60 protein-coding genes (1 of these 60 cut by a window edge) are annotated in these 56,659 nt (G+C 65.3%); 44 read left to right on the top strand and 16 right to left on the bottom strand.

Features of this window, described 5'->3' with window-relative positions:
• The 3 genes from B1790_RS04125 to B1790_RS04120 form a co-directional block, all read left to right on the top strand.
• Positions 1–771 carry the 3' portion of an NAD(P)/FAD-dependent oxidoreductase gene (locus tag B1790_RS04125; protein WP_079921935.1) on the top strand. The gene continues 480 nt to the left of window position 1, outside the view, so only the last 771 of its 1,251 coding nucleotides appear in the window; its start codon lies beyond the left edge, outside the window; its stop codon occupies positions 769–771.
• Positions 768–893, top strand: coding sequence for a hypothetical protein (locus B1790_RS35605; RefSeq protein ID WP_255407242.1), 126 nt, complete (start codon positions 768–770; stop codon positions 891–893). The genes B1790_RS04125 and B1790_RS35605 overlap by 4 nt, the downstream gene beginning before the upstream one ends.
• Positions 894–1,061: 168 nt before the next feature.
• The gene (locus tag B1790_RS04120; protein ID WP_142271021.1) at positions 1,062–1,370 is read left to right on the top strand and encodes an alpha/beta fold hydrolase; all 309 of its coding nucleotides are present in this window, start codon (positions 1,062–1,064) and stop codon (positions 1,368–1,370) included.
• 41 nt (positions 1,371–1,411) lie between these two features.
• Here B1790_RS04120 and B1790_RS04115 read toward each other — a convergent pair whose 3' ends face one another.
• On the bottom strand, positions 1,412–2,569 hold the full coding sequence (locus tag B1790_RS04115) for an acyl-CoA dehydrogenase family protein (protein WP_079921933.1): 1,158 nt from the start codon (positions 2,567–2,569) through the stop codon (positions 1,412–1,414).
• A gap of 85 nt (positions 2,570–2,654) precedes the next feature.
• Positions 2,655–3,140, bottom strand: a complete 486-nt coding sequence (locus B1790_RS04110; protein ID WP_158083749.1) for a MarR family winged helix-turn-helix transcriptional regulator — start codon at positions 3,138–3,140, stop codon at positions 2,655–2,657.
• A gap of 96 nt (positions 3,141–3,236) precedes the next feature.
• On the opposite strand from B1790_RS04110, the gene B1790_RS04105 reads away from it, so the two are divergent.
• Together B1790_RS04105 and B1790_RS04100 are read left to right on the top strand one after the other, a co-directional pair.
• Positions 3,237–4,265, top strand: coding sequence for a quinone oxidoreductase (locus tag B1790_RS04105; RefSeq protein ID WP_079921931.1), 1,029 nt, complete (start codon positions 3,237–3,239; stop codon positions 4,263–4,265).
• 2 nt (positions 4,266–4,267) lie between these two features.
• The gene (locus tag B1790_RS04100) at positions 4,268–4,591 is read left to right on the top strand and encodes an NIPSNAP family protein (protein ID WP_079921930.1); all 324 of its coding nucleotides are present in this window, start codon (positions 4,268–4,270) and stop codon (positions 4,589–4,591) included.
• A gap of 20 nt (positions 4,592–4,611) precedes the next feature.
• On the opposite strand, the gene B1790_RS04095 is transcribed toward B1790_RS04100, so the two are convergent.
• Both B1790_RS04095 and B1790_RS04090 read right to left on the bottom strand, forming a co-directional pair.
• Positions 4,612–5,283: a TetR/AcrR family transcriptional regulator gene (locus B1790_RS04095; RefSeq protein ID WP_079921929.1), complete on the bottom strand. Its 672-nt coding sequence runs from the start codon at positions 5,281–5,283 to the stop codon at positions 4,612–4,614.
• 67 nt (positions 5,284–5,350) lie between these two features.
• A complete protein-coding gene (locus B1790_RS04090) occupies positions 5,351–6,565 on the bottom strand; it encodes a CoA transferase (RefSeq protein WP_079922005.1) in 1,215 nt (404 codons plus the stop codon).
• Positions 6,566–6,816: 251 nt separating this feature from the next.
• On the opposite strand from B1790_RS04090, the gene B1790_RS04085 reads away from it, so the two are divergent.
• From B1790_RS04085 to B1790_RS04005, 17 genes are all read left to right on the top strand, one after another.
• Positions 6,817–6,999 (top strand): type II toxin-antitoxin system Phd/YefM family antitoxin, encoded by a 183-nt coding sequence (locus B1790_RS04085; RefSeq protein ID WP_079921928.1) that lies wholly within the window; start codon positions 6,817–6,819, stop codon positions 6,997–6,999.
• Positions 7,000–7,445: 446 nt separating this feature from the next.
• On the top strand, positions 7,446–8,156 hold the full coding sequence (locus B1790_RS04080; RefSeq protein WP_369832281.1) for an MlaE family ABC transporter permease: 711 nt from the start codon (positions 7,446–7,448) through the stop codon (positions 8,154–8,156).
• Positions 8,153–9,010, top strand: a complete 858-nt coding sequence (locus B1790_RS04075; RefSeq protein ID WP_079921926.1) for an ABC transporter permease — start codon at positions 8,153–8,155, stop codon at positions 9,008–9,010. The genes B1790_RS04080 and B1790_RS04075 overlap by 4 nt, the downstream gene beginning before the upstream one ends.
• Before the next feature lie 2 nt (positions 9,011–9,012).
• Positions 9,013–10,476: an MCE family protein gene (locus B1790_RS04070; RefSeq protein ID WP_079921925.1), complete on the top strand. Its 1,464-nt coding sequence runs from the start codon at positions 9,013–9,015 to the stop codon at positions 10,474–10,476.
• Between the two features lie 55 nt (positions 10,477–10,531).
• A complete protein-coding gene (locus tag B1790_RS04065; protein WP_079921924.1) occupies positions 10,532–11,560 on the top strand; it encodes an MCE family protein in 1,029 nt (342 codons plus the stop codon).
• 26 nt (positions 11,561–11,586) lie between these two features.
• Positions 11,587–12,945 (top strand): virulence factor Mce family protein, encoded by a 1,359-nt coding sequence (locus B1790_RS04060; RefSeq protein WP_079922004.1) that lies wholly within the window; start codon positions 11,587–11,589, stop codon positions 12,943–12,945.
• The gene (locus B1790_RS04055) at positions 12,942–14,279 is read left to right on the top strand and encodes an MCE family protein (RefSeq protein WP_079921923.1); all 1,338 of its coding nucleotides are present in this window, start codon (positions 12,942–12,944) and stop codon (positions 14,277–14,279) included. The genes B1790_RS04060 and B1790_RS04055 overlap by 4 nt, the downstream gene beginning before the upstream one ends.
• Before the next feature lie 23 nt (positions 14,280–14,302).
• Positions 14,303–15,415 (top strand): virulence factor Mce family protein, encoded by a 1,113-nt coding sequence (locus B1790_RS04050; protein ID WP_198951910.1) that lies wholly within the window; start codon positions 14,303–14,305, stop codon positions 15,413–15,415.
• Between the two features lie 2 nt (positions 15,416–15,417).
• A complete protein-coding gene (locus B1790_RS04045; protein ID WP_079921921.1) occupies positions 15,418–16,893 on the top strand; it encodes an MCE family protein in 1,476 nt (491 codons plus the stop codon).
• 4 nt (positions 16,894–16,897) lie between these two features.
• Positions 16,898–17,527 (top strand): Mce protein, encoded by a 630-nt coding sequence (locus tag B1790_RS04040; RefSeq protein ID WP_142271020.1) that lies wholly within the window; start codon positions 16,898–16,900, stop codon positions 17,525–17,527.
• A complete protein-coding gene (locus B1790_RS04035; RefSeq protein WP_079921919.1) occupies positions 17,524–18,132 on the top strand; it encodes a hypothetical protein in 609 nt (202 codons plus the stop codon). Before B1790_RS04040 ends, B1790_RS04035 begins: the two co-directional genes overlap by 4 nt.
• The gene (locus B1790_RS04030; protein WP_079921918.1) at positions 18,129–19,013 is read left to right on the top strand and encodes an alpha/beta hydrolase-fold protein; all 885 of its coding nucleotides are present in this window, start codon (positions 18,129–18,131) and stop codon (positions 19,011–19,013) included. Before B1790_RS04035 ends, B1790_RS04030 begins: the two co-directional genes overlap by 4 nt.
• Positions 19,010–19,264 carry a hypothetical protein gene (locus tag B1790_RS04025; RefSeq protein ID WP_079921917.1) on the top strand — a complete coding sequence of 85 codons (255 nt, stop codon included), beginning with the start codon at positions 19,010–19,012 and terminating at the stop codon, positions 19,262–19,264. Before B1790_RS04030 ends, B1790_RS04025 begins: the two co-directional genes overlap by 4 nt.
• A gap of 60 nt (positions 19,265–19,324) precedes the next feature.
• Positions 19,325–20,356: an ABC transporter ATP-binding protein gene (locus tag B1790_RS04020; protein ID WP_079921916.1), complete on the top strand. Its 1,032-nt coding sequence runs from the start codon at positions 19,325–19,327 to the stop codon at positions 20,354–20,356.
• Positions 20,353–20,826 carry a hypothetical protein gene (locus B1790_RS04015; protein ID WP_079921915.1) on the top strand — a complete coding sequence of 158 codons (474 nt, stop codon included), beginning with the start codon at positions 20,353–20,355 and terminating at the stop codon, positions 20,824–20,826. Before B1790_RS04020 ends, B1790_RS04015 begins: the two co-directional genes overlap by 4 nt.
• The gene (locus B1790_RS04010; RefSeq protein ID WP_079921914.1) at positions 20,823–21,692 is read left to right on the top strand and encodes a MaoC/PaaZ C-terminal domain-containing protein; all 870 of its coding nucleotides are present in this window, start codon (positions 20,823–20,825) and stop codon (positions 21,690–21,692) included. The genes B1790_RS04015 and B1790_RS04010 overlap by 4 nt, the downstream gene beginning before the upstream one ends.
• Before the next feature lie 42 nt (positions 21,693–21,734).
• Complete coding sequence (locus B1790_RS04005; RefSeq protein ID WP_079921913.1) at positions 21,735–22,166, top strand: DUF732 domain-containing protein; 432 nt, start codon at positions 21,735–21,737, stop codon at positions 22,164–22,166.
• A 44-nt stretch (positions 22,167–22,210) separates the two neighbouring features.
• On the opposite strand, the gene B1790_RS04000 is transcribed toward B1790_RS04005, so the two are convergent.
• The 3 genes from B1790_RS04000 to B1790_RS03990 form a co-directional block, all read right to left on the bottom strand.
• The gene (locus B1790_RS04000) at positions 22,211–24,109 is read right to left on the bottom strand and encodes a cellulase family glycosylhydrolase (RefSeq protein WP_158083748.1); all 1,899 of its coding nucleotides are present in this window, start codon (positions 24,107–24,109) and stop codon (positions 22,211–22,213) included.
• Positions 24,110–24,486: 377 nt separating this feature from the next.
• A complete protein-coding gene (locus tag B1790_RS03995) occupies positions 24,487–26,454 on the bottom strand; it encodes a glycosyltransferase family 39 protein (protein ID WP_079921911.1) in 1,968 nt (655 codons plus the stop codon).
• Positions 26,455–26,515: 61 nt separating this feature from the next.
• On the bottom strand, positions 26,516–27,763 hold the full coding sequence (locus B1790_RS03990) for a bifunctional glycosyltransferase family 2/GtrA family protein (RefSeq protein ID WP_079922003.1): 1,248 nt from the start codon (positions 27,761–27,763) through the stop codon (positions 26,516–26,518).
• A 278-nt stretch (positions 27,764–28,041) separates the two neighbouring features.
• Between B1790_RS03990 and B1790_RS03985 the strand changes: the two genes are divergently transcribed.
• Positions 28,042–28,293, top strand: a complete 252-nt coding sequence (locus B1790_RS03985; RefSeq protein WP_198951907.1) for a hypothetical protein — start codon at positions 28,042–28,044, stop codon at positions 28,291–28,293.
• Positions 28,294–28,347: 54 nt separating this feature from the next.
• Here the strand turns inward: B1790_RS03985 and B1790_RS03980 are convergent, their stop codons facing one another.
• Positions 28,348–28,926 (bottom strand): TetR/AcrR family transcriptional regulator, encoded by a 579-nt coding sequence (locus B1790_RS03980; RefSeq protein WP_079921910.1) that lies wholly within the window; start codon positions 28,924–28,926, stop codon positions 28,348–28,350.
• Positions 28,927–29,056: 130 nt separating this feature from the next.
• Between B1790_RS03980 and B1790_RS03975 the strand changes: the two genes are divergently transcribed.
• The 10 genes from B1790_RS03975 to B1790_RS03920 all read left to right on the top strand — a co-directional run bounded on the left by B1790_RS03975 (position 29,057) and on the right by B1790_RS03920 (position 39,468).
• Complete coding sequence (locus B1790_RS03975; protein WP_079921909.1) at positions 29,057–29,932, top strand: lysophospholipid acyltransferase family protein; 876 nt, start codon at positions 29,057–29,059, stop codon at positions 29,930–29,932.
• Positions 29,933–29,976: 44 nt separating this feature from the next.
• Entirely contained in the window at positions 29,977–31,338 is a 1,362-nt protein-coding gene (locus B1790_RS03970; protein WP_233164925.1) for a glycoside hydrolase family 27 protein, read from the top strand.
• Between the two features lie 942 nt (positions 31,339–32,280).
• A complete protein-coding gene (locus B1790_RS03955; protein WP_142271026.1) occupies positions 32,281–32,982 on the top strand; it encodes a response regulator transcription factor in 702 nt (233 codons plus the stop codon).
• Positions 32,983–33,115: 133 nt separating this feature from the next.
• Positions 33,116–34,561 (top strand): cell wall metabolism sensor histidine kinase WalK, encoded by a 1,446-nt coding sequence (locus B1790_RS03950; protein WP_233164924.1) that lies wholly within the window; start codon positions 33,116–33,118, stop codon positions 34,559–34,561.
• Positions 34,562–34,669: 108 nt separating this feature from the next.
• Complete coding sequence (locus B1790_RS03945) at positions 34,670–35,290, top strand: MspA family porin (protein WP_233164923.1); 621 nt, start codon at positions 34,670–34,672, stop codon at positions 35,288–35,290.
• On the top strand, positions 35,287–35,514 hold the full coding sequence (locus tag B1790_RS03940; RefSeq protein WP_079921906.1) for a hypothetical protein: 228 nt from the start codon (positions 35,287–35,289) through the stop codon (positions 35,512–35,514). Before B1790_RS03945 ends, B1790_RS03940 begins: the two co-directional genes overlap by 4 nt.
• Before the next feature lie 156 nt (positions 35,515–35,670).
• A complete protein-coding gene (locus B1790_RS03935; protein ID WP_233164922.1) occupies positions 35,671–36,489 on the top strand; it encodes a polyphosphate polymerase domain-containing protein in 819 nt (272 codons plus the stop codon).
• Between the two features lie 47 nt (positions 36,490–36,536).
• Positions 36,537–37,214: a DUF4956 domain-containing protein gene (locus B1790_RS03930; protein WP_079921905.1), complete on the top strand. Its 678-nt coding sequence runs from the start codon at positions 36,537–36,539 to the stop codon at positions 37,212–37,214.
• Positions 37,214–38,659, top strand: a complete 1,446-nt coding sequence (locus B1790_RS03925) for a CotH kinase family protein (protein ID WP_079921904.1) — start codon at positions 37,214–37,216, stop codon at positions 38,657–38,659. The genes B1790_RS03930 and B1790_RS03925 overlap by 1 nt, the downstream gene beginning before the upstream one ends.
• Before the next feature lie 53 nt (positions 38,660–38,712).
• Positions 38,713–39,468 (top strand): response regulator transcription factor, encoded by a 756-nt coding sequence (locus B1790_RS03920; RefSeq protein ID WP_079921997.1) that lies wholly within the window; start codon positions 38,713–38,715, stop codon positions 39,466–39,468.
• Positions 39,469–39,520: 52 nt separating this feature from the next.
• Here B1790_RS03920 and B1790_RS03915 read toward each other — a convergent pair whose 3' ends face one another.
• Positions 39,521–41,458: a glycosyltransferase family 39 protein gene (locus B1790_RS03915; protein WP_079921903.1), complete on the bottom strand. Its 1,938-nt coding sequence runs from the start codon at positions 41,456–41,458 to the stop codon at positions 39,521–39,523.
• 297 nt (positions 41,459–41,755) lie between these two features.
• On the opposite strand from B1790_RS03915, the gene B1790_RS03910 reads away from it, so the two are divergent.
• Both B1790_RS03910 and B1790_RS03905 read left to right on the top strand, forming a co-directional pair.
• Positions 41,756–42,244 (top strand): DUF732 domain-containing protein, encoded by a 489-nt coding sequence (locus B1790_RS03910; protein ID WP_142271019.1) that lies wholly within the window; start codon positions 41,756–41,758, stop codon positions 42,242–42,244.
• Positions 42,245–42,264: 20 nt separating this feature from the next.
• Complete coding sequence (locus B1790_RS03905) at positions 42,265–42,639, top strand: DUF732 domain-containing protein (RefSeq protein ID WP_079921901.1); 375 nt, start codon at positions 42,265–42,267, stop codon at positions 42,637–42,639.
• 86 nt (positions 42,640–42,725) lie between these two features.
• Here the strand turns inward: B1790_RS03905 and rpsR are convergent, their stop codons facing one another.
• The 3 genes from rpsR to rpmG are packed head-to-tail and all read right to left on the bottom strand — an operon-like array spanning position 42,726 to position 43,462.
• Entirely contained in the window at positions 42,726–42,992 is a 267-nt protein-coding gene (gene rpsR, locus B1790_RS03900) for a 30S ribosomal protein S18 (RefSeq protein WP_079921900.1), read from the bottom strand.
• Positions 42,993–43,298: a 30S ribosomal protein S14 gene (rpsN, locus tag B1790_RS03895; protein ID WP_079921899.1), complete on the bottom strand. Its 306-nt coding sequence runs from the start codon at positions 43,296–43,298 to the stop codon at positions 42,993–42,995.
• Positions 43,298–43,462, bottom strand: coding sequence for a 50S ribosomal protein L33 (rpmG, locus tag B1790_RS03890; protein ID WP_079921898.1), 165 nt, complete (start codon positions 43,460–43,462; stop codon positions 43,298–43,300). The genes rpsN and rpmG overlap by 1 nt, the downstream gene beginning before the upstream one ends.
• A gap of 365 nt (positions 43,463–43,827) precedes the next feature.
• Here rpmG and B1790_RS03885 point away from each other — a divergent pair, with 365 nt between their 5' ends.
• From B1790_RS03885 to B1790_RS03870, 4 genes are read left to right on the top strand one after another with little or no spacing between them, the layout of a single operon-like run.
• Positions 43,828–44,619, top strand: a complete 792-nt coding sequence (locus B1790_RS03885) for a metal ABC transporter solute-binding protein, Zn/Mn family (protein WP_198951909.1) — start codon at positions 43,828–43,830, stop codon at positions 44,617–44,619.
• A complete protein-coding gene (locus B1790_RS03880) occupies positions 44,606–45,394 on the top strand; it encodes a metal ABC transporter ATP-binding protein (RefSeq protein ID WP_079921896.1) in 789 nt (262 codons plus the stop codon). Before B1790_RS03885 ends, B1790_RS03880 begins: the two co-directional genes overlap by 14 nt.
• Positions 45,391–46,347, top strand: a complete 957-nt coding sequence (locus B1790_RS03875) for a metal ABC transporter permease (protein WP_079921895.1) — start codon at positions 45,391–45,393, stop codon at positions 46,345–46,347. The genes B1790_RS03880 and B1790_RS03875 overlap by 4 nt, the downstream gene beginning before the upstream one ends.
• 31 nt (positions 46,348–46,378) lie before the next feature.
• A complete protein-coding gene (locus tag B1790_RS03870) occupies positions 46,379–47,521 on the top strand; it encodes a GTP-binding protein (RefSeq protein ID WP_079921894.1) in 1,143 nt (380 codons plus the stop codon).
• A gap of 28 nt (positions 47,522–47,549) precedes the next feature.
• On the opposite strand, the gene B1790_RS03865 is transcribed toward B1790_RS03870, so the two are convergent.
• Both B1790_RS03865 and mrf read right to left on the bottom strand, forming a co-directional pair.
• Positions 47,550–47,810: a type B 50S ribosomal protein L31 gene (locus tag B1790_RS03865; protein WP_079921893.1), complete on the bottom strand. Its 261-nt coding sequence runs from the start codon at positions 47,808–47,810 to the stop codon at positions 47,550–47,552.
• Positions 47,807–49,006 (bottom strand): ribosome hibernation factor-recruiting GTPase MRF, encoded by a 1,200-nt coding sequence (mrf, locus tag B1790_RS03860; protein ID WP_079921996.1) that lies wholly within the window; start codon positions 49,004–49,006, stop codon positions 47,807–47,809. The genes B1790_RS03865 and mrf overlap by 4 nt, the downstream gene beginning before the upstream one ends.
• A 175-nt stretch (positions 49,007–49,181) precedes the next feature.
• Between mrf and B1790_RS03855 the strand changes: the two genes are divergently transcribed.
• The 4 genes from B1790_RS03855 to B1790_RS03840 are packed head-to-tail and all read left to right on the top strand — an operon-like array spanning position 49,182 to position 53,122.
• Positions 49,182–49,397: a ferredoxin gene (locus tag B1790_RS03855; RefSeq protein WP_079921995.1), complete on the top strand. Its 216-nt coding sequence runs from the start codon at positions 49,182–49,184 to the stop codon at positions 49,395–49,397.
• Entirely contained in the window at positions 49,394–50,794 is a 1,401-nt protein-coding gene (locus B1790_RS03850; protein ID WP_079921892.1) for an NAD(P)/FAD-dependent oxidoreductase, read from the top strand. Before B1790_RS03855 ends, B1790_RS03850 begins: the two co-directional genes overlap by 4 nt.
• A gap of 20 nt (positions 50,795–50,814) precedes the next feature.
• Entirely contained in the window at positions 50,815–52,080 is a 1,266-nt protein-coding gene (locus B1790_RS03845; RefSeq protein WP_079921891.1) for a cytochrome P450, read from the top strand.
• A gap of 1 nt (position 52,081) precedes the next feature.
• A complete protein-coding gene (locus tag B1790_RS03840) occupies positions 52,082–53,122 on the top strand; it encodes an NAD(P)-dependent alcohol dehydrogenase (RefSeq protein ID WP_079921890.1) in 1,041 nt (346 codons plus the stop codon).
• Here B1790_RS03840 and B1790_RS03835 read toward each other — a convergent pair whose 3' ends face one another.
• Positions 53,123–54,124, bottom strand: a complete 1,002-nt coding sequence (locus tag B1790_RS03835) for an NAD(P)H nitroreductase (protein WP_369832279.1) — start codon at positions 54,122–54,124, stop codon at positions 53,123–53,125.
• Positions 54,125–54,273: 149 nt separating this feature from the next.
• Between B1790_RS03835 and B1790_RS03830 the strand changes: the two genes are divergently transcribed.
• Complete coding sequence (locus B1790_RS03830) at positions 54,274–55,758, top strand: AAA family ATPase (RefSeq protein WP_233164921.1); 1,485 nt, start codon at positions 54,274–54,276, stop codon at positions 55,756–55,758.
• A gap of 13 nt (positions 55,759–55,771) precedes the next feature.
• Here the strand turns inward: B1790_RS03830 and B1790_RS03825 are convergent.
• The coding region (locus B1790_RS03825) for a WS/DGAT domain-containing protein (protein ID WP_142271018.1) at positions 55,772–56,659 on the bottom strand (888 nt) is incomplete at its 5' end.

The following is a 56,659-nucleotide window of genomic DNA, read 5'->3' as shown; positions in this document are numbered from 1 at the left end:
GCCAGCGCCCAGAAGCGCGGCCTCTCGGTGACCGTGGTCGAGGCGCTTCCGACACCTCTGGTGCGGGCTACCGGTACCGAGATGGGCGCAGCCATCGCCTCCTTGCACGAGCGCAACGGCACCACGTTGCTCTGTGGAACGGGAGTCAAGGGAATCGAAGGCGATGACGGTCGCGTCCAGCGCGTCGTCCTGTACGACGGCACCCACCTCGACGCCGACCTCGTGGTGGTGGGCATTGGCGTATCGCCTTGTACGGACTGGCTCGAGGGTTCCGGTCTCGAGCTGGACAACGGGGTGGTGTGCGACGAGACCCTCTGGACGGGCGTCCCCGGCGTCTATGCGGCTGGCGACGTCGCCAACTGGATGAACCCCATGTTCGGGGTTCGGCAGCGTATGGAGAACTGGACCGCCGCAGCCGAACAGGGCGCTGCGGCGGCGCGCAACGCGCTCGATCCCGACAATGCCAAACCGTATGGGACGGTGCCGTACTTCTGGTCGGATTGGTACGGCTCCAGAATCCAGTTCGTGGGCGTTCCCGACTGCGACGAAGTGCAACTGGTCGACGGTGACCTCGACTCCGACCTCGACACTCGGTGGACCGCGCTCTACCGGCGAGGGGACCGTCTGGTCGGTGCGCTCACGGTCAACGGTCAAACGGTGATCATGAAGTACCGCAGATTGATTTCGCAGGGGGCCTCCTGGGCCGAGGCGTTGGATTTTGCAGAGAAACGCAAGGCGGCCGCGGAGGCCAAAGCCGCTGCGGTGCAATGACGGACGCCCACCGCGACACCCCGTTGCGGTGGGGTGGATCCCGTGAGCTGACCCCCTTTGAGTTGGGATTTGCCGAGGTGATGCGCGACGGTGTCCGCTCGGCACCCTCGGTCCGCGTGTGACGGAGGTCGGCGGCGCCAAGCCGGTGATCGTGCTGCTGCGCGGCGCGACGTCATCGGCGCGAATCTCGAAGCCTGTGCTTCCCGGGTTGACGTCGCGCTACCGAGTGCTGGTGCCGACCCTTGCCGGTCATCTGGCGCGCGATGGCAGAGCACGCCGATCGATTGAGCATGACGCAGACGGCAGAGGTGTTCGAGGACATGGCCGGGTGCGACGTGTTGTCCTCACTGCTCGACGGCGCCCGCGCCATCGGCCGCATTCAACCACTTTCGGCTCGATGCCCCATCCGCATCGTGTGGGGAGCGTCGGATCGGACGCTGCCGTTCACCCGTTACGGGCGTCCGTTGCTCGCGGTACTGGATGGTGCCGAGCTGGAGTTCCTTGCCGGGGTGGGACACGTGCCCATGATCGACGATCCTGCAGCCGTCGCTGGCGCGATCGTACGGTTCGTCGATCAGATCGAACCGCGCACGTCGTAATCATCTCGCACCCTTCACTATTCGGGCCGCGGAGTGGTTGGTCAGATACCGCCGCGCGCGACGAGCTGGGCGGCGATCACGTTGCGCTGAATCTCATTCGTACCCTCGCCGACGATCATCAGCGGTGCGTCGCGGAAGTATCGCTCGACGTCGTATTCGGTGGAGTAGCCATAGCCGCCGTGGATGCGGACGGCGTTCAGGGCGATCTCCATGGCCGCCTCGGAAGCGAACAGCTTCGCCATCCCGGCCTCCATGTCGCAGCGCTCCCCGCTGTCATAGCGGTCTGCGGCGTGATAGGTCAGCTGACGTGCGGCCGTGAGCTTGGTGGCCATGTCGGCCAGGTAGTGCCCGATGGCCTGATGCTTCCAGATGGGCTGGCCAAAGCTCTCGCGGTCCTGGGCGTAGGCCAGGGCGTCCTCCAAGGCGGCCGTGGCGACGCCAAGTGCTCTCGCGGCTACCTGGATGCGGCCGGTCTCAAGGCCCTTCATCATCTGAGCGAAGCCTCGGCCGGGTTCCCCGCCGAGGATCGAGGATGCAGGCACGCGGCAGTCGTCGAAGGCCAGTTCGCAGCTCTCGACGCCCTTGTAGCCGAGCTTGGGCAGATCCCGCGAGATGAGCACGCCGGCAGTGTCCCGCTCGACCAGCAGCACCGAGATGCCCTTGTGCTTGGGGGTCGCGTTCGGATCGGTCTTGCACAGCAAGGCGATGAGGCCCGAGCGGCGCGCGTTGCTGATCCATGTCTTCGCGCCGTTGATCACCAGGTCGTCGCCGTCTGCTCGCGCGACCGTGGTCATGGCCTGCAGGTCCGAACCGCCACCGGGCTCGGTCAGGGCCATGGTGGCCCGGAGTTCTCCGGTGGCCATGGCAGGCAGGTACGCCTGCTTCTGTTCCTCGGTGCCGAACAGGCCAATGAGCTTGGCCACCACGGTATGTCCGCCCATGGCGCCGGCCAGGCTCATCCAACCACGGGCCAGTTCCTGGGTTACGTCGACGTAGCACGGCATCGATACCGGCGTGCCCCCGTACTCCTCGGGAACGGCCAGCCCGTATATCCCGATGCGCTTCATCTGCTCGATCCACGCCTCTGGATATTCGTTGGCGTGCTCGACCTCGCGGACTGACGGCTTGACGTCTCGGTTGACGAACTCGCGGACGGTATCCACCAGCATGGATTCTTCGACGCCCAATGCTGTTGTCATGTCGCCCTTCCTGGCGTTGCGTCAGCACGACGTGCTCGACGGCGGTGGTGCGGAATGCTCAACCTAGTTTTTAACACAGATTAAACTAGGGATCAATGTGCGGTCGAACCCTCTCCTTGGCTGGCTGATCGTCGAGGTCGTCGACGAAACGGCAAAACAGTGTGGCGAACAAGGCTTGCTCCTGCTTGGGCCACTGACTTAGTGCGGTTTCGATGACTTCGGTGCCAGCGGAGTCCATCCGCTGACAGGTCTGGAGACCCAAATCGGTTGCAGTCAGCAGGACGGCCCGGCGATCGGTGGGATCCGTTTGCCGCGTGACCAACTCGCGACGCTCGAGTCGACGAATCTGTGGGGTGATGGTCGACTTGTCGACGGCCTGCGAGTCGGACAGGTCGGTCGCCCGCACCGGCCCCCTTGCGATGATGGCCCGCAGCAGGTCGACGTCGATGGGTGTCAGGTCGCGCCCGGCCTCGCCGAGCAGCTTGGTACGTGTTTCGGGGCGGCTCATCTCGTGGATCAGCTTCACCATCGCTGGATGGATGCGTTGAGCGGGCGGTTCCTGCTTCGGCATGTCGACTGTGCTTCCAGGATTAGTAGTTGGCATAACCAAACTAATGTGTCTATAGTTTGGTCACACCCACTAATTTAGATTACGGCGGAGGCGACGATGAGCAGCGACACCATGAAGGCGATCCGGATCCATCGGTACGGTCCGCCGGAGTGCCTCGTCTACGAGGACGTTCCCATCCCAAGGGCGGGTCCCGGGCAGGTGCTCATCCGCAACGAGGCTGCGGGAATCAACTTCGCCGACATCGATCAACGACGAAACAACTATCCATTTCAGCCTCCGCTGCCTCACCTGTTGGGGGCTGAGTTCGCCGGCAGTGTGGAGGCGGTCGGCGAGGGTGTCTCCAGCGTGGCGGTCGGAGATCGCGTGTTCGGATTCCTCTCGGGAGCCGAACCCGCCGCCTACGCGCAATACGTGGTCGCGACAGCAGACGCGGTGTATCCGTTACCGCCCGAGTTGGGGTACGCCGAGAGCACTGCGTTGTTGGTCCAAGGCGTGACTGCCCACTTCCTGCTTCGCGATGGTGTCCGCCTCGCAGCCGGCGAATCCGTGCTAATTCTTGCTGCCGCAGGAGGTTTGGGCTCGATGGCGGTACAGCTTGCCAAGCTCCGTGGCGCACGAAATGTTATCGGTGCGGCAAGCACGGCGGCGAAGCGGCGATGGGTCTCGGAACTAGGTGCTGATGCGTGCATCGACTACACCCGACCCCATTGGGGTGCTGAGGTGTTGGCGGCGACCGACGGCCGCGGCGTGGATGCTGCGTTGGTCAACGTTGGCGGAGACTCGTTCACCCAATCGATTGCGTCACTGGCGCCGTTCGGTCGACTGAGCGCGTACGGCGGGGCCGACAAGACGACTCCCGTCATCGACTTCGATGCGGAGTTTGCGGCCGGACGGTTGTTCGGCAATCAGACACTGGGATTCTTCAGTCTTTACCCCTATCTCAGCGGTGACAGACGTGAAATAGCTGCTGCAGTAGCCGAACTCGCAGAACATGTGGCGAAGAAGCGACTCCGCATCGAACTCGGGGCACAGCTGCCGTTGTCGCAAGCGGCTGCGGCGCACCGGCTCATCGAAGATCGGCAGTCGACGGGCAAGTGCGTGCTGCTGCCGTGGGAAGAACAATAGCCATGAGCGTCTATCAGTGGCGCACATACACGTTGAGGGACGCGCAAGCGCTACGGACCTACAAGGACGAGATCTATCCTCGACATCTCAGCACCGCGGGGGAGTTCGGCATCACCCTGCACGGCATATGGACCAGCCCAGACGAAACCGACCACCGGCTATACGTACTCGCGTCCTATCCCGACGGTGCCGATCTCGAGTCACTCGAGAAGGCGTACATGCAGAGTCCCGGCTTCCATCGGGACATGGAGGGGATGGATCCGACGTGCATCATGGGCGTGACGGCGACCCGACTCGATCCCAGCACAGGCTCGCCATTGACCTGACCAGCCGCGGTGGTGAGCAGCTACTTCTTGCGGCGGCCGGCAGTCGCGGGGGACAGCCCGTGGCGTACCAGGGATTGGGCGTTGGCAACCACGGCGTCGACCGAACCGCGGCGGGGATCCCACCATTCGACGGTCCAGTTCAAGGCGCCGAGGACGAGCATCTGAGCGATGTAGAGGTCGAGGTCATCGCGTAGGCCGCCAGCCCTGGCGAGGTCGTTGACCAACCCCCGCCAGATCTCGCCGTAGCGTTCCTCTTCACGAATCTGACGCTTGCGGATGGTGTCCGGCACCTGGCCCGCGTTGCGGATGGACGCCGTCGTGTAGTCCGAGATCTCGAGCGCATGCCGCAGATGGGCTTCGACCGCGGCCAACAGCCGGTCGAGGGCAGGCGTGCCGACCGGCAGCGAGTCCAGAATCAGCGCAAGATGCTCGCGCATGTCGGCGATGCCCGCCCACATCACCTCTTCGATGAGGTCGTCACGGGACGGGAAGTAGTAGTAGATGGCAGGGGCCTGGATCTCGGCCTGGGCGGCGACCTCCGTCAGCCTCAATCCGCCGTAGCCCTTGATGCTGAGAACGTATGCGGCGGCATCGAGTATTCGACGTCGGGTCAGGGCCGACTTCGAATCTGATTCACCGTCGCCCTCGGACGATGCGGCAGCAGCAGTGCCCTTGTCCTTCGCCCGTGCCATGGGGTGATGTTACCCAGCGTCGGCGCAGGAGTGGTGCAAGAGTGGACGGCAGCGACGACGCGTCCGTCTAAGAGCTTGCCACGATGCCAGATTGGTGGAGTCGCCTGACGTGTTCCGGCGACATGGTCAGTCGCTCCGCGAGTACGTCGGCGGTGTCGTCGCCGAGTGTGGGAGCGGGTGCCGCGGGAACGTGCGTACCGTCGACGGACATCGGCAGGCCGGCGGCGAGGTACTCCCCGACGTGTGGTTGATTTACCTTGGCGAACAACGGACTCTCGGTCACTCGGGGGTCGACGGCTGTCTCCTCGAAGGTGCGATAGCGCTCCCAGAGCACCGACGTCGACGACAAGCCGGCGGCGATCTGTTCGGCCGAGTGATCGTGGAACCACGGGCCGAACAGTCCGGTCAGCGCGTCCCGGTGTCGGTAGCGATCGCCCTCGTCGGTGAAGTCTGCCCCCAGCGTGTCGGCGAGTTCGGCCAGGGCGGTGGTTGTCCCGGTGACATCTGCGAGGTCGCGGAGGTGGCGGCCGGTGAGGGCGACGATCATGAAGGACGCCCCGTCGCGGCTGACGAAGTCTTGGCCGTACTGGCCGTAGATCGCGTTGCCGAGCCGTTGCCGCTGCGTGCCGTTGACCATCGGCTCGGTGAGGAAGCCCAGATTGCTCGCCGTGGCGAGCGCGACGTCCTCCAGCGGCAGCCGAATCCTGCTGCCCTGGCCTGTCGCATCCCGATGACGCACCGCCGCCGTGATTGCCAGCGCAGCGTAGAGACCGCATGTGACGTCCCACGCCGGCAGCACGTGGTTGACCGGCCCGGGTTGCGATGGGTGTCCGGTGATGAGGGGAAAGCCCACCCCGGCGTTCACGGTGTAGTCGACGCCGGTACCGCCGTCTGCGCGTCCCGATACCTCCAGGTGGATCAGGTCGGGGCGCACGGCGTGCAGCGCGTCGTAGGAGAGCCAGTCCCGGCCCACCACGTTGGTGATCAAGATGCCGCCGTGCGGCCCGCTCTCTGCGACCAGTCGCCGTACGAGTTCCTGACCGTCGGGCGCCCGCAGATCGACCGCGACCGACCGCTTGCCCTTGTTGAGCCCGGCCCAATAGATGCTGGTCCCGCCGGGGGTCAAGGGCCAACGCCGGTAGTCGGCGGCTCCGCCGACCGGGTCGACGCGGACGACCTCACACCCGAGTTGGGCGAGGGTCATGCCGGCCAAGGGAACGGCTACGAAGCTCGAGACTTCCACGACCCGTACCCCGTCGAGGGGTCGGGTCGAGGTGGGCACGGTGGGAACGGTAGGCACGGTCCAACTCCTGAAGTACGGGGATATTCATAATCTAACGTAGAAAATTCGCGCGGCGGGTGCGCGGCTGGGCCGGGTAGGACGGCCCGATCGACCCTTGACGCCTGACAGGCGTGCCGCTAACCTGAGCAGGTTTCTATTCCTCGTTAAATCGCTGGCAGTGCGGGCGATCGCTTTCGAAACATGCTGGGCTGGAGCGTAACTCAGACGACCTCGGGCAGGTGGGTGGCGGGATGAGGCAGGCGATCGGTCTCGGTCAGCTTCGCAACAGCGCTTCCTACTACTTCGACCGCGTAGCCGCCGGCGAGTCATTCGACGTGGTTCGGCGCGGTCGACTCGTCGCGCGGATCACCCCCCTGGCCGACGATGAAGTCGAGGGTGTCGACGCAGCCGGCGAGGATCGTTCGCTGCACTAATCATCCAGGTTCGCGGAGTTCGGCCAACTTTGGTGGCCGTTCGGGGATTCCGCATTGGCGCCACCACTGTGCAAGAAGCGTTCTAAGGCAACGTATTTCGATACGGTTCGGATTATCACCCGCGTGGGACCCGGCTGACGGGATCGTCAGATTCGGCTTCAAATACGGACTTCGGGTACGGATTTGCCCGTACTTGCCTTCTGCGCTGTTTTTTAGTTTACTTTCGAATCGGTGAGTGAGCCGGATCACTAGATCCGAGGCCACCCGCCTACGTAACCGGAGAGGGACATGGTCGGTTGATGCCATTGACAGTGAGTTCGAGGCGGGCAGTCGGGGTCGTCGAGGGCCGCGAGACCCGGTCCGTACCGACGCGTCGGACGGTGCGTTAAGTGGTGTCGACCGGGATCCTTGCCAAGCCCTTCAAGGGGCTCGGTGGCTTCTTTGCAATGGCGCTGGACACGTTCGTGTGCATGTTCCGACGCCCATTCGCCTGGCGGGAGTACCTGCTGCAGACATGGTTCGTCGCGCGGGTCTCCCTGGTGCCAACGTTGATGTTGTCCATTCCCTTCACCGTCTTGACCGTGTTCACGTTCAACGTGCTGCTGGTGGAGTTCGGGGCCGCTGACTTCTCGGGGACGGGCGCGTCGCTGGGGACTGTGAACCAAACGGGGCCGATCGTGACCGTGTTGGTGGTGGCCGGTGCCGGGGCGACGTCGATGTGCGCCGACCTGGGCGCCCGCACGATTCGTGAGGAGCTCGACGCACTACGCGTGATGGGCATCAACCCGATTCAGACGCTGGTGGTGCCGCGAGTGCTCGCGGCGACCACCGTTGCGTTGCTTCTCTCCTCGCTGGTGATCCTCGTCGGGCTAGCTGGTGGATTCTTCTTCTCGGTGTACTTCCAGCACGTCACGCCCGGCGCGTTCGTCGCCGGGATGACACTGATCACGGGAGTGACCGACGTCCTGGTCGCACTGGTCAAGGCGACGCTGTTCGGCCTGACCGCCGGCCTGATCGCCTGCTACATGGGTACGTCGGTGGGTGGCGGTCCGGCGGGTGTGGGCAACGCGGTCAACGAGACAGTGGTGTTCTCCTTCGTCGCCTTGTTCGTGATAAACGTGATCGTCACCGCCGTGGGCTTCCAGGTGACGCCATGAGTTCCAAATCGCTTGTGGCGCAGAGGCGTCCACGCATCTTCAGGTTTGGCCGGGGAATCGTCGGCAGCCTCGAACGGCTGGGCGGCCAAGCGCAGTTCTACGCCAAGACGGTCATCTCCATCGGTGAGGCGGTCACCCGATACGCCGGCGAACTGATCCGGTTGATCGCCCAGATGAGCCTCGGTACGGGTGCCCTGGTGATGATCGGTGGCACTACCGCGATCGTGGGGTTCCTGACGCTGTCGACCGGTGCACTGGTCGCGGTGCAGGGCTACAACCAGTTCTCCCAAGTGGGCGTCGAGGCATTGATCGGCTTCGCCTCGGCATTCTTCAACGTTCGCCTCATCGCGCCTCTGACGGCTGGCATTGCCATGGCAGCCACCATCGGTGCCGGCGCGACCGCGCAGATCGGTGCGATGAGGATCAGCGAGGAGATCGACGCGCTGGAGGTGATGGGCATCCGTTCGGTGGCGTACCTGGCGTCGACGCGGGTGGCAGCGGGCGTAGTGGTCGTCATCCCGGTCTATTGCGTGGCAGTAATGACGTCGTTCTTCGCCGCTCGATTCGGCACCACGGTGTACTACGGGCAGTCCAGCGGTGTCTACGACCACTACTTCTACACCTTCCTCTCCACGACGGATCTGTTGTGGTCCTTCGTGCTCGCACTCGTAATGGCGGTGGTGATCATGCTGGTGCACACCTATTACGGCTATACGGCATCAGGTGGTCCCGCCGGGGTCGGTGAGGCCGTTGGTCGAGCCGTGCGCACCTCGATGATCACCGCCTCTGTCGTGGTGCTGTTCGTTTCGCTGGCCATCTATGGCCAGACCGGCCACTTCAATCTGGCGGGCTGAGCATGGCGGCGAGAGAGTGGGGCGAAAGCCGCAAGGGGCGGTTGTGGTCGGCGCTGGCAATGGTCGTCGTGGTCGCTGCGTTCGTGTACGCAACGATGGGCGCATTCAACAAGAGCTTCAGTTCCTTCGTTCCGGTGACCCTGGTCTCGGACCGGTCCGGACTGGTGATGGAGGTTGGTGCGAAGGTCAAGCTGCGCGGTGTGCAGGTCGGCGAGGTCGGCACCATCGCCGGTGGCAACACCCCGGTTCGGTTGAAGCTCAATCTGTTTCCCGATCAACTGCAGTTCATTCCAGCCAACGTGCAGGCCCGCATCCAGGCCACCACCATCTTTGGCGCCAAGTACGTGGAACTGATGTATCCGTCCGATCCCAGTGCCAAGCGCCTGGCCTCGGGTGCGGTTCTGCAGTCGAGCAACGTCGCCACCGAAGTGAACACGGTGTTCGAGAACCTGGTGGGTCTGCTCAATCAGGTCGATCCCGCGAAGCTCAACTCCATTCTGTCGGCGCTGGCTCAAGGCGTCCGTGGTCAGGGCGAGCGCATTGGTGAGGCCACCACCGGGCTCAACGAGGTCTTGCTTCAACTGAACCCGCGGTCCGAGACCATTCGGGCAGACTTCCGCTCCCTCAAGGGTTTTGCCGACACCTATAGCGCGGCAGCCCAGAACATCCTGAAGATCCTGGATTCGGCGAGCACCACCAGCGAGACCGTGAGCCGACAGTCCAAGCAGTTGGACGCGTTGCTGTTGAACATCACGGGGTTTGCCAACAGCGGGACCAATTTGCTTGCGCCCAACAAGGACAACTTCATTCGCGCGATCAACGATCTGCAGACGACGACGTCGCTGCTGAACAAGTACAACCCCTCCTACACGTGCTTGCTGCTCGGCGCGAAGACTCTGCTCGACACCGGCTATCCCGGCATTACCGGCGGTGACAACGGCAAGTCGCTCGTCGTCGACGCCGCATTGCTGTTTGGTAAGGATCAGTACCGGTATCCCGACAATCTGACGATCATCGGTGCGAAGGGCGGTCCCGGCGGACGGCCGGGCTGCGGGTCGCTGCCTGACGTTGCGAAGAACTTCCCCGTCCGAGACCTCATCACCAACACCGGGTGGGGTACCGGAGTGGACATCCGGCCCAACCCCGGCATCGGACGCCCCTTCTACACCGATTTCTTCCCGACCACGCGGGGCACCCCACGGCCGCCGACACTGCGCGGACAGGACCGCGGTCCTGCTCCAGGCCCGATTCCCTACCCGGGCGCTCCGGCGTACGGCGCGCCCGAGTACGCCCCGGATGGCACCCCGCTCTATCCGGGACTGCCACCGGCACCGCCGCCGGGCCTACCGAGGGAGCCGGGGCCGCCACCGCCCGGAACCGAGCCGTTCGTGGTGCCGAACCCAGCTGACGTACAACCCAATCCGCCGGCGACCCCGATTCCGGTACCGGCGGCACCATCACCGTGAACACCCCGAACATCGTCATGACGTCCCCCGTCACAGCGCACAGAGGAAGGATGAAATGAAGGACGACCTGTCTGGCGCCGTCGTACGGCTCATCGTCTTCGTCGTGGTGTGCGTGTTGGGAACCTTTGCGCTACTGGCGATCTACGCACAGTTCCGGTTCGAGGACGGCAAGTCCTACACCGCGGTGTTCACCAACGTCAGTGGGCTGGCCGACGGCAACTTCGTGCGAGTTGCCGGCGTGGAAGTCGGCAAGGTCACCCACATTTCGGTCAACCAGGACAACACCGCATCGGTCCAGTTCAGCGCCAACGATCGGGTGATACTGACCGAGGGCAGCCGCGCCGCCATCCGCTACGACAACCTGATCGGCGGGCGGTACCTCGAATTGCTCGAGGGCGCAGGCGGAATCAAGAGGTTGCCCGCGGACGCCACCATCGGGGTGGACCACACCAGCCCCGCCCTTGACCTGGATGCGCTGATCGGCGGCTTCCGGCCGTTGTTCCGTGCGCTCGATCCCGATCAGGTCAACGCGCTGTCCGGTGAGCTGATCTCGGCCTTCCAAGGCCAAGGCGCGACAGTCGGCTCCTTCCTCACTCAAACTGCCGCACTGACCAGCACACTGGCCGATCGTGACCAGCTGATCGGGCAGGTCGTCGTGAACCTCAACACCGTGCTCGGTTCACTTGCTGGTCAGGGCGACCAGTTCGCCAAGACCGTCGACTCGCTGTCCTCCTTGGTGAAGGGCCTTGCGGACCGCAAGAAGGACCTTGCCAACGGGCTGGCCTACGCCAACGCCGCGTCCGGGTCCATCGCCGACCTCCTCGCCCAAGCCCGTCCGCCATTGAAGGAGACGGTGACCCAGACCGACCGCGTCGCCACCCAGGTCCTCAACGACAAGGACTACTTCGACGATCTCCTCAACACGCTGCCCGACGCGTACAAGGTGCTCGGCCGTCAGGCACTGACCGGTGACTACTTCAGCTTCTACATCTGTGACCTCGTCCTCAAGGTCAACGGAAAGGGTGGACAACCCGTGTACGTCAAACTGGCCGGCCAAGATTCGGGCAGGTGCACACCACGATGAAGAGACCCTTTGGAAATCGGGAACCCATCAAGCCCTTTACCGAGCGCAACCCCGTCGTGCTCGGCGTCATCGGTGCAGTCGTGCTCGCGGCCATGGTCATCGGGGCGCTTCAGTTCCGAGATCTGCTCTCGTTCGCCAGGGGACACACCTACTCGGCCTACTTCGCCGACGCGGGTGGACTGAAGACCGGTGCGGCCGTCCAGGTCGCGGGATACAAGGTCGGCGAGGTCAAGAGCATCTCGTTGGCAGACTCGCACGCCCTGATCACCTTCGACGTCGACGGTGACATCCGCATCGGTGACCGTTCGGAGGCTGCGATCAAGACCAAGGCGCTCCTCGGCTCCAAGGTGCTCGAGGTGACTCCTCGCGGCGACGGCACCCAAGACGGCACGATCCCGTTGGCGCGCACCACCTCTCCGTATCAGCTTCCCGACGCCCTTGGGGATCTCTCGGCGACCATCAGCGGTCTCAACACCGAGCAGCTGTCCAACTCGCTGACCGTGCTGTCGCAGACCTTCGCCGACACGCCACCGCAACTCAAGCAGGCGCTGGATGGAATCGCCCGTTTCTCCCAGACTCTCAACGAACGCGACGATCAGCTGCGCTCGCTGCTGGGCAACGCCAACAAGGCCACTGGCATCCTGGCAGAGCGAAGTGATGAGATCGTCAGCCTGGTCAAGAACACCAATGCACTGCTGATCCAGCTGGAAAGTCAGAGCAGCGCGCTGGACCAGCTCTCGTCCAACTTCTCGGCACTGAGCACACAGCTGACCGGTCTGATCGCCGACAATCGCACCACGCTGAAGCCCGCACTGGATCGGCTCAACGGCGTGCTGACGATCGTCGACGATCGGAAGGCCAAGATTCAGGAAGCCTTGAAGGGGTTGCGCGACTACGCAACATCTCTCGGGGAGTCGGTGGGGTCGGGCCCCTTCTTCAAGGCCTACCTCGCCAACCTCCTACCTGGCCAGTTCGTACAGCCGTTCGTCGACGCCGCGTTCTCCGATCTCGGCGTCGATCCCAACACCCTCCTGCCATCGGAACGGGTCGACCCGCAGGTCGGCCAGCCGGGCACTCCGCCGCTGCCCGTCCCGTACCCGAGGACCGGCCAGGGTGGGGATCCGAGACTGAACCTGCCCGATGCGATCACCGGCAACCCAGGAGACCCCGGTTGTGGACCTCCCGGCCTGCCGCTGCCCGGTCCGACCGGCTGCTATCCCTACCGCGATCCGGGACCCGCACCAGCGCCAGGCGGTCCACCGCCCGGCCCGCCTGCTGACGTCGCGCCGACTCCCGGCCCCACTCCCGTGTTGCAACTGGCACCGGGTGAGGTGCCCGCCTCACCAGGTCCGGTTGATCCGACCAACCCGGAGGCTGGCCAATGAGCACCCGCACCACCCGCATTGGGTTAGCTGCCGTCCTCGTCGTCGCCTTGATCGCCGGAATCGGCGTGGTCCTGCGCGACGGCGCCGGTATCGGCCGCACCCATCTGGTGGCCTATTTCGACAACAGCAACGGCATCTTCGTCGGTGACGAAGTGCGGATCGTGGGTGTGCCGGTCGGCGTGATCGACAAGATCGAACCGCAACCGCTTCAAGTCAAGATCAGTTTCTGGTTGGACGACAAGTACAAGGTCCCGGCCGACGCCAAGGCGGTCATCCTGTCGCCGTCGCTGGTGACCTCGCGAGCCATCCAGCTGACTCCGCCCTACACCTCGGGCCCGGCGATGGCCGACAACGCCGTCATTGGCCGAGACCGCACGGCGGTACCCGTGGAGTTCGACGACTTTCGGCAGCAGTTGCAGAAACTCAACGAGGCTCTGCAACCGACTCAGCCGGGTGGTGTCAGCCCGCTCGGCGCATTGGTCAACACCACCGCCGACAACCTGCGCGGACAAGGCGCGTCCATCAGGGACACGATCATCAAGAGCTCTCAGGCGATCTCGGCACTCGGAGACCACAGCAATGATCTCTTCGCGACCCTGAAGAACCTGTCCCTTCTGGTGTCGGCACTGCAGGGTTCCAGCACTCTGCTCGCCCAGCTGAACCAGAATCTCGCATCCGTCAGCAACCTCGTCGCCAACGATCCCAATGAAGTGGGTAACGCCGTGCGCGACCTCGGTGATCTGGCCGGGCAGCTGACCGGCTTCGTCAACGACAACCGTGAATCCCTTGGCATCACCGCGGACAAGCTCGCGTCGGTGTCACAGGCCTTGCACGACAGCATTCCCGACATCAAGGAGGTGCTCCACGTCGCGCCGCCAACGTTGCAGAACTTCATGAACATCTACCAGCCGGCCCAGGGCACTCTGACGGGAGCGTTGTCGGTCAACAACTTCCAGAACCCAATTACGTTCCTGTGCGGCGCAATTCAGGCAGCCTCGCGGATGGGCGCCGAGCAATCCGCGAAGCTGTGTGCCCAGTACCTGGCTCCCATCATCAAGAACCGCCAGTACAACTTCCCGCCGCTTGGGCTGAACCCGCTCGTCGGCACCATCGCACGGCCGAACGAGGTCACCTACAGCGAGGACTGGATGCGTCCGGACTACGTGCCACCCCAGGCCCCGCCCCCGGCTGCACCGCCAGCGACGGACGTGCCGCCATCCGGTGCCACCCAGCCACCCCTCGCCGCAGAAGCGCCTCTCCCGGCGCAACCCGTGCAGACGGATCCCTCGGCCGGCTTGACCGGAATGATGGTTCCTCCCGGAGGTGGCCAGTGAACGTCCCCGGTCTCAAGAGGGCAATCGGCACAACGGTTCTCGCGGTCACAGTCGCTGCCTCGTCGGGCTGCGGATGGCATGGGTTGAACTCCCTGCCGCTTCCCGGCACCGCCGGTGGCGGGCCGGGCTCCTATACCGTCAAGGCCGAGCTGCCCAATGTCACCAACCTGCAGCCCAATTCGAGGGTTCGGGTGGGGGACGTGACGGTGGGCAACGTCACCGACGTGGAGATGCAGGGTTGGCATGCACTGCTGACCATGTCCATCGACGGCGACGTGAACCTCCCCGCCAATGCAACGGTCAAGTTGGGTCAAACCAGCCTCTTCGGTTCCCTGCACATCGAACTCGCCCCACCGACCGACGCCCCACCAGAAGGCAAACTGCACGACGGATCGCTGATCCCGTTGTCGTCGGCCGGAGTATTCCCCAGCACCGAGCAGACGCTGGCCGCGATCTCGATGGTGCTCAACGGTGGGGGAGTAGGCCAAATCCAAGACATCACCGAGGCATTCAGCACGGCGTTCGCCGGCCGGGCCGACGACCTGCGCAGCCTGATCGTCCAACTCGACACCTACGTCGGCTACCTGAACGATCAAAAAGACGACATCATCGCCGCCGCAGACAGTCTCAACAACCTGGTCGGTCAGATCGCCGAGCAGAAGCCGGTCGTCGACAGAGCCCTGAAGACCATTCCCGACGCACTCGCGGTGCTCAACGATCAACGCACCAACATCGCCGACGCCGTCACCAAGCTGGGACAGTTCTCGGCGCTGGCCAGCGACTCGATAGACCAGACGAAGACCGCTCTGGTACGTGAGCTCTCCGACGTCGCCCCGGTACTCAAGTCGTTGGCCGACGCGGGCCCCGCACTGACGCGCGCCCTGAGCGTGCTGCCCACCTACCCGTTCCCCAAGGAACAACTCACCAAGTGGATGCGGGGTGACTACGCCAACCTGACCGCCGTCATCGACTTGACGTTGAGCAGGCTCGACTCGTCGTTCTTCACCGGAACTCGGTTCGAAGGCAACCTCACCGAGCTCGAGTTGCAGTGGGGCCGCACCATCGGCCAACTACCAAGTCCCTACACCGCGGCCAACCCGCTGGTGGTTCCCTACCGCACCGATCAGGGGTCTTAGGCATGTACTTGCCCAGACGAGTCGTCGTCCAGATGGCGGTCTTCACCACCGGCACCCTGGTTGCCGTGTCGGTGATGGCGTTTCACTACATGGGGCTTCCGAACTTTCTGTTTGGCATCGGGCACTACCGGGTGACGCTGCAGTTGCCCGTCGCGGCGGGCCTCTACTCCAGCGGCAACGTGACCTACCGAGGTACCGAGGTGGGCCGGGTCGAGAGCGTCGACCTCACCGACACCGGGGTGAACGCCGTCCTGTCACTGAAGTCCGGCGTGCCGATTCCCGCGGACCTGGAGGCCCAGGTACACAGTCAAACCGCGGTCGGTGAGCAGTTCGTCGCCCTGCTGCCCCGTAGCGCCAACGGACCGGTGCTGAAGGAGGGTGACGTCATCGGTGAGGACCGAGCCTCCGTACCCCCCGACGTCAACTCCCTTCTCGCCGCGACGAATCGGGGCATCCAAGCCATCCCGCACGACAATCTCAAGACGGTGATCGACGAGGGTTACACCGCGGTCGGTGGACTCGGTCCTGAGTTGTCCCGGTTGGTCAAGGGCACCACGTCGCTGGCCGTCGACGCGCGCAAGAATCTCGACGCCTTGGTCACCCTGACCGACCAGTCACAGCCCGTGCTGGACTCGCAGACCAACACGTCGGACTCCATCGCAGCATGGGCGGCCAACATCGCCACCGTGACGGGGGAACTCAAGACCCAAGACGCCGCGGTGTCGAAGGTGCTGACCGACGGGCCCGCGGCGGCCGACGCTAGCCGCGCCCTTCTCGATCGACTCCAACCGTCGCTGCCCGTGTTGCTGCAGAACCTGGTGGGTCTCGATCAGATCGGCATCGCCTACAACGCGAACCTCGAACAACTCCTGGTTCTCCTGCCGCAGGGCATCTCGATTCTGCAGGGCGCAGGCCTGGCCAACAGGAACACCAAGCAGCCGTACAAGGGCGGCTTCCTGTCGTTCAACCTGAACCTCAACCTGCCGCCCGCATGTTTGACCGGATTCCTTCCGCCACAACAGCAACGGGTTCCCTCAGACGTGGACTATCCGCCGCGGCCCGAAGGAAACCTGTACTGCCGGGTACCCCAGGACTCACCGTTCAACGTCCGCGGGGCCCGCAACATCCCGTGCGAGACCAAGCCCGGCAAGCGTGCACCAACCGTCGCGATGTGCGAGAGCGACGAGAACTACGTCCCGCTCAACGATGGCTACAACTGGAAGGGCGACCCCAACAGCACCCTGTCCGGGCAGGCCATTCCGCAGCTTCCGCCGGGTGCACCAGAGGCCGCCCCTGCGCCTCCGGCCGCCGCGCCGCCCGCAGCACCGTCTCCACCCATTGCCATCGCGCAGTACGACCCCAATACCGGCACCTACGTGGGACCCGACGGGCACACCTATCGGCAGACCGACCTGGCCCGTGACGCCAACCAGAACCAATCGTGGCAAGACATGATGTTGCCACCGAAGGGACAGTGACCAGTTGCCGACTCCAACCGCTCCATCCTCGACGGAAACGCCGTCAGCAGAGGAACTCTCAGACGAATCCACCCCTGACCCCACCGACGAGCCGGCCGACGAACTCACCGAGGTCGACGAGGCCGCTTCGAGTGCGCGGTCTCGATGGCGACCGGCGCCACCGCGACTTGCGCTGGTGATCGGCCTGACGATGGTGGTCGCTCTCGCGGCACTGATCGGGTTCTTGGGATTTCAGGCCTACCGGGCACAGCAGTCGGCAGACCTTCGCGAGCTGTATCTGCAAACCGGTCGGCAGGGGGCAATCAACCTCACCACGATCGACTGGCATCACGCCGATGCCGACGTGCAGCGGATCCTCGGGATGGCCACCGGCACCTTCTACGACGACTTCGCCCAGCGATCCCAGCCCTTCGTCGACGTGGTCAAGAAGGTGCAGTCCGTGTCCACCGGCACCGTGACCGTCTCCGGTCTGGAGTCCGCAACGGACACCGATGCCCAGGTCCTCGTCGCCGTCAACGTCCTCACGACCACGAACGAGGCGCCGGACCAATCGTCGCGTTCCTGGCGAATGCGACTGTCCATTCAGAAGGTCGGCAACGACGCGAAGGTGTCCAACGTGGAGTTCGTCCCATGAGCCATCCCCAGGCCGTCACGGCCCCATCCGACGAAAGTGCCGACGCGGAAGTCGAAGTCGCAGTCGAACCCGATTCCGACAACGACGTTGACGGCACCGTGACCGAGACACCCGCACCCGAGGCCACCCGGCGACATCTCGTCGTCTACCTCCTGATTCCGCTGTTGGTGCTGTCCATGACCGTTGGCGCCGGGTATCTGAAGTTTCGGCAGAGCTCGATGTTGAATGCGCAAGCCGCAGCCGCCTCGTCGGTGCAGGCTGCCACCGACGGCACCATCGCGTTGCTGTCCTACCGCCCCGACACGGCGCAGGAGACATTGACTGCTGCGCGAGACCGCCTAACCGGTTCCTTCCGGGATTCCTACACCTCGCTGACCAATGACGTGGTGATCCCCGGGTCCACGCAGAAGCGAATCTCGGCGACGGCTACCGTGCCTGCCGCCGCGTCGGTGTCGGCCACTGCAAGTCGCGCCGTTGTCCTCGTGTTCGTGGACCAGTCCGTCATCGTGGGGGAAGGGGCCCCCTCGGCCACGGCCTCGGCGGTTCAAGTCACGCTCGACAAGGTCGGAAACCAGTGGCTCATATCGGGATTCGATCCCAAATGAGGGGCGGAGTCGTTGCGCTGCGACTGGCGTTGACCGCGGTCTTCGCCGTATGCCTGTGGACGGCTGCCGAGGCGAAGGCCGCGGCGGTGGAATACCTGATGGTGCCGTCTGCGTCGATGGGCCGCGACATCCCGGTGGCGTTCCAGGCAGGTGGCCCGCACGCGGTGTACCTACTGGACGCATTCAACGCCGCGCCCGACGTGAGCAACTGGGTGACCGCAGGCAATGCCATGAATACCCTCGCAGGCAAGGGCATCTCGGTGGTGGCTCCGGCAGGTGGGGCATGGAGTCTGTACACCGACTGGGAACTGGACGGCAGTCGCCAGTGGGAGACCTTCTTGTCCGACGAGTTGCCGAATTGGTTGGCGGCCAACAAGGGCTTGGCCCCAGGGGGACACGGCATCGTCGGAGCGGCCCAAGGAGGGACGGGTGCCGTCACCTTGGCGGAATTCCACCCCGACCGATTCCGCTACGCCGGTTCGATGTCGGGATTCCTCACCCCGTCGCAGACCACGTTCAACGGCGCGATCACCGCTGGCATGGCTCAGTATGGCGGCGTCAACACGCAGGCGATGTGGGGGGCGGCGCAATTGGGCCGGTGGAAGTGGCATGACCCGAACGTGCACGCACAGTTGTTGGTGGACAATGCCACTCGGTTGTGGGTCTTCAGTCCTTCGACACTGACGTGCAGCGATCCCGCAGCGATGATCGGCTACTGCGATCAGGCCCAGGGAAGCAATCGAACGTTCTTCGCGCAGTACCGCGCGGTGGGCGGTCACAACGGCCACTTCGACATTCCCGTTGGTGGACAGCATGATTGGTCGAGTTGGGGTCCCCAGCTGGCCGCCATGTCCGGCGACTTGGCGGCGACTTTGCGATGACCGCCCGACGTCATGTGCGGCAAGCCATCTTCGTGGCGTTGACCGTAGGAGGTTGTCTCGTCGCTCCGTCGTGGTCGGTGCCCGGCACCGCGGTCGCCGACCCCGGTGGGCTGGACTGCCCGTTGGCGATGATTCTGATGTGCAAGTTCCTCCCCATGGCACCCGACCTCGACGAGGACGTCGACCTGACGCAGCCATCTCCGCTGCCCTCGGACGACGTGGTGCCGCCGCTGTCTCCGCCCGGCCGCTGAGAGGCGGGTCGAGCTACATCGCTTGAACGCACGACGAAAACTATGGAGTGAGGGCTACGCGTGGGTATCGGTATTCAGGTTGAGGGTTTGACGAAGTCGTTTGGTTCTCAGCGTATTTGGGAGGACGTCACCTTCGATCTTCCGGCCGGTGAGGTCAGCGTGTTGCTGGGTCCGTCGGGTACGGGTAAGTCGGTGTTCTTGAAGTCGTTGATCGGGCTGTTGCGTCCGGAGCGGGGTTCGATCGTCGTCGACGGCACCAACATCATCGAGTGTTCGGCCAAGGAGCTCTACGAGATTCGGACGATGTTCGGGGTGATGTTTCAGGACGGTGCGTTGTTCGGTTCGATGTCGTTGTATGACAACACGGCGTTCCCGCTTCGTGAGCATACGAAGAAGAAGGAATCCGAGATCCGTCAGATAGTGATGGAGAAGCTGGACTTGGTCGGTCTGACCGGAGACGAGACCAAGTTCCCCGGTGAGATCTCCGGCGGTATGCGCAAGCGCGCGGGGTTGGCCCGGTCGTTGGTGTTGGATCCGAAGATCATTCTCTGCGACGAGCCGGACTCGGGTTTGGATCCGGTGCGTACGGCGTATCTGTCGCAGTTGTTGATCGACATCAACGCTCAGATCGATTGCACGATTTTGATCGTGACGCACAACATCAACATCGCTCGGACGGTGCCGGACAACATGGGGATGTTGTTTCGGAAGAAGTTGGTGATGTTCGGTCCGCGTGAGGTGTTGCTGACCTCCGATGAGCCGGTGGTCAAGCAGTTCCTCAACGGTCGTCGCATCGGTCCGATCGGTATGTCCGAGGAGAAGGACGAGTCGACGATGGCCGAGGAGCAGGCCATGATCGACGCCGGTCACCACGATGGTGGTACCGAGGAGATCGAGGGTGTGCCGCCGCAGGTGAACGCCACCCCGGGGATGCCGGAGCGCAAGGCGGTGGGGCGTCGTCAGGCTCGGGTGCGCGAGATCATGCACACCCTGCCCCCGGCCGCGCAGGAAGCCATCCGCGCCGACCTCGACGGCACCAACCAACACCTGAGGTCCACGATGGCCACCGCCCATGACGAGGGTTCCCGATGAACCGTGCCGACGAACGCGCCCTAGCCTGGGAATTGGTCGACGGCGCGAAGCTCTCCCCGTCGACCGGCGCGCGAGTGCGGCTGAACATGATGATCGGTGCGGGTGAACTCGACAGTGCCATCCTCGAGCTTCTCACGCTCTACGCGCACACCGGCACCGCGCTCTCCGGTGAGCTGTTAGTCGCCTTGGAAGCCTGGGTGTTCGGCTACACGGGAGCGCCAGCCGAAGCGGAACTTCGGCACCTTCTGGACCAAATACCTAGAGACACCGACGAGGGCAGCCGTGGATCCGGCAGCCACCGAGACAACCCGACACACGTTGAGGCTCGACAGCCGTGTCGCGTTGCGAGTGTCAGACACGCAGGGTCCCCTCGGGCCATCCCGTCCGACAACCATCATGTCGAGCCGACCGCCGGGCGCCGGTTCCTCGGCTTCCGCGAAGCGCCGCCAATGCAAGGAGAGATCCGATGACCACAGCCACCACAGACGACGCTCTTCATGACCTGGTTGAGAAGTGGTCACCGCCGAAGGTCGAGGTTAGTGACGTCGTATCCCTGCACCGGGCAAGAGAATTGGCGGCGACGCTGGACCTCGGACTCGAGGTTGCCGATGGCGCCGCGCTGCCGTTGCTGTGGCACTGGACGTGCTTCCTCGAATGGGCCGCGACGCGAGATCTCGGAGTCGACGGACATCCGCGCGAAGGAAACTTCCTGCCGCCCATGCCCAACCGGCGCCGGATGTTCGCCGGCGGACGAGTCGACGTCAAGAAGGCCCTGTCGGTGGGCGAGGTGACGGTGCGACGATCCACCGTGCTGGAGACGGTCGTCAAACGGGGCCGCATGGGAGCACTGCTCTTCGTCACCCTTCGCCACGAATACCTGCAGGGCGACGAACTGAGAGTAAGCGAAGAGCAGGACATCGTCTACCGTTCCGAGGCAACCGCGTCGCCGTCGCAACCGCCGCTCAGCGGACCACTTGGCGAAGGTACCGCGACCTGGGCGATGAAGCCTAAGTTGCATCCCGCCTTGTTGTTTCGGTTCAGCGCTTTGACGGGCAACACTCACCGAATTCACTACGACCACCCATACACCACCGGTGTCGAAGGATTCCCGGCCCTCGTGGTTCAAGGGCCTCTGCTCGCCATCTTCATGGCCGAGGTGGCGCGCGCCAACGGAGGTGAAATCCGCGCCTTTGCCTATCGATTGAGCCGCCCGGTCTACGTCGACGACGCGATCCGGGTGCAGGGTCATCCTTCAGGCGATCGCCGGACGGCAACCCTCGAGGTTGTATCCGGTGAGGGCACGGTGCATGCAACCGCATCGGTCGAGTTCGCGTAGCGCCGTCGAGATACGCCAAGCTGCTTTGCGAGAGGGGATCGAATGGGTTCGAAGTCGTCACATTCAAGGACCGCTGACACGATCGTGGCCGCCGCCGCTCGTCGGGTGGTGTCCGCGTCGATTCTGGTGGTCTCCGTCGCAGGCCTCCTAGCGCTGAACCCGGGGCCAAAGGCAGGGGCGGTGCCGGCACCAGAGATCGAATACACCTACGACGTCACGGTGCGTCGGCACTATGGCTTCCCCGGTAACGATGCTCTCGGCTACGGATTTGGCATCTGCGACAAGGTGTCTCGAGGTCAACCCTATTCCGCCGTGATGGATGACGTGAAGGCCGACGTCTTGCCCAATGACGAGTTCGCGGCGAACTATCTGATATCGAATGCCGTGGGCATACTGTGTCCGAATCAAATCTGGCAGTTGAGGAACTCTGCGGCCGGCTACCGGCCCCCGCTGGGGAGCCCGCCTCCGCCCTAGTCCCGCCTGGGTGTCAGCGGTGGATTGGTCGTGACCGCCGTCGACTATTCGTCGCCGCTCGACGCATTGTCGGTTGACGACGACGACGACGACGACGATGATGACGACGATGACGTGGCGCTCGCGACGTGCCGTTCCTTCACCAGTGTGCCGAGGTTCGTCTTCGGCTGCGTGGACTTCGTAGCGTCCGACTCGTCGGTTGCCAGGTTGGCGGGTCCGCTGTGCGGTCGACGGCGCACCTGATCGCGGTCGGGGCGGACCGTCGGTTGAGGATCCGTCGACGCGCTGCTTGCGGTCGAAGCGGTCTCGTTCGCCTTCTCCTCGGAAGAGGCTGTGGGGCTGGGTGACTCGTCGGCAAGCGCAGGCGTCACGGTGTCGGACGTGGCCACGGTAGCTTCGTTCGACGAATCAATGGTGGCTGCCGCCACCTCGCTCGAGGAGGCGACCGTGTCCGTCGTGAACTCCGTCGCAGTCTGTACGGCGTCATTCGTGGTCGACGACTTCGCGGAGCCGACTTGCTGGTCCGACGTTGCCGTCTCGGCGCCAGCACTCGTCGTCGAGGCGGTTGACTTGGCAGCCGTGGTCAACGTCGACGACGTCGTGGTGCTGGCCGTGGTTACCGCCGCAGCGCCACCGATCGACGCAAGGGCATTCGTCAAGTTGGTCACCACCTTGACCATTGCCGTGACGATGGCTTGGGCGAACGCCGAAACGCTCTGCACGGCTTGACGAATGGTCGCGCTGATCGCGTTTGCGATGGCCTGGATCGCCTCTTGCAGAGTGGGTTGAGACGTCTCGGGGTCGGTGGGGGTGGTGACGACAGGGTGCTCGGCGATCCAGGCGGCGAGCATCTCGGCGGCTTCCTTCGGATCTCCGTTTTCGTAGAACAACCCGTAGTTCGCCTCGGCGTCGGTGCTGCCGGTGGCGGTGTCGCTGCCGGTGTAGATGAAGATCGGGCCGGCCTGGGAATAGGTCTGCCAATAGTCGAGGAGGTCTTGGATGTACTCGGCCTGCTTAGCCTCGTCGTCTTCACCGTTCACGGTGGCCACCCCGTACTCGGTGATCCACACCGTCTTGTCCGTCCCGATGAGTGCCACGATCGCGTCGATCTCCTGCAGCGGGGTGAGCTGCCCGCCGCAATTGCAGCTGTACCCGTCGGAGAACGACAACGTGTCCTGGTAGGGATGAACCGAAATCGCGTCGAAGTAGTCGCCAGCGCCCGCGTCGAGCATCTGTTGGACGAAGGTGACCGCGCTCATCGTCACCGAGGAATCCTGCACCGTGCCAAGGGCTCCCGCTACGACGGTGGCCGTGGGATCGATTTCCTTGAGCACCGGATACACGGCCTTTAGCAATTCTGCGTACGCCGCCGGGTCGATCGGGTTGGAGAAGGCCACGTAGTTCGGCTCGTTCCAGATCTCGTACACCGACACGGTGTCCCCGTATCGAGTGGCCAACGTCCCCATGAAGTCGGTGAACTTCTCGACGTCGGGGCTCGCGGAGCCCGCTGGCACGTTTGCGGAGTCAGGGTCGGCCGCCGCCCAGGTTGGCGTTGCGTTGACCTCCATCATGACGCCCATGTCGCGTTCCTCGGCGGCGTCCATGATGCTGTCGATGTAGGACCAGTTGTAGGTGTCGTCGGCGTACTCGACGAGACCCCATGGCACGAACACTCGGATGTTCGTCACTCCCAGCGACTGCAAACGGTCGAGCTCCGTGGCGATCTCGTCGTCGGTCATGCCGTACAGGTTCGAGTCGGCAACACCGACGGTCGACGGAGAGTCGACGATCTCCGCGGCTTCAACGTATGAGTAACTGGCCGAGCGGGGCGGCATCGACATGGACACGTTGCCGGAGTACGCGAGGACCATCGCCGTCGGAACTGCGGCGATGATCCCCTTGGTCGCCACCCTCCGACTCCACACGCCAACCGAACCTGTCATCTTTGCTCCCCCGTGTCCGAACTGCATCGCGCCATTACGCAATGGCAGTTCGATAATTAACGCACGGTGCAGCAAACATCTGGGCACGGATTTGTTATGGATTGCTTATCGGTTTGCTGTGATGTCGACCTGGTAGTGGGAATGGGACCGGCATTCGGCGCGACCCGTGTTGACGTGCTCGTTAAGCGGACTTCTCCGATTTCTGCGACTACGGCTACCGCTAGCTGCCAAGCCAGCCCTTACTGGTTGGAAGGGGAGGCGTGCAGCTCGACGCAGATCGTGGAGCAAATTGACGCAGGAAGGGAATTGCCGCCGTACCGGGGTGCGGAATGCCAGCAAATTCCGCTGGCCAATCGGCGTTACCCCTGCGCGTTCGTTCACGATTCGGACAGCGGTGCGGTCAGGTCGTAAAGGGTGACGCCGTCGACGGTGACCGGCGTGAATTCCTTCTTGACCCAGTCCTTGATGCGTTCGGCCTCCGTCGAGCCGTTCGCTCCGGGTGGCGCAAGCGGCTTGCCGGAGTCGTTCATGCCCGTGGGAAGACCCAACCCCGTCGACTCGACGTAGTAATGCACGCGGCCGTCGGCGACGTAGTCCTGAAACTGCGTCAGCGTCGGAGCGGGATCAGAGGATCCGAACCCGCCGAGCGCCATCACCGGAAGATCGGTCGCCAGTTGGTAATAGCCTGCCTCGGTGGATCCCGGTGTGGCGGCGACCCAGGTGAACCGTTCGCTGTCACTCGAGAGCGTGGTGGCCACCTCGGTGGGGACCTTGGTGTCGGTGTGCCCCGCCGGTGCGGCTGCGGGCGCGGAGCCGGAGGCCTGACCCATCGCTGCCATGCCCGTACCTGGAATCTGGGGGCCGGCCGTCACGACACCGCCGGTGTGGGCTGTGCTGACGGTTTGGATCGAGTACGACAGTGGACCAGCGAGGGCCATGGCGATCGCCACGGCGGCGGCGACGGATTGAATTCTCGGGCGTCGCAAGTTCGGCAATGCCGTGATCGCCAGCGCCGCGCCGGCCACCAGTGCCGCCGCGAGGACGACCCAGCGCAACCAGCTGACGAAATCCGGTGTGCGACTCAGCAAGACCCAGGACCATCCGCCCGTCACTGCGGTCGTCCCGGCGAGCACGACGACCGCCCAGGTGTTTCCGCGGCGGCGCCACAGGTCGGCTGCACCGATTCCGACGAGTGCGGCTACCGCCGGTGCCAGTGCGACGGTGTAGTAGTCGTGGAACAAGCCCGACATTGCGCTGAATACACCGGCCGTGCCGACCAGCCAACCACCCCACGCCAAATACTGTGCGCGGCCCTGGTCGGAGCGCGGGAGGCGTCGGGTGACGACGAGACCGACCACCAGTGCGACGAGGGCGGCGGGCAGCAGCCAGGAAATCTGAGCTCCGGACTCGCCGGTGAACATCCGGGCGATGCCGGCGTGACCGAACGGACTGGCGCCTCCACCGGGCATGGCGGGCATGGAGCCGCCCCCGGGCGAGTTGCCGTCTCCACCCATGAGTCGCCCAAGTCCGTTGTAGCCAAAGGTCAGGTCGAGGAAGCTGTTGTTCTCCGATCCGCCGATGTAGGGACGGCTGTCGGCGGGCCACAGTTCGACAAGCAGCACCCACCAGCCCGCCGCGACGAGCATCGCACCGAGACCGGCGAAGAGTTGCGCGAGTCGCACGCGGAGCCGGGGCGGACCGGCGACCAAATAGGTCAGCGCCAGCCCCGGCACGACCAGCAGAACCTGGAGTTGCTTGGTGAGAAAGCCCATGCCGAGCAGGACGCCGCACAACACCAGCCAGCGGGTGCGTCCGTCGCGGACGGCACGCAGCAGCGCCCACACCGAGGCGACCATCAAGAACACCAGGAGGGCATCGGGGTTGTCGTAGCGGAACATCAAGGTGGCCACCGGTGTCAGGGCCAAGGTGACGCCCGCAATCAGCCCCGCCGCGGGTCCGTACTGCTTCTTGACGATCACGTAGAGCAGCGCGACCGACGCCACGCCGAGCAGGACTTGCGGCAGCTGGATGGACCAAGAGTTGACGCCGAAGATGCGGGCGGAGATCTCCATCGGCCACAGCGAGGCCGGTGGTTTGTCGACCGTGATGGCGTTGGCGGCGTCGGAGGACCCGAACAGGAATGCCTTCCAACTCTTGGTCCCTGCTTGGACCGCGGCGGCGTAGAAGGCGTTGGCCCACCCGTTTCGGCTAAGGCCGATGCACCAGAACCCCGCGGTGGCCACGAGCAGAGTCGCCAGTGCGGGCCTCGCCCAGCGCGGATCTACTTGTGGCTCAGGTTGTTCGGTGACTATGGGTCGTTGCGTGGTGTCCGCGAGTGCGGGCATCGTGTTCCTCTCGCTCAGCTTGATTGCTGGTCCATGGTGGTCTCGGATCGTGGTGGGCCCTTCAGCGCTTGGGGTGAAACACCCAGCCGCGCATGAGCGTGAAGCGCAGTGCAGTCGCAGCGAGGTTGGCTGCGATCAGCACCGAGAGTTCAAGCCAGTGCGGCGTGGGGGACACCAGGCTGTGAACGCCGAGAAGCGAGCCGCTGGTGAGCGCGAGCGCAAGTGCGAAGACGACGAACCCCTCGGCGTGGTGGCGCAGTAAGCCACTGCCGCCCCGCACGCCGAAGGTGAAGCGGCGGTTGGCTGCAGTGTTGCCGATCGCGGTGATCAGCAGCGCCATCAGATTCGCGGCCTGGGCGCCGACGGCGGCGTGCAGCAGGGAGAAGATCACCAGGTAGGCCAGCGTCGACGCGACTCCGATGGCGCCAAAGCGGACGGCCTGCCGCATCAAACTGCGCGGGGCGGCGGCCCGGCCCGAACCGAGCTGCGCGGCGATCTCTCGAACGGGGATCGACCCGTTTGCAAGGCCTTTCAGCATGCGTGCGATGCCCTTCAGGTCGGCCGTGGCAGTTGCGACGATGTCGACTCGACTGTCGGGGTCGTCGACCCAGTCCACCGGCACCTCGTGGATTCGGAGACCGGATCGCTCGGCCAACACCAACAGCTCGGTGTCGAAGAACCAGCCGGTGTCCTCGACGTGGGGAAGGAGTCGGGCTGCCACGTCGGCGCGGACCGCCTTGAATCCGCATTGCGCGTCGGAGAACTTCGCGGACAGCGTCGAGCGCAGGATCAGGTTGTAGCACCGCGAGATGACTTCACGCTTGGCGCCGCGGACGACGCGCGAGCTGCGGGCCAGACGGGTGCCGATGGCCAGATCCGAATGCCCCGAGATCAGCGGGGCCAGCAGAGGCTGCAGCGCGGCCAGGTCGGTGGACAGGTCGACGTCCATGTAGGCGAGCACCGGCGAGTCCGATGACGACCACACGGTGTTGAGGGCGCGACCACGGCCCTTCTGCTCCAACCGAACCACCCGAACACCGTCGAGCTCGTCGGCGAGTTCCGCGGCGATGCGCGGTGTTTCGTCGATGCTGGCGTTGTCGGCGATCGTGATACGCGCGGTGAACGGCAATGCCTCCGCGAGATAGCGATGCAGACGCCGGATGGAGGCGCCCAGGGCAGCTTGCTCGTTGTACACCGGAACCACCACGTCGACGACCGGCACCCCGCGATGCCGGGCCTCGGCGACGGCGTTCGGCCGGGCCACTACCGTTGAAGGGGCCACTTCGTCCATCACGCTCAGCTGAGTCATGTCCTCATCGTCGGGTACCGCCATGGGGGGACCGTGGGGCGAACCTATGCGACTGCTATGAGGATCGTCGGCTGGGTGAGGCCAACTCCGCACCCGACAGAAAGCTCGTCGATTCGGCTAATCATATTGCTTCACTTGATCTTTCGGACTTAGACGACCGGCTTCACCGCTCCGAGCTGGCTCACATCTGATTCTCACAATGCCGCTACGGAATGCCCACGTCGTGACCGTAGCGTCGAAATCGCGACTGACCGCGACACATGACAAGGAGGTTCGTGATGAATCGAAGAACACAGGTGCGCATGGCTGCCGGTTCGGTAGCCCTATGCGGCGGGATGGCATTGGCCGCAGTCGGGTTGGGCGCCGGGGCTGCCAACGCGTTTCCCTTTCCCCCGCCACCCCCGCCCGGACCGGGTCTGTGCCTGCCCTTCCTGCCCTGTGGGGGCCCGCCCCCGCCCCCGGCGCCGATGATGGGCCCCGGTCCTGGGTTCGGCATGGGTGGTCCGTTCCTGCCTGGCCGCGGGTTCTAACCGTTTCGCGGGAGGACGAAGGGGCGCGTGGGCCAGGTCTGCGCGCCCTTTCGGCTACTCCGGTCGCGGTGCCAGAATGCGGGCGGCCGCTTCGACTGCCGCGGCGCGGCCAATCGCGTGGGCATCGGCGTCGGGATCGACGTTGCCGAGGTCGGCCTGCGGCCAACCTGCGCGAGCCATTCCGATGCCGAACATCAGTATCAGCAGTTCCCAGGGGTCCCATCGCGGGTCGACGTGACCGGCGGCCTGGGCGGCGACGATGGCTGCGGTGTCACGTTCGCGGACGCTTTGCCCGTCGAGTTGGGGCTCCTCGAGAGGGATGCCTTCCAGGCGTGCCCAGGTGATCATCCGGAAAGGCTCCGGGTGGTTGGTCGCCAGGTCGTAGAGGTCGCCCGCGAACTCGGCGACGGCGTCCGGTCGGACGGCCACCGCACTGAAGAACTTCGCACTGTCAGCGGAGACAACCTGGCGGAACAGCGCCTCCTTGTCGCCGAAGTGCGCGTAGAGGCGCTCCTTGCTGGCGTGCGCAGAACGGGCGATTCGGTCGACCCTGGCACCGGCCAGGCCGTAGCGGGCGAACTCGGTGCGTGCGGCGTCAAGGATTACGTCTCGCAGTTCGGCAGTCTTTCTCACAGCGAGATCATAGCCAAACGAACCGGTTCGTTTGGTACTTTGGGTGAGACGACCGAAACGGGATACGCCGCAGCACGGTATCGCGTTGACGCGACACGGAGTTCCCTTACCTGCGAACGAAGGAACGCTCATGACGAACGCCGCTGCCAGAACCGCGCAGATCATCGAGCAGCCCGGACGCGTCCGCACACTCCGGCGACTCGTCGAAGCCACCGCCGACGGCATTTGGCCGGCGATCGATTTCACGCGGCCGTACGTAGACGGCACCGAAAACCTCGCTCGCGACGGGCGATTCATCCTGGTCGGCAACCACACCCAGACCGGAATGGCCGAGGCATGGTTGACCTGCCTGTCGGTCCGACGGATCACCGGTACCCGGGTGCGGCCTCTGACCGAAAGGGGAATGGGGTCCATGCCGGGACCGATCGGCGACGTCCTGGCCGCCTGCGGAGGCGTCGTCGGAACGCCCGAGAACGCCTCGAAACTGATGCAGCACAACGAGACGGTGCTCGTGTTTCCCGGGGGCGGACGCGAGCTGGGAAAGTTCAAGGGCGAGGAGTATCAGCTCAAGTGGGAGGGCCGGGCCGGCTTCGCCCGGGTGGCGATCGCCAACGGCTACCCGATCGTCCCAGTCGGCCATGTGGGCGGCGACGACATCTATCACAGCATCGTCGAGCGAGACAGTTTCCTGGGTCGACTTACCGAGAAAGTGGGTCAGGCGATTACCGGAAAGGCTGACATGACAATGCCTTTGACGCGCGGGATCGGTCCGACCCTGATCCCCAGCCCGCAGCGGATGTACCTGCGCTTCGGCCCACCGATCGACACCCGGCAGCCAGCCGGGGTGACCGACGACGACTGGGTGGCGACCGTCAAGGCGAGCGCGCAGACGGCGCTGGAGAAGATCTTGCGCGAGCTGCAGGACGTCCGCTCCGAAGACCCCTACCGCCAACTCAACCCGCTGGCCTGGCGCCACGCACTGCGGCCGCCGACAGCAACGTCGTAGTCGTCAATCAACAGGAGGTCCCGGTGTTGCGTCGCCTGCTCTGCATGGCAGGGGTAGCCGCCGTCGTCTGCGGTTGCTCGGATCCGACCGATGTCACGATCGCCGCCCCGCCTGAGTTGGCGCCCCCGATGGGGTGGAACTCGTGGAACTCTGGAATCGAGCTCGACGACCAGTCGATCAGGCAGACCGTCGACGCAATGGTGTCCAGCGGAATGAAGGACGCCGGGTATGAATACGTCAATCTGGACGCGGGATGGGCTGCGCCCGAACGCAATGCGTCGGGGGAACTGGTCCCCGACCCGATGCGCTTTCCGTTCGGCCTCAAGCCACTCGTCGACTACGCCCATGAACGGGGGCTACGGGTCGGCCTGTACTCGAGCCCGTTCAACCAGACCTGCGGGCAGGGTGTGGGTACCGCCAGCCTCGGACACGAAGCCGAAGACGCCGCCACGTTCGCGGCGTGGGGAATCGACTTCCTCAAGTACGACTGGTGCGGTACGACTGCCACTCACGACGAGCAGGTCGAGGTGTTTGGCGCCATGGGGTCAGCGCTGCGGCACAGCGGCAGACGCATCGTTTACAGCATCAATCCGAACAGCTCGCCGGACCCCACCGCGGGCACGCGTTTCGACTGGACCGGAGTTGCCGACATGGTCCGCACGTCCGGCGATCTCATCCCGGTGTGGCGCTTGGCGTTTCCGATGCCCGACGGTATGGATCCGCAAGCGGTGGCGATGTTCAACGGCGTGCCCGACCAGTTCACCGCGGCGGCCGCCGCCACTGCCCGAGGCGACTACCGCAGCGATCCGGACATGCTGGTGGTCGGCGTGACGTGGAAGGAGTTCTTTCTCAATTTCCGAGAGCTGTTGCGCCACGGGGATCAGACACAGACGTTGACCGCCGCTCAACGCGCCATGGTCGAGCCGATGTTGGCCATGCCGGAGCAGACCGTGCAGCAGATTGCCACCGCGCAGCCGAGCCTGACCGACGACGAGCAGCGCAGCCACTTCTCGCTGTGGGCGATACTTGGCGCCCCGCTGTTGGCGGGCAACGACCTGCGCGCGATGTCACCGACCACGCGCTCGATACTCACCAACCGAGAGGTCATCGCCGTCGACCAGGACCCAATGATGGCCAAGGCTCGTCAGGTTGGCGGCGACGGGAGGGTCTGGGCCAAGCACCTCGCCGATTCCTCGGTGGCCGTCGCCCTGTTCAATTCGTCGAGCGGTCCGGGGGATGTCATGACCACGGCCGCCGCAGTAGGTTTGCCGCCGGCGCCTTGTTACGCCGTGCGCGACCTGTGGTCGGGTGTCAGCACCAAGACCACCGGTGCCATCGGCGCCAAGACCTCGCCGTCGCACTCGGTTCAACTGGTGCGGGTGAGCACGGTCGACACGTGTTCCTGAGCGCCGGCGTGGGGTGACCTGGGACGCGGGATGCGCCCCAGGTCACCTCAACCGCGCACGACGGTAATCAGCAGGGCAGCAACGGCACGCAGGGCGGTCGGGGTGCCGGTGGAGGCGGAGCCGGCGGTCCACCCATCCCTGGGCCGGGCCCACCCATCCCTGGGCCGGGACCGGGACCACCTGGGCCGCAAGGGGTTCCGGGCATGCAGGGCGGGGGCGGGGGTGCTGCTGACGCGACGCCGGCGGCCAAGCCCGCCGACGAGCCCATCAGAGCGAGCGCGATCATTGCCGAGCCGAATGCGGCTCGGTGGGAGCGCTTGACTGTCATCGCCATGTGGAGGATGTCCTTTCGGTCGTGGAGTTTTGGTCTACCGCGGGGGAGGCGGTGGGGGAGGAGGTGGTGGGGGGCACGGCTGCCCCGGCGGGGCGGCGCATGGCGGCGGTGGCGGTGTCGCGTTGGCGATCCCCGTCGCGAAGAGTGGCCCCAGAGCGACCGATCCGGCGCACAGGACCGCAGCGGTCACCTGACGGTGCCTTTGGCGGCGCAATGACAAGTTCATGAATTCCCTTCTGTAATAGTCGATGTCGACGACGCATCGCGTCAACGCATTCGACGGTGCCACGAATCCGTCGATCATGGTGTGGCGGCACCCCATCGAGGGTTATGGGTGTCGTAGCAAGGTTCTGTGCCTACGCTGTGCCGAAGGGCCGTTCGGGCTGGTAACGGAATGTGTTCGGGCAGGTGACGGCGCCGTGATGTGCCGTCCGGCCGGGAGAATCGTCCGGCCGGACGCCCCACCTTCGAGTGCGGGGGCCGAGGATAGGCATAGCTGGTGCATAGACTCCGCACAGGGCATCGCTATAGAGCTGCTACAGAATTGCTAGGTGCACAACACCGGTGACGTAGTCCATCGATCGCCTGCGTTGGCTGGAGCCGACCGCATCACCCACCCCGACGGTTCCCCGATCCAAGTGCTCGTCGTAGACGACGAGCCGGCGCTCAGCGATCTGGTGTCAATGGTCTTGCGGTACGAAGGCTGGAACGTGACCACGGCGGCGGATGGCGCTGCGGCGATCCGCCAAGCCGCCGCCGGATGCCCAGACGTCGTGGTCTTGGATCTGATGCTTCCCGACATGAGTGGTCTCGACGTGCTGCACGAACTGCATCGCATCCGGCCGGAGCTACCCGTGCTGCTCCTCACGGCGAAGGATTCGATGGAGGATCGTATTGCCGGATTGGCCGCCGGAGGAGACGACTACGTCACCAAGCCCTTCAGCGTCGAGGAGATGATCCTTCGACTCCGAGCCTTGGTGAAGCGGTCTGGACGCGGTGTGGTCGACGGATCCAGTCAGCTCGTCGTGGGCGATCTGGTCTTGGACGAGGACAGCCACGAGGTCACCCGCGCCGGGGAGCAGCTCTATCTCACCGCCACGGAGTTCTCGGTGCTGCGGGTGCTCATGCACAACCCGCGACGCGTCCTGACCAAGGCCCAAATATTGCACCACGTCTGGGAATACGACTTCGACGGTCGCTCGAACGTCGTCGAGCTCTACATCTCGTATCTACGCAAGAAGGTCGACGCGGATCGACCGCCGATGATCCACACCGTCCGGGGCGTCGGATATGTCATCAAACCTCAGTAGCGCGACCAACCGCCCGCGGGTAATCCGCCTCTTCACGCCCCGAACCTGGCCGCTCCGCATCCGCTTGGTCGCGGTCGTGACGGGCCTAGGCGTGTGTCTGTGTGTCGCGGTGGGCGCGGGGACCCTGCTGGCCATGAGGAGCTACCTCATGGCCCAATTGGACGCGCAGGTGCTCGAGGCGCAGTCGCGGTCGACGATGTTCTATGAAATGGGCAAGCTGCCGGTCGTCCGCTTCTCGGGACCTGGCCCGTTGTTCCTCGACGGGCCCGGCCAGTCGTCTGGCACGGTCGGCGCCGTGAGATCGGGTGACACGGTGGCCGAGGCCGCGGTGATCACTCCCACCGGCAACCGGATCGCGCTGAGTCCCACGGCAGTCGACCAACTCGCGCGGGTTCCGACGAAGGGCATGGTCAGCGTCGCGCTCGCTGGAGTCGGCGACTATCGCCTCACGGCGGTTCCGGTTGAGGAGACCAATGTGGTTGTCGTCTCCGGGCTTCCCATGGCCGACGTCGAGGCGACTCTCGCTTCCGCGGCCTGGATCATCGCCGTGTCATCGCTGGTGGCGCTTCTGGCCACCATCGCCGCGGTCATGGTGATCATCCGTCGCCAGCTGGATCCCTTGTCGCGCATGTCGTTGGCCGCGCAACGGGTCGCCCGTCTTCAGTTGGATCGGGGGGAGGTACGCCTACCGACACCCTTGGAGCCGGTGGACCCTGCGACGGCGCACACCGAAATGGGTCGGCTCGGTACGGCCTTCAACACAATGGTCGACCGGGTGGCAGAGGGTCTGACGGCCCGCCACACCAGTGAGACGCGGGTCCGCCAGTTCGTTGCGGACGCGAGCCACGAATTGCGCACACCGCTGGCGTCGATCCAGGGGTACACCGAGTTCGCCGAGCGCCTCGTCTGCGACACCGACGAGCAGGGCAACCTACGCAACCGATCCGACCTCGCGCACGCGCTCCGCAGGGTTCGCGACGAGTCTCGACGGATGAACGAGCTCGTCGAAGACATGTTGTTGCTGGCCCGACTCGACACCGGCAGGCCCATCGAGTGCGAGCCGGTCGACCTGTCGGACCTGCTGATCAACGCCATCCACGACGCCCACATCGCAGCACCAAACCATCGATGGGTCTTGGACATTCCTCCTGACACGGTCAGTGTGATCGGGGATCGGTCGCGACTCTTCCAGGCGGTGGCCAACCTCCTGTCCAACGCCAGGGTGCACACCCCGACAGGGACGAAGATCGTCACGTCCGTGGCGACGAATCTCGACCGTTCCGTCACACTCACGATCGTCGACGACGGGCCGGGAATTCCACTGGAGCTGTTGCCCAACGTATTCGAGCGCTTTGCCCGCGGTGACGGATCCAGATCCCGGGCCGCCGGCAGCACGGGACTTGGACTAGCGATCACTCGTGCCGTGGTGACCGCACACCACGGCACGATTGCAGTCGACAGCAGCGCAAGGGGCACCTGCTTCACCGTGACGCTGCCCGAGTCGGGTTCGGCCACCGACGTCCTGGAAGCTGGCTCGCGCATGACGTCGGCGGCCATTGCCGCGACCGGCGGGCGATAGCGCCTCCATACGGTTTGCACAGCAACGGCCCATGTTGGCCGGGCATGCTGCGCGGGACCGAACGTGTGGCTACGACAGCCGACGCGTGAACTCGTCGAGCGTGGGGTGTTGAGCAAGTTGTTGTTTCGCAAGGGAGCTGGCGTCGCGGCGGTGATCGTTGCCATGCTCGGCGGCCCCGCCCCGGTGGCGCACGCCGAAGCCGTGAGGGTGCCCGACGTCGTCCGCCAGGTGACGACGATCGACGGTTGGCAGGTGACGCTGTCCCTGACCGATGCGCGATACGATGCGGTGCCGAACATGGCAAATGCGCTCCTCTCGAAGGAGGGCTACCTCAGCGGCAGGGTCACGCTCACCGTCGACGGCGTCGGCAATCACCCGATCAACACCGGCCAGCTGGTGGTCGGCGCACAGCTCGGGTGTCAGGTCAACCTCGACGACGGGCTCGACCTCGGGTTCAGCGTCGACACCGACCTCTTCGACACCGACGACAACGAAGTGGGCGTGGGTCCCGACATCGGTACGACGCTGAAGTCGGGGGGCATCAAGGCTGTCGGATTCGGTGCCAAGGCACTCAAGGGATCCGTCGCCACCATCTCGATTCTCGACGCTCACGTGCAAGTCGACCAGTGTGGCGGTGCGGTCACTGCGCGACTCTTCGCGTCCGCGATCACGAGCTCGGATACCTCGGATGACGCCCTGAACGTCTACGGCGAGGTGCTCCCGTTGTGAGGGCGGCATGGAGAACGGTCGCCGCGCTGCTGGCAGCCACCGCCGTCGCAGTAGGCGTCGCGTGGGTCGCACACGCCGATGATGATGACGACGACGACGATGACGACGGTCCCGGCAGCAGCTCGATCGAATCATGGCCGCCCACAAAGCTTTCGTGGCCCCCGCTGACGGCGTCCACGGATCGACCCGCCGAGGAAGCGCCGCCCGTCGTCCCGGTGCCCTGATACCGATCGGTTACGCGACTCATACGACATCCACAGCCGCACCTGCTTTGGTAGATGAACGACATGTGAACGTCGACGAAAGGTATTGCAGCATTGAAGGATTTGAAGACATGGTTCACGCGAAGGGCCGCAGCGCCGCAACACCCGCCCGACGACGTGCCTACAGAGCCAACCGGTTACCAACAGACGGCGAGTCGCCTGCACTCGTTCAACCGATACGAAATCAAGTACTTCCTAGACGAATTCAGGGTCGCCGAGCTGCGCTCCGAACTCGTGGCTCGGATGGCATCGGATCCGTTCTCGCCGCAGGGTGGATACCCTGTGACGTCGTTGTACTACGACACTTCGGATCTCCGGTTCTACTGGGAGAAGATCGAGGGCCTGCGGTTTCGTCGCAAGTTGCGCATGCGCCTCTACGGGACGCCCGCAGACTGCACCGACCAGACCCCCGTCCAAGTCGAAATCAAGCAACGCGTAAATCGCGTGACGCAAAAGCGTCGAATCGAACTGCCGTACGGAGACGCGCGACAGTGGCTGGACGCGCGGGAAGCGTTGGAGTGCCACCGGTCTCAGAAGGGCTTCGTCGATGAGGTGACGACGTTGGTCGGCAACCTCGACCTGCGACCCATCGTGACGACGGGGTATCTGCGGGAGGCGTTCGTTGGCCGCGACGCGGACGTGGGCTTGCGGGTGACGATCGACCACCAGGTGCACGGTCGTGACCGTGACTTCCACTTCGCCTCCGGGGCGCCGAACCGGTTCATCATCCCGCCCAAGCTCGCCGTCGTCGAGATCAAGGCCAACGAACGGGTGCCTTACTGGGTAACCGATCTCGCGGCCCGCATCGACATGTCGGTGATCCGGGTCTCCAAGTATTGCCAGTCGGTGCAGGCCTTCGGGATGGCCCCTCGGTCACGCGACGGATCGCCGGAACTCGTCACGTCACCGGCCGAAAACACGATGACAGCAACCTGATACATGACCATCGCATCACTCGACACACATCGAAGGGACGGTCTGGAATGACCATCGACCTGCAAGACCTCAGCGGCACGTTCACCATATTCGACGTGACGGCGTCGTTGATGCTGTCATTCGTGCTGGCGTCGATCATCGGATGGGTCTACCGATACACGCACAAGAACGTGTCCTACAGCCAGTCCTACGTTCAGACGTTGGTCATGGTGTGCATGGTGATCTCGGTGATCATGCTCGTCGTCGGATCGAACATCGCCCGCGCCTTTGCGCTCGTCGGCGCGCTGTCGGTCATCCGATTCCGCAACGCCATCAAGGAGACTCGCGACGTCGGCTTCATCTTCCTGGCCATGGCGGTCGGCATGACGACCGGTACCCGCTTCTATCTGCTTGCCGTCGCCGCCACGGTGGTGATCTGCCTGGTGCTGATGATCATGTACCGATTCAACTGGTTCAAGCTCGACGTTCAACGACAGGTGGTCAAGGTGCAAGTTCCGCCGGAACCCGAGTACACCGCGCGTGTCGAGGACGTGCTCGTCGACTTCTGCTCGGAGTTCGAGCTGGTGTCGACGGAGTCCGCACGCTCGGGGGCACTCAACGAGCTCTACTACACCACGCAGTTGAAGAAGGGGCGCAAGGGAAGTGAGCTCATCGCCGAACTCAGCGCCGTCAACACAGGCCAGCGAGTGACCGTGCTGACCGGATACGACCAGACCGACATCTGATGCAGGAGACCGACCTGCCCGCGGGCCATGAACCACCGAAGAGGCGACTGGCCCACCGAGTGCCCGTGCGACTGCGGCAGCACTGGAAGGTGTTGGCGCTGCTCGCTGCCGTCGTGATCGGATTGACGACCGTGGTGGGTCCCTACCGCATTCGGCCATACATCACCAGCGATGTGACGATCATGCAGTCGGAGATCACCGACAACATCGCCGGGACGGTCGACCTGTTCGACGACGACGCGAAACACACACTCGTCGTGAATATTTCCGATGCGCAATACAAGAGGATGATTTCAGCGTACGAAAAGGACGGGGACAAGAAGTGGGTGACGGCGGACGTCGTCATCGACGGCACGCAGATCAGTGACGCGGCGGTGAGGCTCAAGGGGAATTCGACGTTGATGGGCCTGGGTGGTGACCGGGCGCGTCCCCCCGGTGCGCCAGCATCCGGCGGCGTCGGCGGACCACCCGGGGGCATGACCGGGATCGCCGTCGCCTCGGCAGAGGACCCCACGTCGCTACCGTTGCTGATCAGCTTCGACGAGAACGCGGAAGGCCGTGGATATCAGGGGCTCACCGAGTTGTCGATACGGCCGGGATCGCCCGTGGTCAACGAGGCACTCGCACTGTCACTGACGGCGCACACCGGGCAACCCAGTCAGCGCTATGCGTACTCCACCTACACGATCAACGGTAAGACGACGACACGGCTCCTGCTCGAGCACCCCGACGAGATGTACGCAAACTCGTTGTTCGACAGCGACGGTTACCTTTACAAGGCCGATGCGAGCTCGCGCCTGCAGTATCGCGGACCGGACCAGTCGCTCTACGCCGACCAGTTCAAGCAGATCAATTCCGTTGACGACGGCAACCTGCAGCCGATCATCAACTTCCTGGCATGGCTGGACGGGGCCGACGAGAAGGAGTTCGACGACCACCTCTCCGAGTGGGTCGACACCGACTCGCTGGCCCGCTACCTTGCCACGCAGAACCTGCTCGGCAACGGCGACGACATGGGAGGACCTGGGCAGAACTACTACCTTTGGTATGACCTGTCGGACGAGAAGATCGACGTCGTGTCTTGGGATCTCAACCTGGCGATGACCGGCGGTGCCACCACCCAGCCGGATGAGGAGGTGCAGATCGGGCCCCCACCGGGCACCGAGATGCCGAACTCCCCGGGCGGGGCACCGGACTTCGGCAACCAGCTGAAGACCCGCTTCCTCGCGTCGGCCGCGTGGGCTCCGACCTACCACAAGGTTTACTGGGAGCTCTATGACTTGATGTACGCAGACGGGACCGCGAAGGCCCTGCTCGGCGACATCGCGGCCACGGTTCCAATCACCGACGGTCTTGACGAACAACAGCTCTCGACGGCGGTTGCCACCACCGATGCGTGGATCACGCAACGCATGGAAAGCCTCGACGCGGCGAGGCTTCAGTGATCTCCCATCGCGTCGGCGCGGGGGACCAGTCGGCGAGCGGTGCGGAGCAGGTCATGTCGCGGAACCACCTCGACGGCCGATCACCACGGGTGCTCGTCGTCGACGCCGAACGCGTCGTGGCGGAGATGTTGTCAATTGCACTCAACGCCAGCGGCATTCGTACGACAACCGCATGTGACGGCGCCTCGGCCCTGTCCGCGGCACGGTGCTTCAGACCCGATCTGGCGATCGTCGACCTTCGGATGCCCGACATGGATGGTCAACTGCTGCTCAATCGCCTACTCGAGTCACAGCCGACGCTCCTGACGATTCTGCTGCACGAGAAGTCCATCGATCGGTCGCGTCCCGTGGTGGACGCCGACCCTGGTGGCTGGTTGGTCAAGCCATTCAGTATCGAGGATGCGATGTCGCGGGTCCGGAAATTGATGCGCGACAACGGGGTAGATCACGAGTCCATCTGTCCCGTGGCATCGGTCGGCGATCTCGTCCTCGACGAGGAGCATCTGCGTGTATGGCGAGGCGGTGACGAGATTGTCCTGACACCAACCGAATTCGCGTTGCTGCGCTTCTTCGTCCGCAACCCCTGCCGGGCGCTCGGCATCCGGGAGATCCTCGGACGGGTGTGGCACTACGACTACACGGGGCAGTCCTCCCAGGTAAGGCTCTACGTGTCCTACCTGCGTCGACGGATCGACGACGGACGAGACCCGATGATTCACACCCTGCGCCGGACCGGATACATCCTCAAGCCGCCACGCGGATTCACCAATCCGACCGTCACCCCGTCGACGGCTCAGGCGACCCGATGATCCGCCGGTGGCTCGACGATTACGGGCAAATCGACCACCCACCGTGTCATCATCAGCCCGCGACGGCTGTCAGGTCGTAGAGCATGACGCCGTCCACCGTGATCGCGGTGTAGTGCTCCTTGACCCAGCCTCCGATCTGACTGGACTCCGACTTGGCACCCGACTCGGTACGGAAGTCGGGCATCCCCGGGTGAGGCGACTCGAGGAAGTAATGAATGCGTCCAGCTCCGACGTATTCCTGGAATTGTTGCAACGTCGGTGCCGGGTCCGCGCCGGCGAATCCACCAAGGGGCATCACCGAGTCGCCAGTCGACAGCTGATATCCCGACGCCTCCATCGACCCAATCGCCGCGGCGACCCAGGTGTAGTTCTCGGCATCGGCGGACAGCAGCCCGGTCACCTGCTCGGACGGCTTGCCCTGTCCGGGCAGGTGACCGCCGCCAGGGGGCTCGGGTAGCCCTCCTCCCGTCGACGGACCTGCCACGACGATCGGACCGGTGTGCGCAGTGCCGACGGTGTGGATGCAGAATGCCATCGGACCGGCGAGGGCGGCGGCCACGGCCACTCCTGCCGCCCATGCCGACAGGTCGCGGGCTGCAATGGTCACCCCCGGCCGCACCGCGCTGACGAGGAGGCCAACCGTTGCCACCGCACCGAGTGCCACGACGATCCAGCGCAGGGCAGGTACGAAGTCCGGTGCTCGACCCAGCAACACCCATGCCCAGGCGGCCGTCACGGCCACGGTGACCGCCAACAGCGTTGTCACCCAGCGCTTGTCACGGTGCCGCCACAGGTGTGCGGACCCCATGCCCACGACCGCGGCGACCGCGGGCGCGAGGGCGACGGTGTAGTAGTCGTGAAAGATTCCCGACATGAAGCTGAACACCAGGCCGGTAACCAGGAGCCAGCCGCCCCACGCGATGTACGACGCCCGGGTGAGATCAGTGCGCGCAGCACGGCCGCACAACACCAGTCCGGCGACGAGGACCACCGCGGCGGCGGGCAGGAGCCACGATATCTGGGTCCCGGACGCCGTGCTGAACATCCGGGTGATGCCCGAGGAGCCGAACATGGGTGGGCCCTCGGGACCGCCCGGTCCGCCACCGGCGGGGGAAATCGGTAGTCCGCCGCCGCCACCGGCTCCGCCGCCGAGGATGCGGCCCAAGCCGTTGTAGCCCAGCGTCAGCTGCAGGAAGCTGTTGTCGGAGGATCCGCCGATGTAGGGCCGATCGGCCCTTGGCCACAGTTCCACCAGCGCCACCCACCAACCGGCGGCCACCACGGACACCGCCAAGCCGGCCGACAGTTGAAGCAACCGCGTACCCAACCGCGGCGGCGCGGCGACCACGTAAGCGAAGGCGAGACCCGGCACGATCAACATGACCTGTAGCTGTTTGGTGAGAAAGCCGACACCGATCACGGCGCCGCACAGCACGACCCACCGCGTGCGACCGCTCTCGACTCCCCGTAGCAGCGCCCAAACCGCGGCCACCATCAGGAACACGAGGAGCGCATCGGGGTTGTCGTAGCGGAACATCAACGTGGCGACCGGTGTCAACGCGAGCAGCGCGCCGGCGACCAAACCCGCCGCCGGGCCGAAAGTCCTACGCACGGATGCGTGTACGAGTGCCACCGACGCGACGCCGAGTAGTACCTGGGGAAGCAGAATGGCCCAGGAGTTGACGCCGAACAGTCGCGTGCTGACCTCCATCACCCACAGTGCCGCGGGCGGCTTGTCCACCGTGATCGTGTTCGCCGCATCCGACGACCCGAACAGGAACGCCTTCCAGCTCTGCGTACCCGCTTGTACGGCGGCGGCGTAAAACGAATTGCCCCAGCCATTTTGACTAAGTCCGATCGTCCAGAACGTCGCGGTGCCGAGCAGCAGCAGCGACAGCGCAGGCCCGTACCAGCGCGGAGGCGGTGGGCCGCCGACCAAGGTTGCGACCGCATCGTCGTCGTTCTCCGTAGCGGGTGCTGCGGTGGTCATCGCATCCTTCGTGGTCGCGCACCGCTCTGGCGGCAGGTGGAGCCCAAGTGCTGGATGATCATGCAACGTGCACATGTGAATCCTGTGGGCCGAATATTTGTACGGGCTGTGAATGCCGGCGCGGCGGAACCCGAGCCATACAGCCCCGAGTCCGACGTCTGGTTCATGCAACACCCATAGGTTTCAGACGGTGACCGATTCGTGGTTCAAACGTGACCATAGTGACAGAACGTTATCCGCGTGCCATCAGTTCTTTATTCGCGGCGCACCCCATTGGACGACGGAAACGGCGCACGAATGACTACCGAGACCCACCGAATTCACGCAAGACCTACCGCCACCGCGGTACGTCTCCTCGTATCACTGGCGGCCATGATGGGGGTGGCCATCTCGATGCCTGCCTCGGCTGGTGCCGACGCGGGAGACGCTGCACTGCTCAACGACTTTGGGATCGGCAACAACGGTGCGATCAGCCAGATCATCGCGCAGTTTGCCACCTCGCTGTGCCCCATGCTGGTGCAGCCGGGCAGCCAGGTCGTCAGCACGGCGACGACCGCGAGCGGCCACGGTGGGCTGGGTTCGCAGCTTGCCGGCGGCGTCGCGGGTCTGGCGATCCAGACCCAGTGCCCAAACTTCATGACGTCCTTGGCAAACGGTGACTTCACGGTTCTGAGCAACGCGGCGAGCATGATGGGAATGGCAACGCCAACCGCCAACCCGCTGTCGTCCGTCACCGGGGGCGTGGCCGGAAGTTTGCCAGGCATCCTCGCTACACCCGGCACCTGACATCCGTTTCGAGGAGCGAAATGTCTTGTCTCAACGGCTATCACATCCCAACCGTGGGCTTCCTGATTCCACTGGCCGCCGTCGCGATGGCAGCTGTCGCGCCGACAATGGCGCACGCCGACACCGGGACGAGTCCCGTCCTCGACACCGTAGGTACTGCCAGCGCGTCGACGACCGCAGCGTCCAGTTCGCCCGCCCTGGGCAATTCAATCTGCGCGGCGGTCCAACAACCCGGCGAGACCATGGCGTCGATCGCATCCGCACTTGCTGCCCGAGACGGCACGTCTCCGCGGATGTCCAAGGTCTTGACCGGGCTCGCCATCTCCATCTATTGCCCGACGATGATGTCGACCCTGCCCGGCGACGACTGGCTGAGTCTGCTCGGGTCGGGCTGAGTCCGCTGAGCGTGGGCCCTACGTACGCAAGATCGACAGCGGACGTGCATACCCCCCACGGTGGGCGCGCTAGGACCTGTAGCGCGTCACCGTGGGGATTGCCCGGGGTATGGCAGCAGTGCCATCTCGCGGGCGTTCTTGATGGCGATGGCGATCTGCCGCTGCTGCTGGACCGTCAACCCCGTGACGGCGCGCGACCGAATCTTGCCCCGGTCGGAGATGAAGGTCCGGAGCCTCGCGGTGTCCTTGTAGTCGACGGCGTCGACGCCGAGGGCCTTGAGCGCATTGCGCTTGGCGGGTTTGTTCTCTCCGCCGCGGCCCGACCGGGCGCGTGCTGGCTTCGTGCGCGCCATCTACCAACTCGCCTTTCGTATCCCGGGCAGCTGGCCGTCGTGGGCGAGCTCCCGCACCCGCACTCGGGACAGGCCGAACTTGCGCAGGTGCCCCCGCGGCCGGCCGTCGACGGAGTCGCGGTTGCGCACTCGGACGGGGCTGGCGTCCCTTGGTTGACGGGCCAGCTCGGCCTGCGCCTGAATGCGCAGTGCGACAGTGGTTTCCGGCGATCGGATGATGCGCTTGAGCTCTGCTCGTCGCTCGGCATGACGCGCCACGATCACCCGGCGTTGGTCGTTCTTGACGATCTTGGACTTCTTGGCCATCAGCGCTCCTCGCGGAAGTCGACGTGTCTGCGGATCACGGGGTCGTACTTCCGCATGACCAGGCGATCCGGATCGTTGCGGCGGTTCTTGCGGGTGACGTAGGTGTAGCCCGTCCCGGCCGTCGAGCGAAGCTTGACGACTGGTCGGATGTCTGTGCTGGACAACGGTTTACCTCCCTAGTGCCTCGGGGGCGGCGTCTCGTCGCCGACCCTTAATGAAAATCATTGTCGTTAGTGTGGACTGTAGTGCCCCATGTCGAAATTGCAAACCGGACGCCGGCGTCGGCTCTCAAGTCGCCGTGAATGTCATCCCGACTGGCGGGGGACTATTGGAAACGATTATCATTCTCGCCATGACTCATTCGCCGTACCGTTCGGCACCACTTGCCGCCGCCCTCGCGCTGACCCTGAGCGTCGCGCTCGCCGCCTGCGGCTCGGATCAGACCGCACCTTCCACATCGTCGACCGCCGCTGCAGCCGGAGCCAGTACGACGAGCAGCGAGCCGTGCCCGACCGCGCCGGTGGACGTGGTGGTGAGCGTCGACCAGTGGGGCGACATCGTCTCCGAGCTCGGCGGCGCCTGCGCCAAGGTCAAGACGATCCTGGCCGGCTCATCGGTCGACCCGCACGACTACGAACCGTCACCCGCCGACGCCGCCTCCTTCGCAGGCGCGAAGATGGTGGTCGTGAACGGAGCGGACTACGACGCTTGGGCCTCGAAGCTGGCCGAGTCCTCGGCGGGCGCGGCCCCCGTGGTCAGCGCGTCCGAAGTCACCAAGACCGCCGATGGGGCCAACCCGCACCTTTGGTACAGCCCAACCGCGGTGACCGCCGTCGCCGACGCGGTGACCGCGGAGCTGAGCAAGCTCGACCCCCAGGCCGCGAGCTACTTCGGCGAGCGTCGGGAAGCGCTCACCACGACGTTGAAGCCATATGACGACCTGATCGCCAAGATCAAGGCGGGCGCGTCGGGCAAGTCCTACGCTGCCACCGAGGGAATCTTCGACTACCAGGCCGAAGCGATGGGGCTCGTCAACAAGACCCCCGAGGGCTACCAGCGAGCCTCGGCCAACGAATCCGATCCGTCACCGGCCGACATCGCAGCGTTCACCACTGCCCTCGCGGAGAAGAAGGTCGACGTCCTGATGTACAACACCCAGACCGAGGGCTCGATCCCCGAACAGATTCGCACCGCGGCCGAGCAGGCCGGCGTGCCCGTCGTCGACGTCACCGAGACCGTCCCGCCCGGACAGACCTCGTTCGAGGCGTGGCAGGACGGCCAGCTCACCGCCCTGGCAAAGGCGCTGGGTGTCTCGACCTAAGTCCGAGCAGGATTCCGTTGCGCTGGCGTTCACCGACGTCAGCGCGGTTCGCGGACGGCGGTTGATCTGGTCCGACGCGACATTCGAGGTGCCCGCAGGCGGCATCGTCGCCCTGATCGGCGCCAACGGAGCCGGCAAGACCACCCTCCTGCACATGATCCTGGGCCTCGTTCCGCCCGCGTCGGGTGAGGTGCGCGTCTTCGGCCGCAAGCCCGGCGAGGACAACGACGGCATCGGCTACGTCCCGCAGGATTACGCCGCCACCGCGGGCGAGGCGATCCGCGCCCGCGACGTGGTGATGCTCGGGCTGACCGGCCGGCGCTGGGCGTTCGGCCGGGCGACTGCCACACAACGCCAGACCGTCGAGGAGACCCTGGCCGCGGTCGACGCAGGAGAGTTCGCCGACCGTCGTTTGGCACTGCTGTCCGGCGGGCAGCGTCAACGCATCGCCATCGCCGAAGCGTTGGTCTCCAAGCCGCGGATGTTGATTCTGGACGAACCGCTGGCGTCCCTCGATCTGCGCAGTCAGGGCGAGATCGTCGCGCTGTTGGCGCGGCTGCACCGCGAGTTGGGCGTGACCATTCTGGTCGTCGCACACGACCTCAACCCCCTGCTGACGATGCTCGACAGTGCGATCTACCTACTCGACGGGCATCCGCACTACGCCACGATGACCGACGTCGTCGACGACGCGCTGCTCAGCCACCTGTACGGCACCCCCATTCGGGTGGTACACACCCCGCAGGGCGAGATGTACATGAGGAGCGCGCCGTGACGACACAGTTGGTGGCCATCGGCTATCAGCAGGACTGGTGGACGATCCTCGGCTCGCCGTTCATGCGCAACGCGCTGATCGGTGGAACCGTCGTCGCGCTGGCCTCTGGGTTGATGGGCTACTTCATCGTGGTGCGCCGCAACGCCTTTGCCGCGCACGCCCTCGCCCACATGGGGTTGCCCGGCGCGACGGGTGCGGTGCTGCTCGGCATTCCGCCCGTCCTCGGTCTGGCAGTGTTCTGCGCAGGCGGAGCGCTGGTCATCGGCGCATTGGGCAAACGGGCCTCCGACCGCGACGTCGTGACGGGGACGACCTTGGCCTTCGCGACGGGGCTCGGCTTGTTCTTCAACTCCCTGGCGACCAAGAGTTCCAGCACGATGACGAACGTCTTGTTCGGCAACCTGCTGGCGATTTCGCACGAGCAGCTGATCGGCTTCTCGGTCCTCTTCCTGGTGCTGATGTTGTGCGTCGGGTTGATCTACCGGCCCCTGCTGTACAGCTCGATCAACGCTCCCGTCGCCGAGGCGAAGGGCGTTCCGGTGCGGGCGCTTTCGGTCGTGTTCATGCTGCTGCTCGCGCTGGCCGTGACGATGGCGGTGCAGGCCGTCGGCACGCTGCTGCTGTTCGCGCTGTTGGTCACGCCCGCGGCCACGGGGATCATGCTGACCCCACGTCCGTCCCTTGCCATGGCGATCTCCGCCGCGATCAGCGTGTGTTCGGTCTGGCTCGGGCTCGGGGCGTCGGCGATGTTCAACGTGCCGCCCAGCTTCCTCGTCGTCACCGTTGCCTGCGGCATCTGGTTGGTGGTGTGGCTGATTGACCATCGTGGCCGTCGCGTCGCGGACGTGCTCGACCACCCGACCCATTCGGGCGGCGTCGCGCCTGCCGAACCCGCCGGCGCGCTGCTGCAACCGAAGTCGGTCGACACGGGTGGATCGCGGACGCCGGCGTGACACTTTTAATGAAAATCATTATCATTAAGGGATGCCTCCGGCCGAGTCTCGACGCCTGCCCGTAACCGTCCTGTCCGGCTTCCTCGGGGCGGGCAAGACCACTCTGCTGAACCACATTTTGGCCAACCGTGACGGGCGCAAGGTGGCCGTGATCGTCAACGACATGAGCGAGGTCAACATCGACGCCGCCCTCATCGCCGGTCAAGGCCACCTGGATCGCACCCAGGAGAAGCTCGTCGAACTGACCAACGGATGCATCTGCTGCACCCTGCGCGAGGACTTGGTCGACGCAGTCAGGGACTTGGCCGTGCAGAACAGGTTCGACCACCTGGTGATCGAGTCGACCGGAATCTCCGAACCGATGCCGGTGGCGGCGACGTTCGGCTGGGAGTTCGACGACGGATTCGCGCTGTCTCGGGTGGCTCGGCTCGACACCATGGTCACCGTGGTCGACGCCTCGACGTTCCTGCTCGAACTCGCCCGCGGGGACGCGCTCACCGAGCGGGGCCTGGCGGCCGCCGACGAGGACGGTCGCAGCATCTCCGATCTGCTGGTCGACCAAGTGGAGTTCGCCGACGTGATCCTGCTCAACAAGACCGACTTGGTGAGTGAAAGTGCCTGCGGGACGGTTGAAACGATACTGCGTCGGCTCAATCCGACGGCTCGGATCACCCGCACCGATCACGGGGTGGTGCCGCTGGAGACCGTCCTCGACACCGGGCTGTTCGATCCCGTGCTCGCGGAGTCCGCGCCCGGATGGGACGAGGAGATCGCCGAAGGGCACACGCCCGAAACGGAGGAGTACGGCATCAGCAGCATGACGTTCCGAGCCGATCGTCCGTTTCATCCCGACCGGTTGGCGCGGGTGTTGGAGAACGTCACGGGACTGTTGCGTAGCAAGGGATTCTGCTGGATCGCCAGCCGCCCCCTGATTGCCGCGATCTGGTCCCAGGCCGGGCCCAACCTGGTGATCGAGCCGGCGCAGCCGTGGGCCACTGCGGAGTTCGCGCCAGGGCAGGAGATCGTCATCATTGGGGTCCGGCTGGACCGTGCCCTGGTGCACGACCAGTTCGAGTCCGCCCTGCTGACCGACGCCGAAGTCGCGGCGGGCCAGCGGGAGTGGCTGACCTACCACGACCCGCTGCCCGCGTGGGGCGTCACCCACACCCATTGAGACGGCCGCGACTCGACGCCGGTCGGGACTACCGTTCGCGGGTTCCGTAGCGACGGCGGAACTTCTCGATCTGGCCCGCGGTGTCGTTGTGGCGTTGAGAACCCGTCCAGAACGGGTGTGAGTCTGACGAAACATCCACGACGACAAGGGGATAGGTCTTGATTCCGTCGGGGGTCGGCCAGTCGACCGTGCGGGAACTGGTGATCGTCGACCTCGTCAGAAAGCGCGTACCGGTGTTGCCGTCCTGGAACACCACCGGGTGGTAGTCGGGGTGGATGCCTGGTTTCATTCGTCGTCTCCTTCGTGACTGCCGCGTGCGGCTACCTCGTCGTGCAACTCGGGTGTCGAGTCACACGGGTCCTCGTGCCAGTCGCCGAACGGATCGTCGTACTGGTCCCACTCCCATGGCCGACGGAACTCGTCGTCGGTGAGCAGGGCGTCGTGCAGGGCGGCGCTGATCTCGGCCGGCCGGGCCCCGCAGGAAAGGACCGTCGTCGACGTCTGGCGGTCGCCGTGCGTGGGGTCCCACCGCATGGCGGCGACGGCCTTCCGTTCCGGATCGACGTCTGCCAACTCGTCGGCGTCCATCGCGGCCAGCCACGGACCGGTGTGCGCCACGCGCAGACCCCCGCCCGCCGACTCGACCCATACGACGTTGTCGGGCTGCGGAGCCAACCAGATGCGCCCCCGGCACCGGATGACGCCGTCGAGGAGCACGTCGAGCGCGGCGTGGAGTCGCCCTGGGTGAAACGGCCGCTGGGCCGAGAACTCCGTCAGCGCGACGTCGCCGTCCGGCGCCAGCGGTGGTTCGCCCGCCAGGAGAGGCTCGTGCGGGTCGGAGTCGGCGCCCCGCCGCGCCAGCGGGTGCAGATGGCGAAGTGCGATCTCCAGGTGCCGGTGGCCCACGGTGATGCGGGCACACGGCGCCAGCCGCTTGAGAATGGCGATGGTCGTGTGTTCGGGCTCGGTGAGGACGACGACGTCGGCGAATTCGGCCTGATCGACGACGACCTGGGCGACGGGACGTCCGTCGGGCAGCTCGTCGTCGCCGAGCGCCTGTCCCCGCCACGACTCGGTGTCGAGGCAGGCGACCACGGCGCTGATCTCGACGTCGCGGGCAGCGGTACCGTCGAGGTAGCCCACGCCGACTCGCACCGGCACGTGATTGATTGCGTGGCAGATGGATTCGGGCTCCGTCCACGGCGCGAGGAGTACGACGATGCGGTGCACGTCGTCGCGGCGATGGACCCGGCGCAGCAGCACCAGCAGGTCGTCGCGCGTCGTGCACGACACGCAGCCCTTGGTGAGTTCCAAGGCGACCTCGCTTCGGGACACCTTGCCTTGACGCATGATTGCGACCCATCGGCGCACCACCTGGCCGTCGAACTCGTGCTCGACGACGGCCGTGCCCGGATGCGCGAGCAAGGCGTCGGCGACGGTGTTCGCACCGGCCTGGCCGCAGACCAGGACCACCGGAGTTCGCATGAACGGCTCCTTGTTGAAAATCATTGTCAATAGAGGTCCGGCCCACGGTACCGTTCATGCGACCTGTTGTCGACAATCATTGTCATCAAGCGGTTTCCCCTGGCAAGTGTCGAAAACCGCCTACCGGACCCAGGTCCTGAGTACCGTCGGCAGCACCGGTGGGGAGGGGCCCAGAATGCGCATCGTCGTCGACCTGAACCGTTGCCTGGGATACGCGCAATGCGTCCCGCTGGCGCCGGAGGTGCTCCAGCTCAACGGCGAGGAGGCGCTCGCCTACGACCCGAATCCCGATGACTCCCAACGGCAAAGGGTGGCGCGGGCCGTGGCGTCCTGCCCGGTGCAGGCCATCGTCGCCGAGATGGATCCGCCGGCGGACAGGTCGACGACGTGACCGCCTCGTTGATCGCCGACATCGTCGCCAGCTTCAAGGCGACCGGCAGGATCGTCATCGTCGGCGCGTCACTGACGGGTCTGCGCGCCGCCGAAGCGCTACGCGACGAGGGATTCACCGGTTCGCTGACCATCATCGGCGACGAAGTTCACGAACCGTACGACCGGCCGCCACTGTCCAAGCAGGTGCTGAAGGGCTGGGTGCCGGCGGGCAACACCAAGCTGCCCCGGTTGCGCGAGGTCGACGCGGACTGGCGCCTCGGGGTCGCGGCTACCGCGCTGGACCGCGCCAACCGAGAAGTGGTGCTGGCCAACGGCGATCGGGTGCCCTACGACAGGGTGCTGATCGCCACCGGCGTGCGGTCACGGGCGTGGTTCAACGCCGAGGAGGCCACGCTCAAGGGTCTCTACACGCTGCGCACGTGTGACGACGCCGCGGAGTTGCAGGCCGCCCTCAAGGCAAGGCCGAAGAGGGTGCTCATCGTCGGCGCCGGGTTCATCGGCTCGGAGATGGCCTCGGTGTGCCGCGATCTCGGCCTTGACGTGACCGTGGCGGAACGGTCCAGCGCACCGCTGGTGGGCCCGCTCGGCGGGGTCATCGGCGACATCGCCGCCAAGATGCAGCGCGACGCCGGAGTCGACCTTCGCACCGGCGTGGCCGTCGAGGCGCTCACCGGCGACGCCGACGGTCACGTCCGGCAGGCACGGCTGTCCGACGGCACCGTGCTGGACGTCGACGTCGTGGTCGCGTCCCTTGGCTCGGTGCGCAACATCGAATGGTTGGACGGCGCCGACCTCGCCGCCGGATTCTGGGGCGTGGCCTGCGACGCGGGGTGCCGCGCGTTCGACGTCAACGGCGTGGTGACCGACAACGTCTTCGTCGCAGGCGACGTCGCCCGCGCACCGCACGTGCTCTACGAGTACCAGTTCATGGCCATCGAACACGTCGACGCCGCCGTCCTCGGCGCTCAAACCGCTGCGCACAACATGGTTCACCTGGAGATGGGCCGCCGCCCACACCTACCGCTGCCGCAGTTCTGGTCGGGCCAATTTGGCGTCAACATCAAGGGTGTCGGCGTGTGCTCCTTCGGCGACGAAATCGTCTTCACCCAGGGGTCGGTGGAGGATCTGCGCTTCGCCGCCGCGTTCGGCAAGAACGGCCGCATCGTCGGCGCGCTGACGTTCAACCACGGCAAGTGGCTGCAGTACTACGCCGACCTCATCGAACGTTCGGCCCCGTTTCCGCCACCGCCACCCGGCTATGACGTGCCGACGAACTCAACCCCCATGCCGGCCCGCTTCGGCGATCCGCGCGCACCGACCGGAATCCCGGATGTCGTTCTCACTGGCCATGATCCGACCTCGCGGGGCGCGGAGTACCGTCCCAAGGCCCGTTAGCCAGGAAGGGGACCGACGACATGACGACCGCAGAGACCGCCTGGGCGGAGGCGATGAAGTTCGAGAATCGTCACGACCCGTACGAATTCTTCGACCAACTCCGGCAGACCCCCGTCGTCCAGGTGGCCGACCGCACCTACGTCGTCACCGGCTACCGCGAACTGATGACGCTCGCACACGATCCGCGGATCAGCTCCGACATCAGCCGCAGTCCGCTCGGGGCAGCGTCGGCGACAGGACAGCCGGGCGCCCAGGACATCGAGGCCTACGGCCGCGCCAAGACCATCATCATGTCCGATCCGCCCGACCACGACCGGGCCAGGCGCCAGGTGATGCGGCACTTCGCGCCGCCCCACTCACCCGACGTCATCCCCAACATGGAGCCAAACATCCAGCGGCTGTGCAACGACCTGCTGGATGGGATCAAGACCAAGGGCTCAGGAGTCTTCGACGTCGTGGACGACTACGCCTACCCCGTGCCGGTGGCCGTCATATGCCAGCTGCTGGGCATCCCGCTCGAGGACGAGCCCATGTTCCACGCCTGGATCTTCGACTTCATGGCCGGCCTCGACCTCGGGCCGGAAGCGACCACCGAGGAAGGTCAGGCTCGCGCCGCCAAGGGCAAGCAGAGCACCGCCGAATTGTCGCAGTACCTGGCAGACCTGATTCAGGGCTACCTCACGGCACCCGGCGATGGGCTGCTCTCCAAGCTCGTCAACGACGACGGTCCGGACGGACCGATGGCACCTGCGGAGGCGGCGTCCAACGCGGTGCTGCTCCTCATCGCCGGGCACGACTCGACGGTCAACACCATCGCCCACTGCGTTCTGATGCTGCTGCGCAACCCCGAATCGATCGACCTGCTGCGCAACCGACCCGAGCTGATTCCCCGTGCCATCGAGGAGGTGCAACGGCTGCAGTCGGCCGTGCAGTTCTTCCCGAGCCGCAGCGCCACCGCCGACATCGAGGTCGGCGGGACCGTCATCCCGGCCGGGTCGGTCGTTCACCTGATGTACGGTGCCGCCAACCGCGACCCGGAGATGTTCCCCGATCCGGCCAGGTTCGATCCGCTGCGCCTCGACAACCAGCACTTCGGTTGGGGCAGTGGCATTCACACCTGCATGGGAGGTCCGCTGGCACGCCTGGAGGTCAACCTCGCGGTGGAGAACTTCCTACGCCGGGTCGAGAACCCCCGTCTGGTCGTCGACCCGCCGCCGTATCGGCAGAGCCAAGTGTTCCGCGGACCGCGTCACCTCGAAGTCGCCTTCGACCGCATCGTGGACTGAGGTGAAGGCCTTCCGGTTCGTCGAATGGCAACGGCCCGGCGAAGTTCGGGACGTACCGGTACCCGAACCCGGGCCGGGGGAGGTGCTGGTCAAGGTCGGCGGTGCGGGGGCCTGCCACTCCGACCTGCACCTGCTCGAACTCCCCGCAGGGTCCAGGTCGTTCGCGCCCCCCTTCACCCTGGGCCACGAGAACGCGGGGTGGGTCGAGAGCTTGGGTCCCGGCGCAACGGGATTCGCACCCGGCGATGCCGTCATCGTGTACGGACCGTGGGGCTGTGGCCTGTGCACCAACTGTCGCCAAGGCATGGAGAACTACTGCCAGACAACGGGTCTGCCGAGCCCGGGTGGTCTCGGCGGCACCAACGGCGGGATGGCCGAGTACCTCCTCGTCCCGTCGGCCCGCTACCTCATTCCGCTCGGCGATCTGGATCCCCGGGAAGCCGCACCGCTCAGCGACGCCGGGCTCACCAGTTACCACGCCGTCAAACGATCGGTGCATCTGCTCGGACCCGGCTCGACGGCCGTCGTCATCGGGGCCGGGGGTCTGGGGCAGATGGCCATTCAGGTCCTCAAGGCGTTGTCCGGCGCGACAACGGTTGTCGCAGTCGACACTTCGGAGGACAAGCTGAAGATTGCCAAGAGCATGGGTGCCGACGAGGCGCTCATCTCCGGCGACGGCGCCGTTACACGCATCAAGGACATGAGCAAGGGTCAGGGAGCCGAACTGGTCCTCGACCTGGTCGGCATCACCCCCACCTTGGCAATGGCTGCGCAAGTGGCTCGCGTGCTTGGACATCTCACCATCGTCGGCGTCGGCAGCGCCGCGCTACCCGTCAACTTCTCCAGCCCACCGCACGAATGCGCCGTCGCATCACCGTTCTGGGGATCCATCCCCGAATTGATCGACGTCATCGAACTCGCCAAGGCAGGCAAGATCCGGATGCTCGTCGAACACTTCGCCCTCGACGAGGCGGCCAACGCCTACCAGCTGCTCCACGACGGGAAGATCCAGGGGCGCGCCGTCATCACGCCCCACGGCTGATTACCGCGCGACCTCGGCGACTGACGGCTGCCAGGACAGCACGCTGCTCAGAGGGCGCCGGGGGGTGGGCGGCGGCACGTCGTCGAGTGCCGGGACCAACCCGACCCGAATTAGCACCTGGGGCAGGGGGTGTCCGGTAAGCGCACCGACCATGTCGCGGGTGGCCGGGACCTCGGTCAGATGAGTCAACGGGCACGTCGACAGACCCGCCATCGTGGCCTCGAGGAGCGCCACGGACAGCGCCTCCCCGCACGCGAGGACGTCACGGCGGGTGTCACCGAGCGCGGACAGAACGAGCACCTTCGAGTGGTCTTCGGCCACCTGTGCCCGCCGTTGACCGTGATGGGTGACCGGGAAGATGCGGCCCACGTCGACGCGATCGCTTTCGGCCGCCGACACCAGCGAGCTGTGCGGAATTCCGTCGTGCGTGGCGAATGGTCCAGTCCACCAGGCCAGCTCGGCGTGGTAGGGAGAGTCGTAGAGGCGCAGCGCCTCGGTCAGCGCCGACGCGTCGGCGAGCCGGCCACGGGAGTCCTCCGACAGGACGACCAGGTGCGCCAGATCGTCGTCGACGGCCGCCAGCAGCAGCGGCTCGAAGTCGTCCCAACGCTCCGGCGCAGCGAAGGGAAGGCGGTCGGTCCGCCTGGCCAGGATCGCGTCGGCGCGGCGGCGGTGACCACGGGTGACGTAGTCGAGCGGAACGAAGTCGACCGACGCGAGATGGGTGCTGTCGTTCGGGTTCGGGTAGTAGTCGACGTTGGCGACCCATCCGGCCGCCGCCATCGCCACCTTGAGATGGTCGAGCACCGCCCCGCAGCTGATCAGTGCTTGCCGACCCGAGGAATCGGTTTCCACCAGGCGGTCGCGGTCCAGGTAGAGGTGCAGGACACCCGCTCCCTTCCCGACGAACCGCCAGGGCTGGCTGTTGTGGAATGACGGAGCGCGGCACGCAAGGTGCACGGCGTCGGCGATGACACCGCTGGGCGCCATGGGTTTCGGCACGATGATCCCTTCAGTCGTCTTGGGAAACCATGGCCCTCGACCGCGCATGGACGCCAGGGTCTTTGGGCCCCATCGAACGGGACCTGTGGCGCCGAAGCGGGGTCCCATGACGCTGTCCTCGGATCGGGCCGAGCGCGATGATCGACCCCATGAGCTCAGCATTGGCCCGGAACGGAATCGGATGCGGGTCTCGGACCCCGGAGATTCGCGAGACCCACACGGGTCTGGTCGTGCTCGTCGGCGACAGGGCCTACAAGGCCAAGAAGTCGGTCGTCACCGAGTTTCTCGACTTCAGCACGGTTGAGCGTCGTGAAGAGGCGTGCCAGCGTGAGGTCCGGCTCAACAGTCGGCTGTCCGCTGACAGCTACCTTGGCGTTGCCCACCTCGCCGACCCCGAGAACGCCGAGCCAGAGCCAGTGGTGGTGATGCGACGCTACCCCGATTCGATTCGCCTGGCGTCGATGGTCCGGCGCGGTGAGCCGGTCGAGCACCACCTGTCGGCCATCGCCGAGAAGCTGGCTTCGTTCCATGCCATGGCTGCGCGTGGCCCGAACGTCGACGCCTGCGGAACGGCCGCGGCGATCCAGGCCCGCTGGCGGCAGAACGTCGCAGAGTTGGACCACGTCTCCACGGGATTGGCCGACCCAGCGGTGGTGGCTGAGATCGACCGCCTCGCAGGGCAGTACGTCGACGGCAGGGCCGGGTTGTTCGCCCGACGCCTCGTCGACCTGCGCGTGGTCGACGGTCATGGCGATCTCATCGCCGACGACGTCTTCTGCCCCGGGACGGGTCCGGTCCTGCTGGACTGCCTGGAGTTCGACGATCGGCTTCGGTTCGTCGACGGGCTCGACGACGCCGCCTTCCTGGCAATGGATCTGGAGTTTCTGGGAAACCCGTCCCTCGCCGAGTTCTTCCTCGGCGAATACCGCCGCTTTTCCGGCGATTCGGCGCCGATGTCGCTGGCGCACTTCTACATTGCGTACCGAGCGGTGGTCCGCGCCAAGGTTGACTGCATCAGGGTGAGTCAAGGCGACGCGGGTGCACGTGCCGGCGTGCGCCGTCATCTCGACCTCGCGTTGCAGCACCTCCGGACGGGCACGGTGCGATTGGTGTTGGTCGGCGGCGGCCCCGGCACGGGCAAGACCACGCTCGCCAACGCGTTGGCTGACCGCACGGCGGCGCAGGTGGTCTCCAGCGACGACGTCCGCCGCGAGATGCACGCAGACGGTGATCTCGACGGTGTCGCCGGTGTCTACGGTGCGGGTCTGTACACCGCGGACAACGTCGACGCCGTGTACGACGCCCTGTTGCATCGCGCCGGCGCGCTGCTGACGGGGGGACAGTCGGTGATCCTGGATGCGACGTGGCGTGAATTGCGGCACCGAGTGGAGGCGCGCGAGGTGTCGAATGCAACGAAGTCCCCAATCGTCGAGCTTGCCTGTACGGTCCCGGTCGACGTCGCGACGGCGAGAATCCTCGATCGCCGGAATTCGTCGTCGGACGCCACACCCGAGATCGCGTCGGCCATGTGTCGCGAGGAGACCTCGTGGGAGGGTGCACACTTCGTCGACACCAGCCGACCGCTGGGCGACACCACTGCCGAAGCGCACCAAATATGCTGCCTGGCAACCTGACCGACGGTCCTGATCAAGAGATCAGCAGTAGCAGCTGGCTTCCCGCTCGACGGGAACGCCTGCAGGCCTTCGTCACCGAGACCAACCGCTCGACACCCTCGCGGATGCCGTTGGCGAGTTCCTCCGGGCTCACCGTGGCGTCGAAGTCGCCGATCACGCCGAAGGTGAGTTCGTCGGCGTAGCTGGTGATCGCGATCCCGATCCGAAGGTTTAGCGCAATGGGCGGAATGGGCAGCAGGGACTGCACCACGCGGCCCATCACCGTGACGCGCGTGCGGGGTCCGGGTACGTTCGTCGCCACCGTTGCCACTCCACGTTGCGGCAGTCGGGTGAGAAGCCGAACGGTCCACGCCGTCAACGCAAAGGGAAGTAGGTTGGAGGCGGCAACCGCAAGGCTGCCTGCCTGCGACTGCCCACTCGCCTTGGACTGCGTCATCCGGTTGTGGACGGCACGCAGCCGTTCGAGGGGATCTGCGATGTCAACGGGCAGAAGCGGGAGCATCACCGAGACCCGGTTGTCGGGAAGGTGGAGTTCGTCGGGCCGCCGGACCGACACCGGAACCAGCGTACGCAGCGAATCGGACCGGGTTGGCGTGTCCCGGCGCACCATTGCCTCCCGGAAGCCGTCGGTGATCGCTGCCAATGCCACGTCGTTGACCGTGACGTCGAAGCGGTGGCAGATCGACTTCACGTCTGCCAGCGACACGCTTGCCGCGCTGTAGCGACGCATCGCCGTCAGCGGACCGGTCATCGCCTGGGATTGCGGCGTCAGGATTCTCGTCGCGATCTGCGCGGCGCCGGACGACACCCGCCACGCGGAGCGGGCGGTTGCAAGCGACACACTCCATGCGCCGGTCAACCACGACAACGGATTCATGGTCGGCAGCCCGTCATGACGGGC

Source organism: Mycobacterium sp. AT1 (genome assembly GCF_002043095.1).
In the GTDB taxonomy this organism is placed as follows: domain Bacteria; phylum Actinomycetota; class Actinomycetes; order Mycobacteriales; family Mycobacteriaceae; genus Mycobacterium.
The sequence above is the reverse complement of the archived record's forward strand: the minus strand, read 5'-3'. Positions and strand labels throughout refer to the sequence as shown.

Coding starts and splice junctions, on each gene's coding strand:
- B1790_RS35605 (WP_255407242.1), top strand. CDS start 768: ATGACGGACGCCCACCGCGACACCCCGTTGCGGTGGGGTGGATCCCGT.
- B1790_RS04120 (WP_142271021.1), top strand. CDS start 1,062: ATGACGCAGACGGCAGAGGTGTTCGAGGACATGGCCGGGTGCGACGTG.
- B1790_RS04115 (WP_079921933.1), bottom strand. CDS start 2,569: ATGACAACAGCATTGGGCGTCGAAGAATCCATGCTGGTGGATACCGTC.
- B1790_RS04110 (WP_158083749.1), bottom strand. CDS start 3,140: ATGCCGAAGCAGGAACCGCCCGCTCAACGCATCCATCCAGCGATGGTG.
- B1790_RS04105 (WP_079921931.1), top strand. CDS start 3,237: ATGAGCAGCGACACCATGAAGGCGATCCGGATCCATCGGTACGGTCCG.
- B1790_RS04100 (WP_079921930.1), top strand. CDS start 4,268: ATGAGCGTCTATCAGTGGCGCACATACACGTTGAGGGACGCGCAAGCG.
- B1790_RS04095 (WP_079921929.1), bottom strand. CDS start 5,283: ATGGCACGGGCGAAGGACAAGGGCACTGCTGCTGCCGCATCGTCCGAG.
- B1790_RS04085 (WP_079921928.1), top strand. CDS start 6,817: ATGAGGCAGGCGATCGGTCTCGGTCAGCTTCGCAACAGCGCTTCCTAC.
- B1790_RS04080 (WP_369832281.1), top strand. CDS start 7,446: ATGGCGCTGGACACGTTCGTGTGCATGTTCCGACGCCCATTCGCCTGG.
- B1790_RS04075 (WP_079921926.1), top strand. CDS start 8,153: ATGAGTTCCAAATCGCTTGTGGCGCAGAGGCGTCCACGCATCTTCAGG.
- B1790_RS04070 (WP_079921925.1), top strand. CDS start 9,013: ATGGCGGCGAGAGAGTGGGGCGAAAGCCGCAAGGGGCGGTTGTGGTCG.
- B1790_RS04065 (WP_079921924.1), top strand. CDS start 10,532: ATGAAGGACGACCTGTCTGGCGCCGTCGTACGGCTCATCGTCTTCGTC.
- B1790_RS04055 (WP_079921923.1), top strand. CDS start 12,942: ATGAGCACCCGCACCACCCGCATTGGGTTAGCTGCCGTCCTCGTCGTC.
- B1790_RS04045 (WP_079921921.1), top strand. CDS start 15,418: ATGTACTTGCCCAGACGAGTCGTCGTCCAGATGGCGGTCTTCACCACC.
- B1790_RS04035 (WP_079921919.1), top strand. CDS start 17,524: ATGAGCCATCCCCAGGCCGTCACGGCCCCATCCGACGAAAGTGCCGAC.
- B1790_RS04030 (WP_079921918.1), top strand. CDS start 18,129: ATGAGGGGCGGAGTCGTTGCGCTGCGACTGGCGTTGACCGCGGTCTTC.
- B1790_RS04025 (WP_079921917.1), top strand. CDS start 19,010: ATGACCGCCCGACGTCATGTGCGGCAAGCCATCTTCGTGGCGTTGACC.
- B1790_RS04015 (WP_079921915.1), top strand. CDS start 20,353: ATGAACCGTGCCGACGAACGCGCCCTAGCCTGGGAATTGGTCGACGGC.
- B1790_RS04010 (WP_079921914.1), top strand. CDS start 20,823: ATGACCACAGCCACCACAGACGACGCTCTTCATGACCTGGTTGAGAAG.
- B1790_RS04005 (WP_079921913.1), top strand. CDS start 21,735: ATGGGTTCGAAGTCGTCACATTCAAGGACCGCTGACACGATCGTGGCC.
- B1790_RS04000 (WP_158083748.1), bottom strand. CDS start 24,109: ATGACAGGTTCGGTTGGCGTGTGGAGTCGGAGGGTGGCGACCAAGGGG.
- B1790_RS03995 (WP_079921911.1), bottom strand. CDS start 26,454: ATGCCCGCACTCGCGGACACCACGCAACGACCCATAGTCACCGAACAA.
- B1790_RS03990 (WP_079922003.1), bottom strand. CDS start 27,763: ATGACTCAGCTGAGCGTGATGGACGAAGTGGCCCCTTCAACGGTAGTG.
- B1790_RS03985 (WP_198951907.1), top strand. CDS start 28,042: ATGAATCGAAGAACACAGGTGCGCATGGCTGCCGGTTCGGTAGCCCTA.
- B1790_RS03975 (WP_079921909.1), top strand. CDS start 29,057: ATGACGAACGCCGCTGCCAGAACCGCGCAGATCATCGAGCAGCCCGGA.
- B1790_RS03970 (WP_233164925.1), top strand. CDS start 29,977: ATGGCAGGGGTAGCCGCCGTCGTCTGCGGTTGCTCGGATCCGACCGAT.
- B1790_RS03950 (WP_233164924.1), top strand. CDS start 33,116: ATGAGGAGCTACCTCATGGCCCAATTGGACGCGCAGGTGCTCGAGGCG.
- B1790_RS03930 (WP_079921905.1), top strand. CDS start 36,537: ATGACCATCGACCTGCAAGACCTCAGCGGCACGTTCACCATATTCGAC.
- B1790_RS03925 (WP_079921904.1), top strand. CDS start 37,214: ATGCAGGAGACCGACCTGCCCGCGGGCCATGAACCACCGAAGAGGCGA.
- B1790_RS03920 (WP_079921997.1), top strand. CDS start 38,713: ATGTCGCGGAACCACCTCGACGGCCGATCACCACGGGTGCTCGTCGTC.
- B1790_RS03915 (WP_079921903.1), bottom strand. CDS start 41,458: ATGACCACCGCAGCACCCGCTACGGAGAACGACGACGATGCGGTCGCA.
- B1790_RS03910 (WP_142271019.1), top strand. CDS start 41,756: ATGACTACCGAGACCCACCGAATTCACGCAAGACCTACCGCCACCGCG.
- B1790_RS03905 (WP_079921901.1), top strand. CDS start 42,265: ATGTCTTGTCTCAACGGCTATCACATCCCAACCGTGGGCTTCCTGATT.
- rpsR (WP_079921900.1), bottom strand. CDS start 42,992: ATGGCGCGCACGAAGCCAGCACGCGCCCGGTCGGGCCGCGGCGGAGAG.
- rpsN (WP_079921899.1), bottom strand. CDS start 43,298: ATGGCCAAGAAGTCCAAGATCGTCAAGAACGACCAACGCCGGGTGATC.
- B1790_RS03870 (WP_079921894.1), top strand. CDS start 46,379: ATGCCTCCGGCCGAGTCTCGACGCCTGCCCGTAACCGTCCTGTCCGGC.
- B1790_RS03865 (WP_079921893.1), bottom strand. CDS start 47,810: ATGAAACCAGGCATCCACCCCGACTACCACCCGGTGGTGTTCCAGGAC.
- mrf (WP_079921996.1), bottom strand. CDS start 49,006: ATGCGAACTCCGGTGGTCCTGGTCTGCGGCCAGGCCGGTGCGAACACC.
- B1790_RS03855 (WP_079921995.1), top strand. CDS start 49,182: ATGCGCATCGTCGTCGACCTGAACCGTTGCCTGGGATACGCGCAATGC.
- B1790_RS03845 (WP_079921891.1), top strand. CDS start 50,815: ATGACGACCGCAGAGACCGCCTGGGCGGAGGCGATGAAGTTCGAGAAT.
- B1790_RS03830 (WP_233164921.1), top strand. CDS start 54,274: ATGAGCTCAGCATTGGCCCGGAACGGAATCGGATGCGGGTCTCGGACC.